We start from the raw sequence: 57,671 nt of genomic DNA on the forward strand, positions 1-57,671 counted from the left end.
CGAAGACAACAAAATCTTCAGGCTAATAGAAATGCAGCTTTCAAGTGCTGCCTAATAGACATGGGAAATGTCAGTTACAGCACTTTATAAGTGAATCCACTTGGGATGCCAGAGCTGTAATTGATCAGGTATCCATGAAAGTTAGTGGCATGATGCCACACGATGCACTTACTGGTTTGTTAATTGATGAAAGTGGTTGGGTGAAAAAAGGGACAAAAAGTGTAGGTGTAGCACACCAATATTGTGGAAATGTGGGTAAAACAGGCAACTCTCAGGTAGCTGTTTTTGGTTGTCTGTGTAATAAGAAGTACGCTGCCTTAGTTGACACCAGGCTTTATCTTCCCAAAGGTTGGATTAGTGATAGAGCCCGCTGCCAGGAAGCGGGGATACCTCATGAAGAACAAGTATTTAAAACTAAACCAGAGCTGGCGTTGGACATCATTAAGCACCAATTGTCAATGGGTGTCAAGTTTGACTATGTCGGAGGAGATGGTTTGTATGGAAACGATATAGCTCTTGCCCGTGGCGTCAATTCGTTAGGTTGCATATACATGTTTGATATCCATTCAACCCAGCAAGTCTACCTTGAGAAACCAGAGTTGTACTTGCCTGAACGAAAAAGCAAGAAAGGACCTGCTCCCAAACGGCTAAAAGCAGCACTGAATCGATTAAGGTTAAAGAGTATCTGAAATCGCTTGCAGCCTCAGATTGGCAGAAGATAAAAATCAGACATTCGGCAAAAGGTATACTAAAGGGACTGTTTCATTATCAAAAGGTTTACATCTGGGATAAAAACATTAACTCCGTAGAGGAGCGCCTTTTGGTCATTTCAAAACGACAAACCAAAGAGGGAGAAGAAATAAAGTACTCATTTACAAATGCCAGTGCTTGCACTGTATACAGAGCAAGCACTGGCCCAGATGCAAGCACAACGCTTTTTTATAGAACACAATTTCAAAGAGCAGAAGCAAATAATTGGCCTTGATCAATTTCAAACCAGAAAGTGGCTGTCATGGCATCACCAGGTCGCACTCAATATGCTAATAGGTAGCTTTATGCTAAAAGAAAAGCTTCAATGGAAAGACGATATCCCTTTATTGTCGGCACGAGACATTATGGACTTTCTGGTATTTAAGTTCTACAAAGAGATGACTGAAGACAGGTTAATTGACCAGATCATGCAACGGCATCGTAAGAGGCAGAAAGATATAAACTACTGTTATTCAAAAGATGAAAAGTGGTAAAGTAGAATTATATTCCAGTTAAATAATTGAGACATTAAAAAACCGGCCTTGGCCGGTTTTTTAATGTCTCAATTATTTGAGCATACCTTTATTTTTCAATGTTTTTTCAACATCCTCCATTTCATTGTAAAAGGCTTCTCCATATTTTCGGATGATTGGTTCCTTCAGGAATTTGTATACAGGTACGCCCAAATGGCTGCCAAGCTCACGTGCCGGATGGCATATTGGCCAGGTATGATAGTTTAGTCCTTCAAAATCGGGATACTTCGTGACGCGAATAGGATAAAGGTGGCACGAAACAGGTTTTTTAAAATCGATTAAACCCTCTTGATAAGCTTTGTCAATGGCACATTTACATATGCCTTCTTCATCAAAATAGGTATAAACACACTCACGACCATTAATAATTGGCGTTACTTTGTCGCCATCTGAGTCAATGATCCATTTGCCTTGCTTTTCAATTTCTTCAATGGCTTTAGGTGTGAGATAAGGCTTTACTATCGGATAGATTTCCTCAATTTTTGCTGTTTCATCATCTTCTAAAGGGGCGCCCGATTCTCCTTCAACACAACATTCGCCCTTACATTTATCCAAATTACAAACAAACCTTTTTTCAAAAATATCGGTGCTTATAATTTTATCATCAATCTGAATCATCTATCCTAATTTTTTATTGAGTGCTGCAAAGATAGAAAAATCAAATAAGTCACTTTTATGCGTTTTCACCGAAGTTTTTAACTCCTTTAATTGAGTCCTACAAACGAAAGTGTTGCAATAATGATTAGGCCAAGCAGCCAAACAAATCCATACATCATCCAGATGAGAGTCATTTTAACAAAGCTGTTAAACCATTTGCGTTTGTAAATGCGTTTGGCACCAACAACTTGGTAAAGAGGCACTAAAAAATACAGATAGCCAATCCGAGCTACTGATTGGTTTTTGAATATAATGTTAACTGCCAGGACAATGGCACTAATGGTAAAAATAAACGAATGGATATTTAGCGAAAATATTAGGTGGCCAATAAATAGTTTTTTGCTTCGATAAAAAGAAATCCATAATAGAAACGCAAAAATTGGCATAAACAGGAATAAAGACCAGGAAGTGAATTGATACAGTTTGTTAATGTACAATTCAGGATAATCTTGTATCATTTTAATGGTTTTACCATACTTCGAATCATCGTTCTCTATTTTTTCTACTGCGTTTTCGAAGTTTGATATAATTTCATCAACACTAACAATGTCACTGGAATCTATCTCTGCACTATCTAGTTCGGCCTTAATGACCTTGCGGGTGGCTACGTAAATTGAATCGTTGCTGTTTTGGACAGAGTCAACTGTAGCGCTCACCACATTTTTTATATTTTTTGCTTCTTCTTTTGTTGGCTCATAGTTATCATGAATTGATTTATTGGTAACAATAGACATGAGCAGAAACATTACAAAACTTATAAATAAATAAAACCTAAAAGGTGGCATGTATCGTGCTCGTCGGCCAGCCAGAAAGTCTATAGTAAGATAGCCGGGCTTGAATAGTATGGTTACTAAGGTTTTAGCCAATCGCGTGTCAAAGGTAATTATGGTACCCATAAAATCGGCAATCATAAAACGAATGGGGCGTTCTAGTTCTTTGACCGATTGGCCGCAATTGGAGCAATATTTACCGCTAAATCGATGATCGCAATTTTTGCAATTGATTAGTTGTGGTTCGGTAGAAAGATCTGGGGTGTTCATTTTTTTCAATAAGTGGGTTTGGAATTGGCATTAAAGATAAATTTATTTGTTTAATCCTCGATTTAATGCGATAAAATTCCAACGATAATATATCGGTATGTGAGCGCTGAATCAATTATGATATGTCATTTGTGAGCGTATTTATGAGAACAAGTAATCGCAGTAATCAAACCATTATTATTCTTATATTTGCGCAAATTTCAGCCCCTGACTTATGCAAGAATCAAAGCCTATAATGTTTGTTGGCACTTGTTCTGATGCTGGTAAAAGTGTGATTAACACTGGTGTTTGTCGAATATTAAAACAAGATGGATATACCCCGGCGCCGTTCAAAGCTCAAAATATGTCCTTAAATAGCTATGCAACTCCCGAAGGCTATGAAATAGGAAGAGCTCAGGCTACCCAGGCCGAGGCATGTGGTATCGCATGTCATACAGATATGAACCCTGTATTACTTAAACCAAGTGGTGAAATGATGTCGCAGGTAATCCTTAATGGAAAGCCAATTGGGAATCGTTCGGCCTATGAATACTTTCGGAAGGATGATAATGCCAAACTATTCGATGAAGCTACTCTTGCTTTTGAGCGATTAAGTAACCGTTATTCACCCATTGTTATGGAGGGAGCAGGCTCTATCTCGGAGCTTAACCTTAAAAAAAGAGACATTGTTAACATGCGCATGGCCAAAAGAGTTGGTGCTGATGTGTATTTAGTGGCTGACATTGACAAAGGTGGTGTTTTTGGTAGTGTTTATGGTTCTATAATGTTGCTCGATGAGGATGAGCGACAATTAATCAAAGGAATTATCATTAATAAGTTCAGGGGCGATGTTCGTTTGTTTGATGAAGGACGAAAGATTATTGAAGACTTAACTGGTATTCCTGTTATTGGCGTGGTTCCTTATTTTAAAGATATCTACATTGAAGATGAAGATTCCGTAGTGCTTGATAGTCGAAATGGCGAGGCTAAAGAGGGTAAGGTAAATGTGGCCATTATTAAGCTACCTCAGATGTCTAACTTTACTGATTTTAATGCTCTACAATTCGATAACCGTGTAAACGTGTATTATACAACTGTTTTATCGCAGATTGAAAAGGCTGATATTGTTATCCTACCTGGATCCAAAAGTACTATCAATGATTTAGAATTTATTCAATCGAAAGGCATCCCATCGCTATTGAAAGAAATGTACCAACAAGGCAAAACGGTTATTGGTATTTGCGGTGGATATCAAATGATGGGGGAGAAGATTACCGATCCGAAACAAATTGAAGGAACAACTGAGGTTATTGATGGCATTGGTTTGTTACCAATGGAAACAATTATCACAGAAGAGAAAAAAACAGTTCAGCAGCAATTTAAATTTCGTGATGGAGATGAGGTTTGCGAGGGGTATGAAATACACATGGGGAAAAGCGAGTCATTGACCGATGTTACTCCTTTGGTGAAAACACTTGATGGACACGATGATGGTATTTACCGTGATGAACGCTGCTGGGGCTCGTATATGCATGGGATTCTTGATAACGTATCAGTTATCAATCATTTACTATCTCCTTATGTCGATGAGGAATCGAGCGAGTTTAGCTATAGTTCATTTAAAAATACTGAGTACGACAAACTGGCTCAGCATCTTCGTCAGCATATTAATATAAAAGCAATCTATGAAAGTGCCAGTTGCTCAAAGAAGTAAAGTCAGTCAGTTTCATCATGGAAATGATGCTTATCGTTTTAATAGTGAGATAAAGGCCGATTTTAGTACCAACACCTGGTATTTGGGTCCGCATCCGCAATTGATTGAATACCTTAAAGATGAATTGGGTTGTGTTGCTAATTATCCCGAATTGCAAGGTGAGACGCTAACGGCTCAATTGGCAGATTGTCATCATGTAGCCGAGGACCAGATATTGGTGTGTAATGGAACCGCCGAAGCCATTTTCTTTATCGCGCAGAGCTTCCAAAATGGTGCTAGTCGTATAATTACTCCAACCTTTTCTGAATATGAACATGCATGTCAAATATACAACCATCAGATAAGCTATTGTGGAGCTAATTTTATGGCTGAAGGTATGAATACGCGTGAGGGTTTGTTTTGGTTATGTAATCCAAACAATCCTACAGGGCAAATTTTTTCGCGCGAATTGTTACTCGATTTACTTAAAAACAATCCACAAACAATATTTATCATCGATGAGGCTTATGCCGAGTTTTGTATCGATGATATTTCGATGGTGCCATTTGTTGGCAAGTATAAAAACTTATTGATTCTGAAGTCAATGACAAAGAATCATTGTTTGCCAGGTTTGCGTTTGGGATATTTATTAGGACATCAGGCGCTTGTTAAAAAAATAGCCATGCACCGTCCTCCATGGGCGGTTAACAGTTTGGCTCTTAAGGCTGGTTCATTCTGTTTGAAAAATCCAGTGATTAATACAGATGAACGCATACAATATTTAGCTCTGTCGCGCGAGCTAATGATGCAGTTGAGTGAACTTAATGGCTTAGAAGTTTTCCCTTCATCTACAGGCTATTTTTTGATAAAAACGCCAATGTTAGCGGCCGATTTAAAGTATTTGCTTATTGAGGAGTTTGGTTTGCTGGTGCGTGATGCTTCTAATTTCAGAAGTTTAAGTGATTACCATATTCGAATAGCTTCATTAACGCGTGATAAAAATAGGAGTATTGTCAATGCCTTTAAAGCAATATTTGAGTGATGGATGGATTGTTTATCTATACGAGTTCTGCTATTGTAATCGCGTATATATTTGATTTATTGTTGGGTGATCCTCTCTGGCTTCCTCATCCCATTGTATGCTTTGGTCGTGTTATTAGTTTTATCGAAAAGCACCTGAATAAAGGTCGATATAGATTACTAAAAGGGGCGCTGTCCAGCCTCTTTTTGGTAGGCTTAACTTTTTTGGCTTTCTATTATATGTTAAAGTGGGCGGGTTCATTCGGTTTAATGTTTGGTACTATTGTTACTGGCTTGTTTTTCTTTTTTGGTTTGGCAAATAAAACGCTGATAAAAGAAGGGTTTGCTGTTTTTAAAGTGCTAAACGAGGAAGGGGTAGAAGCAGGCAGAAAGCAGGTTAGTCGAATTGTTGGTCGTGATACCTCACAGCTAAATGAACAGCAAATTAGAAAAGCGGTTCTCGAAACAATGGCAGAGAATTTAAGTGACGGAGTTGTAGCGCCGATTTTTTGGTATGTATTGTTGGGAGTTCCGGGAATGATGGCTTACAAAATGATTAATACTTTAGATTCGATGATAGCTTATAAAAATGAGCGTTATATTTATTACGGAAGAGTGGCTGCTTATATCGACGATGTAGCCAATTATATACCAGCTCGTTTAACGGCCTTGTTCATAGTTATTGTAAGCATGTCCTTTCGTGCTATGAGTTTTGTATTTCTATATGGACGCAAGCATAGTAGTCCTAATGCAGGATATCCCGAGGCTGCATTGGCTGGTGTATTGAATGTGCAATTTGGTGGCCCCAATGTGTATCATGGTGAACTCATCCAAAAGCCTTTTATTGGTAAAAACGAACGACTAATTACACACGCAGATATTTATAAAGCAAAATACCTTAACCATGCAGTATGTTTACTAAGTATAATACTTTGTGTCGCACTGCAGCTAATAATACATTAATGACAAAACTTGATAACATACATATCGATGCGCTTCGTGTTGATATGGAGGAGCAATTACAATATAAAATTGATCAAAAGGCCAAGCCGATTGGTTCCTTAGGTCAGATGGAAGATATTGCGAAGAAAATAGGGTTGATACAAGGTACCTTATCACCAGTTTTAAACAAGCCCGTGATGTTAACCGTTGCAGCTGATCATTGCATTTGCGAAGAAGGCGTGAGTCCTTGCCCTGTTGAGATAACCTGGCAACAATGTTTGAATTTTCTAAATGGCGGCGGCGGAATTGGTCTGTTTTCTAAGGTTTATGGCTTTGATTTACGTGTTGTTGACGCCGGCGTTGATTATGATTTTCCTGACCACCCAAAGTTAATCGATGCCAAGGTTAGGAAAGGCACTCGTAACTTTTATAAAGAACCGGCTATGACGACGGATGAATGCTTACAGGCATTGAATAACGGTCGGAAAATTGTAGCTCAAATAGCTGAAGAAGGTTCTAATGTTGTAGGTTTTGGTGAAATGGGAATTGGAAATACATCACCGGCATCGGCTTTATTATCTGTATTTGCTGGAGTTGATATTGAATCGGCCGTAGGTCCGGGTTCAGGTTTGGATGCTGAAGGAGTAAGAAATAAAGCGCGTATTATAAAAGCAGCCATTGAAAAGCATGGTATTTCAGATAATGCCATTGAAAATCTGGCGCGTTTTGGAGGTTTGGAAATTGCAACTATTGCAGGTGGAATGCTCGAGGCAGCTAGTCGTAGGATGGTGATTATTACTGATGGATTTATAACTACTTCAGCTCTGTTGGCAGCACATGCCATCCATTCAGGAGTAGTTGATTATGCGTTCTTTTCTCATCAATCTAAGGAGCAGGGACATAAAAAGATGGTGGATTTTCTGAATGGAGAACCAATTCTTAATTTAGGTTTTCGGCTCGGAGAAGGAACGGGTTCTGCAGTTGCTTATTCGGTAATTAAAGGAGCTGTGGCCATGTTAAACGAGATGACATCTTTTGATGAAGCTGCTATATATAATACGGCCAATGATGGAATTCGAATTGAATAGGTTTGATTTTAGGATATGAAAAAAGGGAAAGATTTTCATCTTTCCCTTTTTTTGTGGTGCCACCTGGAATCGAACCAGGGACACACGGATTTTCAGTCCGTTGCTCTACCAACTGAGCTATGGCACCGAGTTACTTTTACCTAAGTAAAAATAACATAAACAATAACCCTTTACCCTTGAATTAATAACCTGTCCCCACAGGCTATTAATTTAACCCTAAAATCAGCCTTACGACTGGTGGTGCCACCTGGAATCGAACCAGGGACACACGGATTTTCAGTCCGTTGCTCTACCAACTGAGCTATGGCACCAATCTTCGCCAAACCCCGCGTATCGGGACTTTTAGCAACATCTCTTCCGAAATGCGAGTGCAAATATAGGCAAAGATTTTATTCCACAAAAACATTTTTTCATTTTTAGTGTTCCTTTTGTTTGTCAATTGTGTGAATTTGCCTGATGTTTAGTATTTTTGCACCTTCAAAAAAAATTAATGGATTATCAGATACACACCTTGCGAAATGGAATTCGCATAATACACAAGCAAGATAAGTCGCCTGTTGCTTATTGTGGCTTGATTATTAACACTGGTTCGCGCGATGAAAAAGAGGAAGAGCATGGAATGGCTCATTTTATTGAACATGTCATTTTTAAGGGAACCAAAAAACGAAAAGCTTATCACGTCCTAAGTCGGCTTGATGATGTGGGAGGTGAACTAAATGCCTACACAACCAAGGAGGAGACTTGTATCTATGCTTCCTTTCTTAAGCAGGATTTCGAACGTGCAATTGAATTGATTCATGATATTACTTTTAATTCAACGTTCCCAGAAAAGGAATTGGCCAAAGAAAAGGAAGTCATTGTTGATGAAATAAACTCGTATAAAGATAGCCCGGCAGAATTAATTTTTGATGAGTTCGAAGAAATGTTGTTCAAGAATGATCCAATGGGGCGAAACATATTGGGTACTGAAAAAAAGCTCAAGGCATTCGATGAAGATATGATTCGGACTTTTATGCGTTCAAACTACAGTACCGATCAAATGGTGTTTTGTTCAGTTGGCAATGTGTCCTTCAAAAAGGTGGTTAAATGGGCTGAAAAATATTTTGGACAGCAAGAAGAAAACCTTCGTGACTATGACCGTCCAGCTGTTAATTTGTATGTGCCCGAATCTCAAACAATTGAAAAAGACACGCATCAATGTCATGTTATTATTGGTAATGTGGCATATGATTATAAGCACGATAAGCGCTTGCATTTGCATCTGCTAAATAATTTGCTTGGTGGTCCGGGTATGAACTCACGTCTTAATATGGCGTTAAGAGAAAAAAATGGTATTGCATATAATGTAGACTCCAGTTATGCACCTTATTTTGGCACAGGAGTATTTAGTATCTACTTTGGTACCGATGAAGAAAACCTGATTCGCTCATTTAATATTATCGATAAAGAATTGAAACTTTTGCGTGAAAAACCATTAGGTTCTTTACAACTATATAAGGCAATCAGGCAATTAAAGGGGCAAATGACGATTTCGAATGATAATCGTGAAAACTTGATGTTGTCAATGGGTAAAAGCTTTTTGTTATACGATCAGGTTGATTCTCTGGAGAAGATTTATAAAAAAATAGATGGGATAAAGTCGGCTGATTTACAGGGTGTTGCCAATGAAATTTTAAGTCCCGATAAGTTGTCATATTTAATTTATCAATAATGACTAATTATTCGATTGATTTAGAGCAATATATACTTAATCATATTGAGGAGGAGGATGGTGTTCTAAAGGAGCTAAATCGTCAAACGCATATACAGATGTTGCAGCCACGGATGTTGAGCGGTCATTTGCAGGGGCAAATTTTAAAGATGCTGTGCCAAATGATGAATCCGTCAAATGTGCTTGAAATAGGTACTTTTACCGGATATTCAGCTATTAGTATGGCAAAAGGTTTATCTGAAGGTGCTCATATTGATACGATTGAGGTAAATGATGAAAATGAGGCGTTTATTCAATCTTTTATTGATAAGGCCCATTTAAGCGATGTTATAAGTTTGTACATAGGTAGTGCTATTGATGTTATTCCTAATCTGGATAAGAAATACGATCTTGTATTTATGGATGGCGACAAAAGGCAATACAGTAATTACTATGATTTGGTGTTCGATAAACTCAATAAAGGTGGATATATATTAGCTGATAATGTGCTTTGGGATGGTAAAGTTGTAGATGAATTACAACCTAATGATTCGTATACCAGAGAAATATTGGCATTTAATAAAAAAGTTAAAGATGATACGCGAGTTGAAAAGGTTATCTTGCCTTTCAGAGATGGTATTACACTTATTCGTAAAAAGTAAACTTTTTATTGGAATTAGTGTTATTTGAACTGAACTTCATTTTTACGATATGCAAACTGCAATACTTTTTGGCTCATCTTTAGGTAACACACAATTTGTTGCCGAAAAAATACACAAACATATTCCAAATGCAACATGCTTGCCGGTTAATGATTTATCGGTAGCCCAAATTACATCGTTTGATAATTTGGTTTTAGGAACCTCAACTTGGGGAGTGGGGAATTTACAGGATGATTTTGAGCTGTTTGTAGACTTGCTGTTGACACTCGATATGTCAAAAACAACATTTGCTTTGTTTGGTCTTGGAGATCAGTATACATACCCTGATACGTTCTGTAATGGTATGGGAAAATTATACCACCTGTTGAATGATAAGGGATGGAGAATTGTTGGTTCAACATCAGTTGATGGATATGATTTTTCAGAATCAGAAGCACAAATTGATGAGCAATTTGTTGGCTTAGCTTTAGACGAAGATAATGAACCCGACTTAAGTGATATTCGTATTGAAAAGTGGGTAAAAAACCTTCCTTTTTAAATGTCGATTTGGATGTTAATCTAAAAAAAAGCGACGATAGTCTTACTAAAATGGTCATAAATCAATTTTCGCTGCATATTTAATTTATTCACCCTACTTTTATTTGTTCAAAGAACAGAAGAGAGGGACTTTATGTATCTTAATAAGCAGATGATTTATCGAGGTATCACCAATCGGGAAGCCTTTTATTTTTTGATGGATAAGAAAGGGGAGATCAATAAATCACATGGTGATTTGTTTGATAAGGGTATTCTGGTGCATGAAAATTCCATTCTAAAAGTAATGCCTTTGAATGTTCTTGTAATTTTTAATGAATTTATCAACTCAACAAATAAGGAAGCCCATATTGAAATGGTTTCATGTAGCGATGATGATGCCAGTACTATTGATTGTAAAATAGTAAGAAAGGAGACTGATGAATTCGAAATGGTGGGCTATTATAAGCATGTTGATGTGCCTGGCCAAATTTCGATAGACAAACTGCCTTATCCTATTGCAATTGTTAAAAAGGATGGTGAAATCATCAATCTCAATCGTTCATTTATTGATTATTTTCTTGAAAGTCGCATCGTCGTAAAGCCCATCTTTATTCAGGATATAATTAAAACCAATGTTTATTCTCCTGAAAAGTTTGATTACCTAAAAATGATCGAATCTGATGCTAATTCGCGTGCTGTGTTATGTCATTTTAAAGGGAGTGAGAATAATCAGACATTCTTACTTAATTTAATCCCAATAGTTTCAGGGCGGAAAGAATGTTATTTAGCAGCTGTTAAGGATTTAACGCAATTTATTGATGTTCAGCAGAACTTAGAAAATCAAAACGAAGAGCTGAGAAAACAAGTACAGGAGGAGTTTGAAATCAATAAGGCATATGAGTTAAAGTTGTTGAAGAAGAATCGGTTGGAGTCATTGGGTGAAATAGCATCAGGTATCTTTCATGAACTCAATCAACCTTTAACTCACCTAAGTCTGAAAATTGATAATATGCTAGATAAGTGGCATGCGGGGACAGTGACGGAGCTGTATCTATTAGAAAAAACTGAACAAATTCAAAGGCAGATTCTCAGAATGCGTGGCATTATCGATGAGATGAAGCAATTTTCCTCTGTGCCTGATAGTAAAGATGAACTGGTTAATGTTCAATCAGTTTTGAATTGTGCGTTGGATGATATTAGTTACATACAGGTGAAGGGCTTGATATTAGTCGTTAAGCACGTCGAGGAAATATGTATCAAGGGTTCTTCTAATGAATTGGAGCAGGTGTTTGTAAATATATTAACTAATAGTCTGGAGTCATTGCAATTGAAGCTTAGTGCTAATGAAAATCTAAAGCCTAAGTTGAAAATAGCAATAGAACAAAGTGATGAACTTGTAACAATTACTTTTGTAGATAATGGTTTAGGTGCAAGCGAAGGTGATTTGGGTAATATATTTAAGCCCTTCTTTACCACTAAAAAAAGCATTGGAGGAACCGGCTTAGGTTTATTTATTATAAACAATCTCATGCGAAAGATGAATGGAACCATTGACGTAACATCAAAGAGTGGTAATTTTTTTAAGACCGTATTGACATTTCCTGTCTTAAAAAATATTGAAAACTAAGATTAAGCCAATAATAACCTAAGAATGAAGTATACAATATTACTTTTTGAAGATGAACCTGAATTAAGGCAGGAAATTAAAGATTGTATTGCCTTTGATAGTGTTGAAGTGTATGCTTTTGAGTCATGGGCACAATACAAAGAAGCAAAAATAGATTATGTGCCACGTTTGGCAGTTTTAGATATTAACCTGTTAGATATGGATGGCTTAACCGTATTTCAAGGGTTGAAAGAACGTTATCCTGATATTGAAGGGATTGTAATAACAGGGCAGGCGAGTCTTAAAAATGCAATCGAATCCTTAAAACTAGGCGTCATGGATTATATTGAAAAGCCATTTCGTTCAAAAGATATAAGAAGTGCAATTGAAAAGTGTGAGAGTTATAAGCAGTTTAGGGTTAAGAATTATGTAGTCGATCGGCAATTTGAAGAATCTCGTAAAAAATTTGAGGCGCACTGGGGAATTGAGTTTATTGGTATCAGTCAGCCTATTAAGGAAATTAATACGCTAATGAAACGTGTGGCTCAGGCAGATATGACTTCAGTGATGGTCACTGGCGAAAGCGGAAGTGGGAAGGAGTTAATAGCGAGAGGGATTCATAGTATGAGCGATCGAAGTGGAGCGCCATTCTACCCAGTTAATTGTACCGCAATTCCCGATACTTTGTTTGAAAGTGAATTTTTTGGTTACCAAAAAGGAGCCTTTACTGGTGCTCTGTCAAATCATGAAGGTTGGTTTGAACATGCCAACGGTGGTACATTGTTTTTGGATGAGATAGGTGATATGAACCTGGCTTTGCAATCTAAACTATTACGAGTTTTAGATGAAAGGAAAGTGACGCGCATAGGTTCACACGATATTATACCTGTAAATACACGAATTGTTTGCGCGACTAATAAAGACTTAAAACAGATGATTGAAGATGGTCAGTTTCGCCTAGATTTATACCATCGCTTAAATTCATTTCATATTCATATACCGCCTCTTCGCGAAAGAAATGAGGATATACCGGTCTTGGTGAATCATTTTGTGCGACATTTTGCCGAAATGCATAATAAAGGAATTGTAAGTATGCATTCAAAAGCCATGAATTTATTGGTGAATCATCATTATCCAGGCAATATACGAGAGCTAAAGAATGTTATTGAGCGTGCCATTCTGATGTGTGATACGAATGTTATTAAAGCTCACCACCTGAACTTTACCGAGCAAAGTGAAAATGGGAAAGTTCAGGTTGATTATAGTCTTGAATCTATTGAAAGAGAAACTATTATAAAGGCGATGAAAGCCTGTAGTCACAATAAGACACATACGGCTGAAAAGCTTAATATAACACGGCAGGCTTTGAATAGAAAACTTAAAAAACACGGTATAGAATAAGAGGCGACCATAAGGTTGCCTTTTTTTATTTTCTCTTTTCTGTAATTAGTCAAACAGTATCTTAAAATTCAATTGTAGAGGTGAGTCTGTGTGCCAGCCTTGTGTTTTGCTCGTATCATGCAAGGCGTATTTTTTCAATACTCCTTCGATGTTTGCTCAATGTTTTTTCTGTTAATATAGATAAAGTTATGTGTTAATTATGAGTTATTTAGAAGAATGCCTGAATGTGACTCGAGAATACACCGAAGCAGATATTTGCAGGGTTGATTAATAGATGTTAAGGCACAATAAATTAATTTTAACTTTCGTGACATCTATAATTGTTGTGTTATGGATGGTTATGAGGTTCCTGGGAAATATTGTAGATTAATATCTATTTTAATGGGGGGTGAATCAAGAAAGTAATCGCTTAATGTGTTGGAAGCAAGTGCTTAGGGATTTAAAATCTTAGAATGGGCTAGGGGATTGTAATTAATAACTAAACGATTATAGAATCAATATAGGAGCTTGATTGAGAGTATAAGGAAAACCATATAATATATGAGGCGACCATTTTCGGTCGCTTTTTTTTATCTCATTTTTATTTCCTTTTTTTCTATTATTTTTTCACTCAATTTAGGCTTTGAGTTATGCAAGTTTATTCGTCAACAAAATTTCCATTTTAGTCTTTAAATTAAGCTCTTCTATCCATGTTGTGAATTTTGACGATTGTCCGTTTTTAATACGATTTCCAATAGAAAATGGAATAAAATCTACAGCCGACCATTTTAGGACATTTGCTAATAATTGCTTGTTGTCTTCTGTAATACTCAGTTATTCAGTGTCATACGTATTTTTGCTAGAGAGTGGTTTTTCTCTTGACGACCGAAAGTGGTCGCTTACGGCATGGATATTTTGCTGTTCATTTTATTAACGGTCAGTAAATCAGACGAATGTAATTAATGGCATTCAAGTTGTAACATTCGTAATCGACCTAAAACACATAAAAATGAAACAGCACACATTTGTATTAGTTTTATTACTTCTTATTATGGTATTATTTCCAGAAAATATATTGTCTCAAGTCGGAAATAGTGCATTGTCATCTCAAGTCGGAAATGGTAATAGGGTATTGGTTGGTCAGGTTGGTACCATGAATATGAATGATGTTTTACAACTAGGTGACGATAATAAACTGGTCACTTTGCAAGTAGGAAGTTCTAATAACATAAATACACAAGCAACAGGTTCAAATAATAGCGGAATTCATATGCAGGTTGGTGAATTGAATATGCTTGATGTAAGTCAGACTAACGATGGGCATTCGGCGATCACTCTTCAATTGGGAACTGAAAATGAAATAGAGCTGAAGCAAAGTGATCGATGGAATAGAGGAGGAAATGAAGCTGTGATTCTTCAGGGAGGAATAGAGAATAAAACAAAAGTTAACCAGCGATTAAGAAATAGTCGGGTTTTTATAACTCAGGTAGGTGAAAAGAATGAAATTGACGTCTATCAATATGGTAGTGGAAAATATGTGAACAATGAAGCTTATATGCTACAGATGGGAAAAGGAAATATAGCTGAAGTAGATCAGTTTCGGAGTGATCAGACTGTAGTAATTGGACAATTCGGAGATTCCAATGAAGTTGAAACCATGCAGAAAAATGGAAGTGGCAATGTTGCCAATGTACTACAATTAGGGACATCTAATAATGCAAGTGTCGATCAGTTGGGAAATAGAAATAGAACAAATACTATTCAAATAGGAAATAATAATAATGCTTTGGTCGAGCAAATAAATAATTAATTATAAAAATTTTAATGTTTTACCTAAAACAAACAATCATGAAAAAGTTACTCTTTAGTGTAGCGCTAAGCGCTTTTACAGTAGTTGCATTTGCACAAACTAACACTTCAACAATCAAACAAAATTCTTCAGGAGTTGGTCATGTAGCAGTTGTTACTCAAAGTGGTGCTACTGTTAATGGAAATACTTCACTTATTAGACAAAAAGGTGAAGAACAAACTGCTTTTGTAGATCAGGTAGGAAATGGAAACGAATCAGTGGTTAAGCAAAATCAGGATATCGTTGGTGAGAAGAATACAGCTATGGTTACACAGGTTGGTGATGATAACTCATCTAAGATTCTTCAAACAGAGGAAAGTAATTATGCCTCAGTAACTCAAATGGGTAATGATAATAAAGCAGTTGTTGACCAAAAAACTTCAGGTGGCTGGGTCGATGAAAATAATGAAGCTATCATCTATCAAGATGGAGATGATAACACTGCGAGAATTGCTCAGGATGGTACCTATCTTGGTGCATGGGTGAATCAGACCGGAAATGACAATAAAGCTACAGTTGATCAGACAACAAGGCCTGGTGCTACATCTCCATACAGACATGAGGCAACTGTTAATCAATATGGTAATGAAGGCCGTGTTGGAGTTACTCAAACTGGTCGTTTTAATGTTGCTACTGTTGATCAGGGTGGATTGAAAAATAAGGCATTTGTAGATCAGAGTGGTAGACGTCATACTGCTTATGTAATGCAGGACGGTGAAAGAAATAAGACCTTCGTAGATCAATCAGGAAGATGGAATGATGCTACTGTATATCAGACTGGTGATAGAGGTTATGTTGAGGTAGATCAGTCGGGAAGACGTAATACTGCAATGGTTGCTCAAACAGGTCTTAAAAATGAGGCAATGGTAGATCAGAGTGGTAATGGTAGTTTAGCATTAGTAACTCAAAGCGGTGGTAAGAAAAATGTTGCAGATGTTGACCAGAGTGGTTTTGGAGGTATCGCTGCTGTAGCTCAGCTTGATGGTAAGCGAAATACTACTGAAGTAACTCAGGAAGGTGCGTTCCAGATTGCAGCTGTTGCTCAGGATGGTGGACGTGATAACTTAGTTGCTGTTGAACAGGCTGGTATGTTTGAAGCTGCTATAGTTGGGCAAAGAGATAATAAAGAAACACAAGCATTGGTTTTCCAATATGATGGTATGTTAAATCTTGCTCTAGTTGGACAGGAAGGTAATAAGAATTCAATGGCTTATGTACGTCAATTTAATGGTATCGGTAACTTTGCTGGTATTGGTCAGACTAATTCAGAAATGTCGTTGGCTGCTGTTGTTCAGGAAGGTAGTTTAGGTGCACAGTCTGGTATTTACCAAAATAACCAGTATGGTAGTACAGCAATAAGTTATCAGACTGGAACAGGTGGACATATGAGTCAGATTAATCAGTATGGTGGAGTTAATAATCATGCATGGACATTCCAAATTGGAGGTGCAACACAGAATTCATTAGTTGATCAGGTTGGTGATAATAATGTTGCTTTAACTATTCAATACTAATTTTATAATACATCAAGGGGGTGCATTGCGCTCCCTTGTTTTATTTAGTTGTTAATTAGCAACTGTTAATCTATAAATATCTGACAGTAGTCAAGTATATTTATAGATACCTTTTTTTTTATGTACATTAGTACATGCGCTTTTTTAACGAAAAGCAATGAATTTAAAACCAATACCTATGAAGTCGTTACTAATTGTTTCAGCATTGTTTTTTGCCTTAGCGCTGTGCAATGCTCAAGATAGCGAGAATCTGGCAAGGGTTCGGCAGGTAAACTTCGATCAGGGAGGTAAAGGAAATATTGTTTTTATGACCCAGATTGGTCAGGGTAACCAGATTGAGATTTCTCAAAAAGGAGAAGGTAATGTAGTTGTTGCATCTCAGATTGGTGATAATAATACTTTCAAATCTGAGCAGATTGGGAATAGGAATCGTATTCGACATAACTCATACTACAATGATAATGTTGTAAATATTCTTCAGGCAGGAGATCTAAACCTGGTTGAGAATGAAGATCTTTATGGAAGTGGTAAATTAACTGTGACCCAGAATGGAAATAAAAATGGTGTAATGAACAAGAGCTTTGGAAACAATGTTAATGTAAATGTTATGCAATTGGGCTCTGGTAATGAGGTTACAGGTTCATTTTACGGAACTGACAGAAGTGGAGGAACTGCTTCAGTAGTGCAGAATTCAAATAATAATAAATTAGATTTTAAAAAGTATAATAACAAAGATATTCAAATAAGCCAAAGGAATGGAGCAAGTGCTGCTGTGATTCAATATTAATAATTAAATGATAAAAGGTTTAGTATTTATTATTGTTGCAGCTTGTTCATTGTGCGGGCTTCTGGCTCAGCAAGTTTCAACAGATACTGTTGGAGCTAAAAGAGACAGTTTAAAAAAAGAGGTTCCGCAGGCTATATTGGATTTGGTTAAAGAATATGACCGACAAATTAAAGAACAAAAGCAGAAACAACAGAAACAGCTCATAGAGCCTCCAACACTTGAGATTGATGGAATTGTAATGGATGAAACAATGTCAAAATCTGGTCGGGAGTTTTATGAACTGTTTTTTTCATATTGGAGAAAACCTGTTGGATATAAAAATTACTTTATAAAGATTAAAGAACGGCCCTTTAGGATGAATAATACGGTTATTGAAGTTTATTTGAAAGAACAATTACTGTATCAACAGATGATGAGGCGTCGTTATGATGAGGTTGAAATGATGGCCAAACAGGCTGTTGGTGTCGTCGAGCAGCAAATAATCCGTGAGATTATTGCGCAGCAAGCATTGATTCGTCAGCAGCAACAATTAAAGCAAAATAAATAAGCCTAACACTTTATATTATGAAAACAGTACTCTTTTTATTCGTCGGAATGTTGTATACTACAATGTGTAGTGCACAAGATTTTGTTTATAAACCAGTAAATCCTGCTTTTGGTGGAGATTCGTATAATTATTCATGGCTTCTGAGTCAGGCCGAATCTCAAAATAAATTCAAAGATCCAGATGCTCTTGATAATTCTGATCCATTAGCCTCTTTTCAGGAGGATTTAAATCGTCAGATTTTATATCAGTTAAGTCGCAAGTTGGTCGATAATCAATTTGGTGAAGGTGATTTGCAACCTGGTGTTTATGATGTGGGAGATTATCATATTCAGGTTAATGAAGGTGCTGATGGTGTAAATGTCTCCATCTTAGATATAGTAAATGGGGGGCAGACCAGTGTAACTGTTCCAAATCAATAGAAATCAGAATTCAGGAGGCATGAGATTTAATCTTTTTTATTTTGTGTTGATAATTGTTTGTCTTGGGGGATGCAGTCCAACAATTCATCAAACACATAAAACCGAACCCGCTCGATTGGGGGCAGAAACGCCATTCCATTCTGAGTTAATGAATTTACCGCCGCCGCGAGATAAGTTGGTTGCAGCTGTATATAAGTTTAGAGATCAAACGGGACAATATAAGCCATCGGATTATGGTTCAAGTTGGTCGACAGCAGTAACGCAAGGGGCAACAACTATCTTAATCAGAGCCCTGGAAGAATCAGGCTGGTTTACTCCGTTAGAGCGAGAGAATCTTGGGAATCTTAGTGCAGAACGTCAGATTATTACAAATACCTTGGCAGCCTATGAAGGCAAGGGGCAAACGGCATTAAGTCCATTGTTATTTGCTGGTATAATCCTTGAGGGTGGGATAATCTCATATGAAACAAATGTAAGAACTGGAGGAGCAGGGCTTAGGTATTTTGGGACAGGTGCTTCAGGACAGTATCGCGAAGATAGAGTTAGTATTTACCTGCGTGCTGTATCAACCAAAAATGGTGAAATACTTAAAACAGTTTATAGCACCAAATCTATTTTATCGCAAAAAATTGACTTCTCTGTATTTAGATATGTGAAGTTTAAACGTCTGCTAGAGGCGGAAACAGGTGTTACCTATAATGAACCATCAGAGATGGCAGTTACAGAGGCTATCGAGAAAGCTGTGTATAGCTTGGTTGTAGAGGGGATAAAAGAAGGACTTTGGATGTCAAATGGTAATGTGGCACATATAGAAAGTGTTGTTAATGATTATATTAATGAGAAAAATGAAAACCTTAGCATCGATCATTTAGGGCGACAACTAAACGATTCAAGAAGTATGGTAAGTGCTGGTATTATCAGTGGTGTTACATATCCGGATTTAGATACGGAAGATGCCGGTGTAGGATTTAGTACTGGTGTCAATTTAAATATCAGGCTTTCACCAACAATATCATTCGATAATGAATTTGTATATGGGCAAATGGATTCAAAGGTGATTGGTGATAATCAATATATTTCATATACACCATCGCTACGTTTTGATTTATTACCTAAGGAAAATATGTCTCCTTATATAAAGGTTGGCTATGGTATGCTGTCCAATGAATTAATGGCAGATGATTTAACTGTGAAAAATCGATTTACATACGTAGGTAGTGCAGTGGGGTTAGATTTTGTGTTGTCTAAGAGAGTAAAAATAGATATGTCAATTGCAAATAAGTTTTTTACATCTGATGATATAGACGGACAAAAACATGGTTCTTATAATGATATGTCATGGGAAGGTAGAATTGGACTGAGCTACCAGTTTGGAAGTGGTTGGTTTAATAAAACACTGATAAAAAGAAAATAACAGATGGCTAAGTATTCTATATTATTAAGCGTAATTATTTTAACATTAGTTTATTCTTGCGAGGATACAATTGATGAAAAACATAATGGTACAATAACCGGGATAGTTGAGAGTAAAGTTACCGGTATGCCATTGGAAGGAGCTGTGATTAGTACTAATCCACCAAGTTTATCTGTCAAGACGAATGTAGAAGGTAAGTTTACTATTGGTGAACTGGAAGAGGGCGATTATGTTGTGAGTGCTTCGAAACACGAATATGCCAATGGCTCCACAACGGTGAAGGTTATTGAGGATAAAGTAACTACTATCGTGATACAGTTAGAAGACGGAGATTTGGCTGCTAATACGGTTAAGTTTGCCGACCCATCACCTGTTCAAAGTCAGGAAGATGTTGGTGTTCCTGTAACATTCTCATGGAATTATACTGGAGTGAGTGATTCAAGCGATATTGCATTTGAATTGAATGTGTATACAAACGAATCAGAAGGTCCGATAATTACAGAAACGGAGTTGACTGATACTTTTTATGTTGCAGAAAATCTAAGTTATTCAAAAAAACACTTTTGGACACTTACAGCAAAAAAAAACGACGAGAAGGTTGGGCAGAGCGAACTATGGAACTTTAATACTATAAGTAGTTCAAGCTTGCCCTATTTGTTTAGCAGTGTTAGCGATGCCAATATATATTTATCAGGTGAAAAAGAAGGTTCCAGGCATCGTTTGACGCAAGAAACTATATCAAATAATTTTCCTCGAGCTAATCCGGTGACTGACGAGGTTATTTATTCAGCCACCTATAATTCACAGAATTACATTTATTTGGTTTATGGCGAAGAGCAAATTACAAAACGCGTTTCTCCTCTTCCTGTGGATGGTAACCACAATTCAGGGGCCGGTTTTTGTTGGTCTCCTACTGGCGATCAGATTCTTTTCTGTCATTATGACAAATTGTACCGTATCAATAAAGACGGTAGCGGATTGTTTACTGTTTCGACTGCACCGGCAGGACGAAACTACGTTTTTGTTGATTGGTCGGGGCAGTCCGGAAAATTAGTCGTACAATCAAGAGGTGTGAATATTTATGATAGTGAGATATACCTGATGAATCCAGATGGAAGTGATTTAACGATGATTGTTGATAATACTGATGGTAGAACTGAGAATCCTAACTTTAGCATCGATGGCAAATTGGTAGTTTATACACATGATAATGCCAATGTTAATGATCCTTATGGACGAATGTTTGATTCACGTATCTATACGTACGACATTGCATCAGCTACTATAACGGATATTTCAGGCACAAATAAGACAAATGGAACTAATGATTTACAACCTCGTTATTCTCCAGATGGTTCTAAAATTATTTTTGTAAATACATCTAACACAGGTACTGGTCAGAAAAATATATATGTAATGGATGCTGGTGGAGGAAGTCGTGAGTTGTATTTCGAAAATGCTGAAATGCCAGAATGGCGATAACAGAGTTAATCAGAAATTAATCGATCCAGATCTTGTTTCTCAAATAGAGTGGGGTAATCATCCAGAAATTGCTCCATAACCACGCGCATAACAGCTTCTCGCATGAACTTAGATTTATTGCCAATTTTATACCTTTTGCAATAGATACTCACCGCATCTTTCTCTTTGTCATTAAGTAAAAATGTAGCTCTATGCTTGCGTCGAAGTGCTTGTTCGCGAGAGATTACTTTTTGGTGGTCCTTTTTTGCTTTTTTTGCCATTAAGAATTTGTGATTACAGTTGCAAAAATAATAAAATTAGTCAATTGTACTCTGACAATAACTCGGTTAAAGAAGACAAAAGAGGATTATTTTCAATTAAGGAGTCAGATAAAATTGAAAGGATTACTAGATATATTAAAAATCCCTTATAAATTTGCCAAATATTAAAATGAAGAATTTATTAAGAAATGGGACGCGCATTTGAATACAGAAAAGCCTCTAAGCTTAAGCGCTGGGGTACGATGGCAAAAACTTTTACGAAAATTGGCAAACAGATAACCATGTGTGTGAAAGAAAGCGGACCAGATCCGTCGAGTAATTCACGATTGCGTGTGTTAATTCAAAATGCTAAAGCAGCCAACATGCCTAAGGACAACGTTGAGCGTGCTATTAAAAAAGCATCAAGTAAAGATACAGCAGATTATAAGGAGGTAGTATACGAAGGATACGGGCCATTTGGTACAGCTTTTATGGTTGAGACGGCAACAGATAATACAACTCGAACTGTGGCTAATGTTCGCTCATACTTTAATAAGTATGGTGGCTCTTTAGGAACGAGTGGTTGTGTTGATTATATGTTTGAGCATAAATGCAACTTTAAAGTCGAATTGAAGGAAGGTCTTGACCTGGAAGAGTTGGAGCTTGAGTTGATCGACTTTGGTGTTCAGGAGATCTTCGAGGATGATGGATTCATTATGATCTATGGTGATTTTGAAGGATTTGGTCCAATTCAAAAATATCTTGAAGATAATGATTTCAAAATTGAAAATGCAGAATTTGAGCGTATACCACAAGACTCTAAAGAGTTGAATGATGAGCAAATGGCTGAGATTGATAAGCTATTGGCTAAGTTTGAAGAAGACGATGATGTAACGAATGTTTTTAATAATATTAAGTAGTTACATTTTATATAAAAAATTGAGGCGGTAACCTGAACAATTCGGGTTACCGCTTTTTATTTTAATGAGTTTTGTCAATTAATGCCTATATGGGATGAAAGCATGAGTTTTATTCTTGCTTATTGATGATTAGATATGTACTTTTCAAACAGAATTTTAAATAATAACTATAATATCATGCAAGATTTAAAACAATACATTGAGGATAACAAGCAACGCTTCTTAGACGAGCTGTTTGGGTTAATTCGTATTCCATCAATTAGCTCGAAGCCTGAGCATAAAGATGATATGTACAAATGTGCTGAGCACTGGAAGCAACTATTACTTGATGGTGGCGCCGACAAGGCTGTTATAATGGAAACAGAAGGTAATCCTGTTGTTTACGGAGAGAAAATTCTGGATCCATCATACAAGACTGTTTTGGTATATGCTCACTATGATGTTCAGCCAGCTGAGCCATTGGAATTGTGGAAGTCACCTCCTTTTGAGCCTGAAGTACGCGATGGTAAAATCTATGCTCGAGGTGCTGACGATGATAAAGGGCAAGGGTTTATGCATACAAAAGCATTTGAATACCTTGTCAAAACTAACCAGCTTAAATGTAACGTTAAATTTTTAATCGAAGGAGAAGAAGAAGTTGGCTCGCCTAGTTTACCTAAGTTCTGTGAAGACAATAAGGAGTTATTAAAGTCTGATGTGATTGTAGTATCAGATACGGGTATGATTGCTCCTGATGTTCCTACTATAACAACCGGGTTACGAGGTTTGTGTTATTGGGAAGTGGAAGTAACAGGACCTAACCGTGATCTTCACTCGGGATTATTTGGCGGTGCGGTTGCCAATCCAATTAATGTACTGGCTAAGATGATTACGCAAATGGTGGATAAAGATGGGCATATTACTGTTCCAGGATTCTACAACGATGTGGTTGAAGTGTCGGACGATGAGCGTGCAATGATGGCAAAGGCTCCATTTAGCGAAGATGAATATAAAAAGGCTCTTGATGTTGAAGAGTTAGCCGGAGAGAAAGGGTTTAGCACCAATGAGCGTACAGGTATTCGCCCATCGTTTGATGTATGTGGAATTTGGGGTGGATATACTGGCGAAGGTGCAAAGACAGTATTGCCATCAAAGGCATATGCTAAGATTTCATCTCGTTTAGTGCCCGATCAGGATCATACCAAAATTGCTGAGTTATTCTGCAAGCATTTTGAATCTATTGCACCAAAGAGTGTTAATGTGAAAGTGAAACACTTACATGGTGGTCAGGCATATGGTTGTCCAATTGATTTGCCAGCGTACCAGGCTGCCGAAAAAGCATGTGAAACAGTATATGGCCAGCGTCCGGTGCCTGTACGCAGTGGTGGTTCTATTCCTATTATATCTGATTTTGAAAGAATCTTAGGTGTTAAGTCTGTCCTAATGGGCTTTGGATTGGAAGCAGATGCGATTCATTCACCAAATGAAAATTATCCATTAGAGCAGTTCTACAATGGTATTAACACGATACCTTATTTCTTCAAATATTATTCAGAAATGAAATAGTGAAGGTTGAGTTTATGGGGGTATTTATTAATGACCCTTTGTAAATATCATATAATTATTCTTAAAAGCTACCCTGGTGAAATTGGGGTAGCTTTTTTTATGGCCTGTTTTAATGTTTTATTTGTGGGGTTGAATAAAATGGGGTGAATGTTCGATAAAAAATATAAAATATCACTAAAAGCCATCAAAAAACGACTGTTTGTCAATAAAAAGTGAAATAATATTCATTTTTAGTACTAAAAGTGATGGTGGATGTTTAAAAAAGTATATTTTTGCTCCTGCTAACTCGATAAAAAATTAAACACTATGGCACAATTAAGATTTCAGGCTCTATCAGAACTAATGAACAGAGAGCCAAAAGAAGTGGTTTTTCCTTCAACAAAAGCAACTGATTATTATGGCGAATTAGTCTTTAATAAAGACTCAATGGCCAAATACTTATCAGGTGATGCCTATAAGGCTGTTAAGGTTGCTATGGAAAAAGGAGAATCGATTGACCGTAAAATTGCCGATACTGTAGCTTCGGGGATGAAAGCTTGGGCGATGGAACATGGCGCAACGCATTACACTCACTGGTTTCAGCCACTAACAGATGGAACTGCTGAAAAGCACGATGGCTTTATTGATTATGGTGACAATGACACAATGATCGAGGCATTCTCAGGTAAACTGTTAGCTCAACAGGAGCCAGATGCTTCATCATTCCCTAACGGCGGAATCAGACAAACATTCGAAGCACGTGGTTACACAGCTTGGGATGTATCCTCACCAGCTTTTATTATGGGAACAACATTATGTATTCCTACGGTATTTATTTCATATACAGGTGAAGCTTTAGATTATAAAACACCATTCTTGAAGGCATTGTCAGCTGTTGATAAGGCGGCCGTTGGTGTTGCACAATATTTCGATAAAGATGTACGTAAAGTACATACTAACTTAGGTTGGGAGCAAGAGTATTTCTTAATTGATCAGGCTTTATACCAGGCTCGTCCTGACTTAATGATTACTGGTCGTACTTTGATGGGACATTCTTCATCAAAAGATCAGCAATTAGATGACCACTATTTTGGTTCTATTCCTGAGCGTGTATCTAAATTCATGATTGAATTAGAGATAGAATCGCATAAGCACGGTGTGCCTGTTAAAACGCGTCACAATGAGGTAGCGCCAAACCAGTTTGAGTTAGCGCCAATTTATTCTGAGGCTAACTTAGCGAATGACCATAACCAGTTGGTAATGGATTTAATGAAACGTATTGCACGTCGTCATAAATTCGAAGTGTTGCTTCACGAAAAACCATTTGCCGGTATCAACGGTTCGGGTAAGCACAATAACTGGTCATTACAAACAGATAAAGGAGTTGTATTATTAGCTCCGGGTAAAAATCCTAAAGGTAACCTTCAGTTCTTAACATTCGTTGTGAATGCAATTGCAGCTGTATATAAGAGTCAGGATTTATTACGTGCAACTATATTAACAGCATCTAACAGTCACCGTTTAGGAGCTAACGAAGCACCTCCTGCTATTATTTCGGTATTTACAGGGTCGCAGATTGCTGATATGCTTGATAATTTAGCTGAGCGTATTACCGACCAGAAGATGACGCCGGATGAGAAGACAGCGCTTAAATTAGGTATCGGTCGTATTCCTGAAATTCTTCTTGACAATACCGATCGTAACCGTACATCGCCATTCGCCTTTACCGGAAACCGTTTTGAGTTCCGTGCTGTTGGTTCGATGACGAACTGTGCCGCTCCATTAACAGCTTTAAGTGCTGCTATGGCTGTTCAGTTAACTGAATTTAAGAAAGACGTTGATGCCTTAATCGAAAAAGGAGTTAAGAAAGACGAAGCTATCTTCCAGACAATTAAGAAATTAATTCTTGAGTCGGATCCTATTCGATTTAATGGCGATGGTTACTCTGATGAGTGGAAAGATGAAGCTGCTAAGCGTGGCTTAACAAATATTACATCGGTACCTGAGTCACTAACCAAATACCTTGATAAGGCAAGTAAAGATACCCTTGTTGGTACTGGTGTGATGTCGGAGCGTGAGCTTGAAGCCCGTGTTGAGGTTGAAATGGAGAAATTCACTATGAAGATACAGATTGAGGCACGTGTTCTTGGTGATTTAGCTATCAACCACATTGTGCCTACAGCCATTCAGTATCAAACAGAATTGATACACAATGTACAGGGGATGCGTGATATCTTCGATGAAAAAGAATTTAATGAATTAGCAGGTGCTCGTAAAGAATTGATTAAAACCATTTCAGGTCATATCACATCTATCAAAGCTAAAGTGGCTGATATGATTGAGGAACGTAAGAAATGCAATGTAATCGAGTCGGAAACTGAGAAAGCATTTGCTTACGATAAGCAGGTACGTCCTTACCTGGATGATATTCGTTACCACATTGATAAATTGGAGCTAATTGTTGACAATGAAATGTGGCCATTACCAAAATATCGCGAATTACTATTCAACAGATAGTAAGAGTAGAATGCTAGACTATTAGAAACTAGACAATAGATGATTTACATTGTATAGAGAATGATAGTTTAGTAAGCTATACAAAAAAAGGAAAAAAATCTACACACAAAAAAGGTTGCAGCGTAAGTTGCAACCTTTTTTTTATGTTGTTGGCTATAAGCCAGAAGTATTCAAATAATGTTTGATTACACCAACTTTAAACCCGCAATATGCATTAGAAAATCTATTACACATTGAAATTGCTTCAAAACAAGTCACTTCGTTGTTTTATTGCACTTTCAATGTTCATGACGACATTCTAATACATAATCCGGGCAATGTCGTTTAGTTAAGGAATTATATACTCTTGAGTGAACATTACACAGTCTAGATTTTTTTCCCCATCGCCTGCGGCACTTCCCCATGGGGAAGATTTGATTGGCAGTTGGGCATATATTCCAAAAATGCAAGCTGTACATAAATGCTCCCCTTGGGGAGCTACCCAAAGGGAGAGGGGGAAGAACTTATAATTACACCATATCCAACACTGCCTTCACCACATTGTCGGCACCTTCTGCAATCTGAAGAATGTTAGCATCCAACATATAACATGGCGTAGTGGCAATTTTGTTGGCCTCATCTATAATAACTTCGCCATGATTCGTCGTCATGTGGTTAGCGCCCATGGCTTCAATGGCCTGAGCAGTGCCTTCGTCCTGGCCAATAGTAACCGTTACCTCTCCTAATATTTTGGCGATAACAGCTGGCGCAATGCACAATGCTCCAATGGGTTTATTGGCTGCATGTGTTTCTTTAACGGCGCGTTCGGTTTCAGTGTCAACCATGCACTTAGGGCCATCAAAAGCAACTGTACTCAAATTCTTGGCTGCACCAAAACCACCCGGGAGGATTAAAGCATCAAAATCAGCAGCATTATATTCCGATAGTGGCTTTATGTCACCACGAGCGATACGAGCCGCCTCTACCAACACATTACGTTTCTCTTCTGTAGGCTCACCTTTGATGTGATTAATGACGTGGTATTGCTCCACATCGGGTGCAAATAGGCTGTATTCAGCACCTTGTTTTGCGATGGCCAGCAATGTTAGTACTGATTCGTGAATCTCTGCTCCATCGTATACGCCGCATCCTGATAGGATAACAGCTGTTTGTTTTTTATTTGTCATGGTAATTGAATTAAAATGAAGATTAAAAATAAGATATTTTGTGGAGTCTTGCTTTAATAAAATCTGAGTTGTGTAAATTTAATCAAACTCAGGGCTATCCCTTTTTAAATTTTATTGTTCTAAGCTTATTTCCTCAAGCCGGAATGGCTTCTACTTTTTGCCTCCAGCCCAAAAAGTAGACAAAAATGCCGTCGACTAAAGCATTCGCTTACCCATTACGTCATTGTTACGGGAAAAATTTAAAGATTCACAAATCATGCATCAAATTTTTCTTCCCTCCACATATGACGATGGGTCCCAAGCTACATTGCTTAGGTCGATATTTCTTAAAAGCAATTTTCCTGAAATCAAACTCGCGTTAATAAAAAAAAAGCCTGTCTAATTGTTTAGGCAGGCTCATATGAGTAATGTGTCACGAAGTAATCAAGCAGCTTCTGCATGTGCTTCTTTAACAAATGCGCACATCTTTGTAATTTCATCTTTAAATTGTTCAAAGTCGAGCTGCAATCCGTTAACATAGGCACTCCATCCTGCAGTGTGTTTCGCATAATGTATGGCTTCTTCAATTTCTTCAGCAGTTGCACCAAAGAGAATGGCTAACTGTGTATGGAAGAAAATACAATATTGACATTTTGTGGTTGCTGAAATTCCGATACCGATTAATTCTTTATACTTGTTTGGAATGGCATGCTCCTCAACGCCTATCTTTTTCATTAAATTCCATTCCAGCTCCAGTGTATCATCCGGCACCATTTTTAAGAATGTTGGTACTATACCAAACATTGACTTAATTTCTTGGTAAACTTCTTCTTTGTTCATACGCCTTTGTTTATTGATGTATAAGTAATATACGACCACTAGCATGATAAGGGAATAGCATTTGCGTTAAAAAAAGATAAATAGGTCTTTAATTAATAGTAATGAGCACTTCAAGCTATTGCTCAAATCTTAATATGTGATGGAATGCACGTAGCTGTTTTTATGATTGAGATTATTGTTAACTAAGGGCCGTTTATTCGTCTCGAAAAACCGGTCATTCATCCTTTAATTCGGTTGTTTCGTCAAGGAAATGGAAAATAGTGTTATAAAAAGGTGTTACGTTTTCGCCTTTCTGCAATTAACTGATATAACCTAATTGTTTTCGAATAATGACCAAACTTAAAATCTACACAGCTCTTCTGCATGTATTTGCAAACGACACTTCATGTATATCATCGATTTTTTACTTAGTGGAGCCGATACAACTTGTATTTGCTTGTTTAAGCAGTAAAAAGTGTCGATACCCTTTGGTATTGGCCCCACCCAGTATTAAAAAGTGTCGATACCAAAAGGTATTTGAAAGAATAAGCACTAAAACACCACAATACCATTTGGTATTCACTCCGCTAAGTAGTTAAACTCACCGATACCATTTGGTATTGAGAAAAAAATAGAAAAGCATCGATACCAAATGGTATCGGGATAAAGCAACTAATCCCCAATTATCAAGTAGAAATTTAAATTTTTATGAAAATGAAAAAAATACCAAGAATCCTAACCAACACCCGTGTTAGTGAAGTCAATGGTTTGTTTCGGCAAATGATTGATGAATTTACAAAGGGTGATTACAGCGGTGATGCTTATTTGAGCCATACATTTGGGCAAGTCACCGATATGAACGAACAATTAGGCATTGCCATTATGCGCGATGCGGTAGAGTCGGATTTAGCCGATTTAGATGATGTGACTGATCAAATATTTACTTTGTTGCATGGCCTTGTTAAAGGTTATACCTGCCATCCGGATGAGGCCATTGCCAATGCGGCTATTTGGCTTTTTAAGATGATTGAAAAGTATGGTCTTGAAGTAAAGAATAAGAGTTACCGTGAGGAGTATCCTTTGTTGGCCTCTATGATAGCTGAGCGTAAAACGGAAGACTATCAGACCTGTGTAGCTCAGCTATCGGGTTGCGATATCCGTTTTAACCAGCTCGAAACAGCTGTGGACAACTTTAATGCCAAGCAAAACGATTATTACTCGGTGAAAGATGACCGTAAGGAGTTGGAAACAGCTTCGGTAATTAAAAAACGATTGATTGATTTGCTCAACGACGATGTAGCACCTTACATGGTGGTGATGAGCAAAGTGAATGCGGAAACATATGCTGAATTAGCACAGTTTATAGTGAACCGTATTGACGAAAGCAATGCGCTGGTGCGTCAGCGTAAATCAAAAGTTGAAACAATAGATTAAATAAAAATGGGAGATTAGTTGTAGCCCCGCAGAAATGCGGGGCTTTTTAGTAAGTGTTTTAATAAGAATGCATAAGCAGAGGAGATGCTTGTATGAATAGCTGTTTTTACTAATTTAGAAGAGTATTAACATATAATAGCCACTTAATAGAGCAAAAAAGCTTGTTATGTGGTAAAACGAACGATGCACAAAGCAGATATATCGGCAATATGCTCGTGGATATAGGAGAGTTGTGTGGCATAAAACAAACCATATAATCATTGAATAAACTGTTTAAACATATTAAGAATCGCAAGTTGATATTGATACTAATTATTATATCGTTTGTGGCGACTGTGATTTCGTTATCATTTAAATTCTTCTTGAAAGCATATTTGCCATGGAATTTGGGAGACTATAATACCACTTTGTATTCACTTCTTCTTGTCTTTCTGACCAGTGTTTTAATTAGTTGGTTTATAATCTTATCAAAAATTCGATTCACATTAAAGGGATTTATAATTCCTGCTATTCTAATTTTAAACTTTTATGTTTCAGCCAAAGTTGGACATGTTTTAACTAATCAAGCAGTTAAGGCATTTTGCCATTTGAACGAAGATAAGTTTATTGAACTAAAGCAAATTTTAGAGGAAGGAAATATAAAAACAATCTCTAGAATTCCATTAAATAGTCATTTCACAATAAGGACTAATGAAGGAGAATATATTACACATAAAAGATTGGTTGACCTTGCAAAACAACTAGGTTTTCTAAGTGCAAACCGACAAAAAACATTAAGATTATATATCAATTCTCAATGTGGGGAGGCTATGGCTTAATATTAGCAGACGAAGAACAAAATAATACTGTCCAAGTGGAATTCGGTGGAGAGATTACAAAGTGGCAAGAAATCAATACTAATATTTACTATTATGAATTTGAATAAATTACGACACACAACACGCTAGTATAAAGCAATTGTCGTTCGTGAGCAATTAAAAGTTCAGTTGGTTAATTGACCACCGCCAAATATTTGATTTATGATCAAAGTGTTTGTCTTTTTAAGGCGTTCATGATTTTACAATTGACTTTTGAAAAGTTACAACCAAATACAGCGCTTTGGCTTTGGCCATTTTAGGAAATGAAACCAGTTGAATATATACTAATGCTTCCTACCGGCGTAGCTAAGCAATAATATTCTTAAATGAATTGTATCAGCCATTGTTAAAGGTGTGGTTATTTCGGATATTGTATGATTATGATACCACTAGGTTATTTAACCGCCAAATTTACCTTTAATATGAAAAAGATTCTGCTGATTGTTATGTGCTCTATTATCAGTATATTAACGCACTCCCAAAAGAAAACCTCCACCTTTAGAGATACAATTGATAATGCCATTGATTTAAGTAAGTTCTTAACTGAGAAGAAGGGTGTACTTCCCATTCCTACCATTATAACAGAGCCTGCTGTTGGCTTGGGTGCTGGTTTAGCCATAGGTTACTTTCATGGTTCAATATTGGAAACAGGTAATATACCGGATATAACAGTGGCTTTTGGTGGGTTTACAGATAATGGAACCTGGTTTGGCGGGATGGCTCACAAGGGCTATTGGAAACAGGATAGAATCAGGTATACTGGCTTACTGGCTAAATCCTATATTAACATTGATTACTATGGCCCCAATAATGTATTGGATGACCCAATCGAAATGAACCTTGATACCTGGATTTTTTTGCAGCAGATTAAATTCCGCTTTAAGCAATCAGATTTTTTTGTAGGAGCACGCTATTTCTTATATGATGGTATCAATACCCTTGAATTACCCATTGACTTACCAGAATATACAGGTAGTGAATTTAGCTCAACACTAAGTGAAGTATCTTTAATGGTTGATTATGATACGCGCGACAATGTTTTTTCTCCATCCAAAGGTTTTTATGCTCATGTTGCCGGTACTTATAGCGATGAGTGGTTGGGAGGTCCTGATTTGTATGGACGATTAAAAGGCGTGTTGCTAGGCTTTGGTGAGCTTAGTGAGAAAGCAACTGTTGGTGTGCGTATTGAAACACTTTATGCTAGTGAGAATACACCGTTTTGGGCCATCCCGAGTATAACCATGCGAGGCGTTCCGGCTGCTAAGTTTCAGGGTAATAATGTGAATGTGTTGGAGGCACAGCTCAACTATAAACTTAATTATCGGTGGGAGATGGTGGGATTTACCGGCATTGGTACAACAGCTCCGGTGGGAGATGGCTGGTTAGAAACTTCTCAATCGGTTCGCACGGTGGGGGCAGGTGTTCGCTACATGATGGCGCGTGTTTTTGGTTTAAATGCAGGAATGGATTTGGCCTGGAGTGCTGATGATTTTGGTTTTTATTTTGTGGTAGGTCATGCCTGGGCACGTTAAATATTTAAATTTACTGAGGTCAGTAGTTAATTACTTATAATAAGAATTGACTGATGCACTGTTTTTAGTGCGTTGGCCAGTCAAAAAGGCGGGCCGGCGATGGCTGGCGGGAAGAAGCATCTTTTTGACTAGACCTTTTTGTTTACTTTTTGCGGCAATGGCAATTATTGCGAATAGTGAAAACAGAGCCAAGTGTGCTTGAGCTATGTTGAGCTGAGCAATAATGCGATAGAAAAAGTAAAAGCCCATCCGGCTAGAGGATTAGCAAATCACGTGAATTTTCAATTGGGTCAGTAGGTATCTGCCGACCACTATAAATTTAAATGAATGGAAAAGCGAAACAAAGTATTTATTGCGACGAGCCTTGATGGTTATATAGCCGATAAAAATGGTGGCTTAGATTGGTTACACAGTATTCCTAACCCTGAACAGGTTGATATGGGGTATGGGCCTTTTATGGATGAGGTAGATGCTATTGTAATGGGACGTAGGACTTTTGAAACAGTATGTGGTTTTGATTGTCCGTGGCCGTATGCCAAGCCGGTATTTGTGTTGAGTCGAACAATAAAAAGCATTCCTGAAGAATATGCTGATAAAGCTGAGTTAGTAAAAGGTAGCCTTATAGAAGTAGTGGAGCAAATCAATGGTAGGGGATTTAATCAATTATACATCGATGGCGGTACAACCATTCAAAGCTTTTTAAAAGAAGATCTGATTGATGACTTAATTATGACCACTATTCCGGTGCTCTTAGGGGGCGGTTCGTCATTGTTTGGTGATTTAGATAAGCCACTTGATTTTGAGTTTGTTTCATCACAAGTATACCTCGATAAAGTTCCTCAGGTACGATACAAGCGCATAACAACCTAGCTTATTAATATTGATGAGTTGTTGGTTGAAACACTAGAAAATGTACCCGTATCACAACAAAATAAAGCAGCGCATTAGGAATGACGAATTGATTGCTTATCAATTCGTCGAGGTATATAATTCAATTAGTCCTTGTTTGCTTCTGTTTTTTTCAACTGAGCCTGTTATTCGGCCTATTCGTCAGCATCGTTTCGATGAGTATTTATTGATTTTACCAAAGGAACTCCAAAAGGGTAAAGACTTATAAGGACACATTATTTTGAATTAATAATGCAGTTGTTGCAAGTTGATGAAAAAAAAAGGCAACCAAAATGGCTGCCTTTCTTAGTATACTGTTTTTTAAGGATTAGTCCTCTTGCGGAACGAATACCACTTCTATTTTATCGGCTTTCTTAAAGAATTTCTTCGCTAATTTTTTAATGTCCTTAGCGCTCATGTTTTCTACAATTTCTTCGTAGTTTTCTGCCAGGGTCATGTTAATGCCATTTACATAGTAGCTGCGAATGTTACCCATCCAGTAGCCGTTCTGTTCTTTTCCTTCGGCGCGACTCTTTAAGATGTTCAAACGTGTTTTATCCAAATCTTCAGTGGATGCCCCTGTTTTTATCATCTTGTCAATTTCGGCATATACCAATGGAATTAAGTCGTTAGCGCGCTCAGGGTCGCAATCAAACTGAATCATTACAGAACCTTCTGCTTCTGGATAATGAGTCGTTGAAGCACTAACACCTACGCCATAAGTTCCACCTTCTTTTTCGCGAATGCTTTCAGTGTAACGTAAACGTAATACCGCACTGATGAATGACATCGCAATTCTGTTCTCTGGAGTGTAATCCAATTCACTATTGTAGATGATCTGAACGGTAGCTTTAGGTTCTGCTAGTTTTACCGGAATGGTTTTCTTCGTCAATCCTTCAGGACCATTAACGTTGTTATCTCTCCAGTTTTCTTTTGTGTCGTTCGATGAGATGGCGCCAAGGTATTTAGCTGCCATGGCTTTGGCTGTTTCCTCTTCGATATCACCTACAATAAAGAATGTAAAGTCAGCAGCATTGTTAAAGCGCTCTTTGTAAATCTCTTCCATGCGGTTAAATGATACCTTTTCAAGGTATTCAGGGCCAAATATTAAATTACGTTCATGGTAGTTTGAACGAATTTGGCTAATGCTGTCACGCATAATCTTCTTAGGGTCGTCACCCATATTGGCTACATAAGCTTTGTAACGAGCCATTAAAGCATTAAAGGCTTCTTCATCAAAACGTGGCTGCTCAAAATGAAGGTAAGCCAACTGCATCATGATTTCAAAGTCTTCAGTACGACTGCTTCCTGAAATGTATTCGGATAAACCACTGATGTTGAACTCAACATTTGCTTTTTTGCCTGTTAAAGCTTTTTGAAGAGAAATGGCATCGTAATCACCTATTCCAAAGGCAGGCACAAAGTCTGAAGCCATGCTTGCTGAAGGTAAATCAGCCACCTCATATAACGATGAACCACCTTTACTGTAACTGCTTAATGCTACCTGGTTTTTGTTGTAGTTAGCATAGCGGTATACCACTTTTGTATTATTGTTTAAAGTCCACTCTACAGCATCAAACTCAGGTAAAGCTCGCTCCGAAACAACTTTACCTTCAACTGGTAATTCTTCAACCAACGATGAGCTTACTACTTCATCAACATAAGCGGTAATGCTTGCATTGTTTTCAACTTTTTCAATAATCGCGAAAGCTTCGTCTTGGTTTAAGTGCGAAATACCTTCTTTTTCCGGACCAGTAACGATGACTACACGGTTTTCTTTCGTGTACATGCTGTTAAAGTAGGCTTTTAATTCTTCAGTTGTGATTGAAGGAATGATGGCCTGAGCAAATTTGAATTCGTACTCGATGCCTGGCATGGGCTCATTTTCTAAGTACAAATTCGCAAGTTCTTTACAATAACTATCGTGATTTATTTTATCGCGTTGCTTGTAATAGTTCTCGTAGCCCATTAACATTTGTGCCTTAGCACGCTCCAATTCTCCTTCTGCAAAACCAAAACGCTTAACACGCTCTACTTCTGTTAATATCGCTTCAAAAGCTAAGGCCTCCTCATTTTCTTTGGCAGTTGAAGCTATGCTCATCAATGATACAGTTCGTGGGTAGTCTGAGAAACTAATATAGCCATTAATAAAAGGAGGATTTCCTTTTTGTAATAACTCGTTAATACGTGTACCTATCATCATTCGGATAAGGTTACGCTTATAGTTAGTTTTTAATGTATTGTGATTTTTGTCACCTGCATCTTCCGCTTGGTGACGTACATACATTGATACGCTTGATTGTGTGTTCTCTTTGTCTGTAGCAAGCTTGAAGGTTGTTTCTGCTCTTGGTTCCACCTTAACTTCATAGCGCTCTTTCGGGTTGTCTACAGCCGGTATTTTTGAAAATAACTCAATCACCTTTTGTTCCATTTCAGCTGCGTCAAAGTCTCCAACTACAGCAATTGCCTGTAAATCGGTACGATACCAGTCATGATAAAAACGACGTAGTTCGTCGTATTCAAAGCCTTTGATAACATCTAATTCACCAATCACATCGCGTTCGCCGTACTTTGAGTTATTTAATAATGCCGGCATCGTTTGGTTGCGTGTTCTAAAACCAGCATCACGACGTGTACGCCATTCTTCAGAAATAACACCACGCTCAGCATCAATTTCTTCTTCTTCCAATGCCAGGTAGTTTGACCAATCGTGTAAAACTAGTAAACAAGTATCCATTAATCCGTTTGGAGCAACAGGAACGTTTGAAATGTTATATACCGTTTCATCCTGAGCCGTGTAGGCGTTAATGTTACGGCCAAAGGCAATACCATGCTTTTCAAGTGATGAAATAACACCTTTACCAGGGAAATGCTTTGTTCCGTTAAAAGCCATGTGCTCTAAAAAGTGAGCTAATCCATCTTGTGAATCATCCTCAAGGATACCACCTACATTTTGTATAATGTAGAAGCTGGCACGTTCTTTTGGTTCTTGATTATGACGGATGTAATATGTTAATCCATTATCCAAAACGCCAGTACGTATCTCCGGATCGATTGGCACAGGTGAATTTAAATCAATCTGTGCTGTTGCTGAACTTCCCAATAAAAAGAAAGCTAAGGCAAAAAATAAAAATTGCTTCATTTGGTTAGTTTTAAAGCATAGGCTTTCGGTAGACAGCCAATGCATATCATTAATTTTAACTGTTTTGCAAGTTAAAGGTCAACAAAATGGGACAAGTATAAGTAGGTACTTATTGTTGAGCACAAATATATCTTTTTTAGTTTTATCCTAAACATGATAATTTGCACTTAAGCGCCCTGTATGCCAATTTTTGGGTTAAATAAGGTTAATGGTATATACATAAAGCAGAGGGCGACTATATGCATTGTGATATAGTCGCCCTCTGTGTAAGGATAATGTTTTTATTGTAACTGCTCAATCACCTGATTTAACTCTTCTGCTTCCGGATAATCCTTCTTCATTTGAGTGGCCAATTGCAAGGCTTGTTGTTTCATCTGGTTGTTAAGATAAAAACGTAACAATTCTCCATTACTGTTATAATTGTCAATCAGCTCAACTTCCTTTTTAAGATAGGCTTCAGCTTTGGCTTTATTTCCTCTGAAATCAAACATCATGGCAATATTATGCGCCACTCTTGGGCGTTCTGGTTGTAAATTGTATGATTTAACCATGTAGGTTAATGATTCATCATATTTTTGCAATTCAGATAATAGCAAGCCAAAAGAATACATAGCTACCGCATCTTCCGGTTCATGCTTGAGGTAATCGCGGAACAGTAGTTCGGCCTTATCGTTCTTTTTGATTTTGTTATAAAGGTAAGCCAGGTTAAGTTTTATAAAATGCAATTCTTCATCTTGCTTTAAGGCCCGCAGATAGAAAGTTTCGGCATCGGTATAATTATCCTGATTATAATAGTAGTTTGCCAGATTGAATTTGCCAATTGGGAAATCAGCATTGTAAATCAATATCTCTTCATATTCTTTAATGGCTTTATCGTATAGCTTTCTGTGTTTTTCAGGTATCTGTTCTAACCCGGCTGTAGACAGTATTCGAGCAGCCTCAGTTCGTATTGCTTTAGTATCATCTCTCAGCATCGGGTAAAGCAAGTTCAGATCCTCTTCACCTGTTAATTGAATCGCACGTACGGCTGCCAGTCTCATGTCAGGATATAGATTACCCAAATAATTCTCTACTTCTTGTTTTAACGAATCCTGAAAGTAATTACCCATGTACTGGATCGATAAACCACGAATGTTATGTGGGTAAAGCTCATCGTTGGCAATGGTTTTTAAGCGTTGCAGAGCTTCTTCATTGCCATTACGTGCATCGTCAAATGCTTGTGCAAAATGGTAGGTTCTGCTTTTACCGTACCATTTAGTAATGTAGTTTTCAGACCACTGGTTGCTTTTGTCAGCATGGCATTGGTTACATGCATTTGGTACATCATACTTGATGGATAAGTCGGGGCGTGGTACTCTAAAGCTATGATCGCGACGATAATCAACACCCATATAATAACCCCCATGCATATGGCAATTGATACATAGTGTGCCTGAACCTACTTCGTAAGTTATTCCATCGTACGATGTAACAGCCTCACCAGGCATGCCTTCTGCCTTATGGAAATGGTGGTCTGGCGTATCGTATACATCGCCTGTATGGCACTGTAGGCAAAGGGCATTATAATCATCGCCAAACAGCAATTTACCGCTGTGTACATTGTGGCAATCGTTACATTGCACTTCACGTTCCTTGGTATACATTTTACTTTGAGTAAACGAGGCATAAACGTAGTCTTCATCCAGAATTTGCCCGTCGAGGTGCCAGGTTGGAACATCGGGTAAATTAGGTATGATGTGATTATGAATATTGTGGGTGGTATAATCAAAATCACCTAATGAGCTTCGTCGCGAATGACAACGTGCGCAATTATCGACATATTGCTCATTATTGATGCCACTTGTTTTAATTGGCAGGCCATAGTTTTCAAAATCGTCGCGAGCATATTCAGGTAATTCGGCCCACTTCAGGTGATTCGATGATGGTCCATGGCACGCTTCGCAACTCACATCAATTTCTGACCAGGTAGTATTGTAAGTGTCGTTAATGTGGTCGTAATTTTTCTGAAGGTTAGTTGAATGGCAATCAGCACACATACTATTCCAGTTTTGTGCCTGATTCGTCCAGTGTAACCAATTGTTATGGTGTATGTCCTGATTGCTATACACAGAATCAACCATGTGATACCAGGTGCTGTCAAGTGTATTCCAGGTAAGAGGCAGAGTTTGCAATCGTCCACCATCAAACTCAACGAGGAATTGTTGAAGAGGAGTAAAGCCGAATACGTACTTTACTTCAAAGTCTTGCATCGTACCATCTTCACCATCAGTATTCACCATGAACTTACCATCCTTCATAAAAGCACGATGAGTCATGCCGTTTCCTTCGATGCTAACATTATTAAAGTTAGCCAATACAGTTGTGTCATTGGCTATATCCATGGCACGATCGTGGTGCGAACCAACCCAGTCATTGTATTCAGGCAAGTGGCATTCAATACATGTTTCGCGACCAACAAAATGAGGTGTATCATCTAATTTATCCGACGATGCTGAACTGTAAGTTTTAACCAGTAAATAAGTTGGGAAAAGCACAATCAATGCTCCTATCAGAGCCAACATCATATTATTATATAGTCGCGTATTAATCATCTATGCGTATGTTATTTGTGAGCGATTATGCTTGTTTCGTTTAACTGGATTTGCCGTATCAACCATTACCTTATCGTTGCTGATAGTAATAGGGAATAAGTCAAGGGCTCTGGTAGCTGGGGGAGCTAATACTTCTCCATGTTTGTTAAACGCTGAGGCATGACAAGGGCATAAAAATTTGTTGTCGCTATTTTTAAATTGTACAGTGCAACCCAGGTGTGTGCATTTTGTCGAAATAGCCAGGAATCCACCATCTTTCAATCGAGATAGGTAAAAACGTTCGGTATTAAATGGATACACTTTACCATTTTCAAAAGTGTCGATCTCACCAGCGTCAAACAGCTTTGACGTTTCTTGTGAATCATTACCCTTCTTTAATAGATTAACAAAAACGTAAATCAATTCTAAAGACACGATGGTAATAATAGCCCTTTTAATGAAACTACGTCTGGTTATTTTTTTAATAAAACTCATAATCTAAATATTTATGCAAACAAGTGCATGCCTTCGCCTCTTAGTAAACTTCCAACAAATGTCATTACCAGATAAGCGCATAGTAATATTGTAACCAGGCTTACTATTAATTCTATCTTGCCCGCTTTTAGTTTATTTTGTAAGAAATAAATAAAACCATAGGTTGGTAATATATATATCAATAAAGGAAATAAGCCAGTGGTGATAAGAACCGGTACATCTGGCATCCAGTTTTGAAATTTAAGAAGATATTCAGTGCCAACGATAATAAGCATTGTAAAAACAATGGCATAAACTGCCGACCAAATAGTAATTGTTTTGCCTGTTTGAGAATTAAACCAGACACCTACATTAACTTCTGTTCCTTTTGTATAAGGTATATAAATCAGAAATGCAGTAACTAAAACAGGTACAATGAATATGCCAAAGCCTGGATGCATATGTAACAAGAGCTCCTGAAATCCCATGAAGTACCAAGGTGCCTTACTTGGGTTTGGACTTTCCAATGGGTTCGCTTTATCCAGTAATGGCGCATCAATTATCATCGAGAACAGAATCAGTAAAAGAATAAGTGATAGTGCCACTACTATTTCTTTAAATACTAACTCAGGATTGGTTTTCACCATTTCTTTATTAGATGAATCGGCTACAGATACACCCTTTGCTTTTCGTACCAGCCAAAAGTGAATGCTCATGACAAAAACCATTAAAAGAGGTAATAAGCCGGTGTGAAAGTGATAAAAACGCAGTAATGTACCTTCATTTACTTCAGACCCTCCTCGCACTAATGAGGCCAAACTATCGCCAATTACCGGAATGTAGCTAAGCATATTGGTCATGATGGTTACTGCCCAATAAGCCAATTGATCCCATGGTAATAAATAGCCAGTAAAGTTAGACATGATAACCAGAAACATCAGCAACAAGCCATATAGCCAGTTTTTTCTTCGTTCATTATATATTGATTGGCTGTAGAAAACCCTAATCACATGTAAAAAAGAAACGATAACCAACAGCATGCCGCACCAGTAATGCATATTTCTCAAAAGCTGCCCGAATAATACTTCCTGTTGTAAGTATACAATTGAATCATAAGCACCTTTCTCTGATGGTACATATACAAAGCGTAACAACATGCCGGTAATAAACAGTAACACAAATAGGAGTGCTGCAATACCACCTAATCCAAATGTACGTGTATACTTAATTGCCTGAGCATTAACTCTGGGAGGATGGAGGTGTAAAAGAAACCTTGAGATTGCTTTATTGGTATTTTCGTCACTCATATTATTTGATTTATGCAATATTTTCTACTTATCAACTATTGATTAACCTTTGTTTTGCCAATGTATTGTGTGTCGTAAGGTCAACTGAAAAATATGTTTGACAAGCGGATCTATATCTTTAGATACTTTTGAATGTTCATAGCAATAATTAAAGTCGCCTTTCAGCTTTGAATTAAATTGGTAACCCAGGCCGGCCCAATACCTGCCTCGTATCCAAAACAGATCATCGGCTTCTTCGTATATGTTAAAATTAAATTCAGCAAAAGCTCTGTAATAGAGCGATTTTGGAGCTATTGGTTTGCCGTCGAATCGCCCCTGATGTTGTACAAGATAACGCAATCGGATCGAAAAATCTCGTATATTCTCATGGATGTGATCAAATATCCTCTCTTCTAATTGTAAGCGATGGCGTAAAGCCGAAGACTTGAATCGCGGATAATTGACTATTAATGATTGCTGCGGTCGATATTCATGGCGGGTTAGTTGAGCCCTATCATCTGGGTCTTCCCACTCTTCTATCTCTTCATAAACAGTTGTTTTATTATACATAAAACCAACAGCAACTGTGTAAAAATCTGAGACTTTCCGTTGAAGGTTGCCTCTGAACCCCCACCTTACCCACTCATTAGTGCCAACACCTAAGTATGAACCTGCATCAAAGTTGAAAGTATACTTATCATTAATGCGGTGTCGTTGAAGATATATAGTACGCAATTCACCTCCTATGTCAAAAAGGGTGTAATCGGTTTGCTGCGACCAGCTTTGAAATGAAATAAATAATAAAAGCGAGAGTAGTACGTTTCTTTTCATTTTGTAAAAAATCTTCAACCCAAATGGACGTCGATTGTTATAAATTATAAAGAACACAAATATATTAATTATCATTTTTAATTAATGTACAAATACTAAGATATGAATTCGATTGAATACCAAATAATAGCTATAGGTGCCAGTATAGCATCAATTAGTTTTATCCGTACGCTTCGTGAGAATAATAATGTTGAGAAAGTCCTGTTGGTTCATGGGGAAGACCGCCTCCCATACAAACGGACAAAAATTAATAAACACATGGTTAGAGGCTTCGACAAAGAGGAGTTTAGGATAGCCGATGAGCTATGGTATGCTGATAATAATGTTGATCTTATTTATGATAGAGTTATCAATGTTGATGCCGAAGAGAAGGTGGTCAGTACAAAGAGTGGGAAAGTGTATAGCTATAATAAGTTATTGCTAGCTACCGGAGCAGCATCAGTTATTCCTAAAGTGTTAGGCCTTGATAATGACGAAATTCATGGTGTGCAAAATGCTCACGATGTTGATAGAGTGTTGGATACCTGTTCAGAAAAGCAAAGATTCTTAATTGTTGGAGGAGGAGTGGAGAGTGTTGAAACGGCAGACCAGTTAATTCGAAAGGGTAAACAAGTAATATTAGCAGGAAGAACGAAATTTCCTCTTCAGAAACTTTTTCCTGAAAACTTGCTGACTGTACTAGTGAATAAAATGCATCAAAAAGGCGTTAAGCTGTTTTCTGGCGTTTCGGTCAATCATATTAAAAAGCAAGGTGATAGTTACATGACAAGCCTTCAGGGAGAAACAATTGAATTTGATGTTGTTATTGCATGTGCTGGAGCTGTCCCTAATACAGAACTGGCCATTAAAGCAGGCTTGAAAGTAGAACGAGGTATTGTGGTTAATGAATATTTACAAACGTCAGATAAAGATATTTTGGCTGCTGGTGATGTAGCTCAGCATGCACGTGGTATTGTAACAGGTCTATGGCATTCAGCAGAGCATCAGGGCAAGCTAGCTGCGCTCAATGTTCTTGGAAAGCCTCAAAAACATACGCTTCCTCCCTATCGATTAAAAACCGAGGTGTTTGATTTGTTTATGTTTTCAGGAGCTTATGAAAATGTGATGCCTGGTGTTGATGAGGCAGTTGAAGAGACCTATGGAGATATTTGTCGTACCATGTACTATGTCGAAGACAGATTAAATGCTGCTGTGTTTATCAACGATAAGGATAGAGCAAAGGTTTATCAGCAGGCTTTATTTGAAAGGTGGAATAAAGATATGGTTAACGAACAATTGCCATTGCCACCAAAGATGAGTTTTGCCTTTGGAGCCAGTTTGGCTTAGTGAATGAGTATTTATTCAGGTAACTGTATTTTTATGCATTACTGACTAATGCTGAATTATTTAAAGAAGTGCATTCAATCATTTTTTTAATTGAAGATGGTTTTTAAATTTGCGACGAAGAAGAAACCAAATAAATTAAACCATTTTGTCCATGATTAAGACCATTGATACTGGTGTGTTCTCCGAAATAGGAGAGTTGGAAGGTGTAATATTGCACACGCCGGGCAAAGAAGTGGAGAACATGACGCCCTCTAATGCAGAGCGTGCCTTGTACAGCGATATATTAAACCTGTCAGTTGCTGTCGACGAATATAAACAGTTTTCTGGGGTGCTTGAAAAAGTGACTCAAACCTTTCAGGTAAAAGACTTGTTGGCCGAGATTCTTGAGCAGCCAAAGATCAAACTGAGTCTGATTGAAAAAATCTGTACCTACGAACAGGTTCTAAATATCAAAGAGGATTTGCTTGAGCTACCTACTCATGAATTAGCCCGTCAGCTTATAGAGGGTGTAAATCTGAAGAAAGACTCATTAACGACCTTTTTGACAGATGACAGGTATTCGTTACGTCCCTTGCATAACTTCTTTTTTACACGTGATGCCAGTGTGACGATGTACGACCAGGTATTAATTTCCAAAATGGCCAATAAAGTGCGTGAGCGAGAAGCCATTGTGATGGAAGCGATCTTTAATCATTCTGCTCGTTTTAAAACACAAACGGTAAATCCGCTTAACTTCTATAATGTTGGGGCCGAAACGATGATAGAAGGTGGAGATGTACAGATTGCGAGAGAAGATATTTTGGTAATTGGTAGTAGTGCACGTACCTCATCTCAAGGTATTGATTTTATCATTAACCAGTTAAAGCAGAAGAATAAACGCCATCATGTAGTTGTACAACAACTGCCTGATACGCCTGAGTCATTTATTCATCTTGATATGGTATTTACCTTCTTGGATAAAGATGCGTGTATGGTGTATGAGCCTTTAATTATGAAGGACAGTCGATACAGTACCATTCTGATTGCCGTAGATAACGGTGAGGTGGAGTCGATTACAAAAAAGGAGAATCTTGTGACATGCTTAAAAGATTTAGGCATGGATATGAAACCAATATGTTGTGGTGGTTCAAGTGATATTTGGACACAAGAGCGTGAGCAGTGGCACAGTGGGGCTAACTTTTTTGCCATGGGGCCTGGCAAGGTGCTAGGATATGCTCGCAATGTTTATACCATGGAAGAGATGAATAAAAATGGTTTTGAGATAATCAAAGCGAATGATGTAATCAGTGGTCAGATTGATTTATCGGACTATGAAAAATATGTTGTTACAATTGGTGGGTCAGAGCTTTCTCGTGGAGGAGGAGGAGCGCGTTGTATGAGTATGCCTGTGCGACGTAAGCCTGTAAAATGGTAGTAACAAAATTAGCATAATACAAAAAGAGGGATTGTTCATCATGAGCAATCCCTCTTTTTAATATTTGCTATTCTGTTAGTTTACAATTTGCTGAACAAGGTCAGATGCTTCTTTCAATGTGATGGCTGAAAATACCTTTAAGCCAGATTCATCAATAATTTTCTTTCCACCTTCAGCGTTAGTCCCTTGTAATCGAACGATGATTGGAATTTTAATTTCTCCAATGTTCTTATAGGCTTCGACAACACCATTTGCCACACGATCACAACGAACAATACCTCCAAAGATATTAATCAAAATTGCTTTCACATTCTGGTCGTTGAGTATGATTTTAAGACCGGCTTCAACAGTAGCTGCATTGGCACCTCCACCAACATCAAGGAAGTTTGCTGGTTCGCCACCAGATAGTTTAATAATATCCATAGTTGCCATTGCAAGTCCGGCACCGTTTACCATACATCCAACATTACCGTCTAGCTTTACAAAGTTAAGGTTGCTCTTGGCAGCTTCGGTTTCAGCCGGATCTTCTTCGCTTAAATCTCTCATAGCCGCATAGTTTGAATGGCGGAACAAGGCATTGTCATCCAAATTAACTTTGGCATCAACAGCTAATATCTTGTTATCCGACGTCTTCAATACCGGATTAATCTCAAACATGGATGAATCCGTTGAGACGTATGCTTTGTACAATGCAGAAACGAACTTCGTCATCTCTTTAAAAGCCTTACCGGATAAACCTAAATTAAAAGCTATTTTGCGAGCTTGAAATCCCTGAAGTCCAACACCAGGATCTACTTCTTCTTTATGAATCAAATGAGGTGTTTTTTCGGCCACATCTTCTATGTCCATGCCACCTTCAGTTGAGTACATAATAATGTTTTTGCCAGTCTCACGATTAAGCAATACACTCATGTAATATTCGCTGGTTTCACTTTCGCCAGGGTAATAGACGTCTTGTGCAATTAAAACTTTGCTAACTAATTTACCTTCAGGACCTGTTTGGTGTGTAATCAGGTTCATGCCAATTATATCGGAGGCACGTTCTTTTACTTCAGTCAATGTTTTAGCTAACTTAACACCGCCACCTTTACCTCGACCACCTGCATGAATCTGTGCCTTTACAACCCACCAGCCAGTGCCGGTTTCGTCCTTAAGCTTTTGAGCAGCATCAATAGCCTTTTCAGGAGTTTCGGCAACAATGCCTTCTTGTATAGCAACGCCAAATGATTTGAGTATTTCTTTGCCTTGATATTCGTGTATATTCATATTCAATAGGGATTTAGTATTCCAATAAAGGGTACGATTATTAATTAATTATCTATAAAAACAGGAATAGTGCTATTTTTGTTGTCAAAATTATCGTGAATGAGAAAATTAAGAACGAGCGAGCTTAATCGTTTAACAGTAGAAGAGTTTAAGAATAGTGCTAAAGTGCCCATCACTGTTGTGATGGATAATATTCGAAGTCTAAATAACGTTGGCTCAGTTTTTAGAACATCTGACGCTTTAAAAGTGGAGAAGATTGTATTGTGTGGTATAACAGCATGTCCTCCTAATAAAGAAATTCATAAAACGGCTTTGGGAGCAGAAGATGCTGTCGATTGGTCGTATGTTGCAAAAACGGAGGATGCCATTGCTCATTTAAAAGATGAAGGATGGCTGATTTGTAGTTTAGAGCAGGTTGAAAATAGTACTTCACTACTTGATTTTAGTCCTGGTGAAGGACAGAAGATTGCGTTAGTGCTGGGAAATGAAGTAAAGGGAGTTCAACAGAAAGTGATTGATGTGAGTGATGTTTGCCTTGAGATTCCACAGTATGGCACTAAGCACTCTTTTAATGTCTCGGTAAGTGCCGGTATCGCTTTATGGGAAATATTCAGGAAAATAAACCATTAATATTAATTGATATTACAATATATAAAAAGGGTGAATCTGACGATTCACCCTTTTTATATATTGTAATATCAATTACTGAACGATAGACTTGAAAGTTGCATCTTCGAAGAATTTAGCAAATTCCATATCTGAAGTAGCAGCAGCTTTGAATTTAGCATCAAGCTCACAAGCTTTACGTAAACTGTCAAACATCATGTCATTCTCAGCAGTTCTTGCTCCAACAATCGCTTTTAAGTAGTATTTGAATCCTACTTCCATTGTGTTAGCGTTAATTGTTGATAATGCAGCATCATATTTAGTAGCTAAGATTTTAGCTAGAGCAGCATTACAGTTAGTGCTGTTTCCGAAGTAACGGATAGCAGCATCGTAATCACCTTTGTGGATAGAAACAATACCTAAGTTATTGTCCAACTCAGCACCAGCACCAGCAGCAGCACCAAAGAATTCTTCAGCTTTAGCTACATCACCTTCGCGAAGGGCGATAACACCTAAGTTGTTGTTTACCTCAGCTACACCATCTTTAAGACCATTAGCTTTTTCAAATGCAGCTTTAGCACCAGCTATATCACCTTTTGCATATAATACACAACCGATGTTGTTTTGTGCTCTCCAGCACTGAGTGTGGTTAGAAGAAGCAGCTTTGTAAATTGTTAACTGCTCATCTAAATCTTCAGTTAAAGTAGCGGCATAAAGAATTTCTTCTAGGTTCAACTCACTTGGGTTGTTAGCAGCTAATTCTTTAATTTCCTCGTCTGTTTTACCAATTACCTCAGCATTGATAGCCATTTGTGAACGACGTAGTTTAGGTAGAATCTCATCAGCAATTACACTGAAAGTTTCAGACATATTTCTGATTTCACGCTCACGTACTTCAGGATCGCTATACATAGAAAGTACACGTAAGATAAGCTCTTTGTCCTGTACGTCAGAGTTAGCCATCAATTCCTGGAAACCTTCCCAGTCTTCAGGAGTATTTTTTAAAGTGTACATGGCATCATCAGTACCACCTTCAACTTTAGCTTTTTTCATTTCGCGAGATAGGTAGTCTTTTGCTACTTTTTCACGACGAGTTGCTAATTTGCTGTTTAAGTCAGCTGGTCCGTCAGGAGAAGCATAAGCAGTAATGTCAACACCTTTGAAGTTTACATTTTCAGTAGCTTCAATTTCTTTCATCCACTCTTTTAAAGCAGCAACATCTTCTTTTCTTAGTTCAGAACCACGAATGTTAGTCTGCTGAATTAAGAAGAAAAGGTCAGCTGTTTTAGCTTGAGCAATGATGCGTTGGAAAGCATCTTCACCTATAGCAGACTGAGCACCTTGGTCAGCCACTAATTCAGATGTAGAAATTACACCATCAGCAATTTTGTAATCGTCGAATTCTTTCGTTGTACCTTTTTTAGTTGCTTTAATACGAACAACTAAATCAGAAACACGCATGTTTTCGTTGTAAGGTACTGAGTTGCTATAAGTGAATGTACCACCTGTAGCGTTTGAAATTACTTTATCATTACCATCAACATTTTCACCTTGCACGCGATAAGAAGGGAAAGCAGTTTCGCCTCCTTCGTATACCAATACAGGAGTCGCTTCAATGCTTACATTTTTATCGAAGTATTTTTCAGGGAACTGAACAGTCACATCAAGATCTACTTGTCCAGCGTGTGCTTCTAATACTGGAGGATTGACTGAATAACTAACGTCCTTAGCACCTTTGTTCATTTTGTCTAAACCTGAACAGCTAGCTAACAAAGCTGCTACGGCTAGAGATGCAATTAGAGAAATTCTAATTCTTTTCATAATGTTTACCCAATTATTTGTTTTTGACTTTAATCTACAGTGTTTCCTGCAAAATTAAAAATGTTTTTAAAAATTTGAATACAGAATAACAATAAATGATGTATTATTCGACTAAAGATAATTAAATAACACAATATTTGACCTTTAATCATGAAAAACATGTCGTTAATATTGTTTAATTACCAATTTTGTCAAATTGTGTTGGCTATACTTTAGTCATAATTCCATGGAAGTAATGACTATTCATGTTTTCACACAGTTATCATTATAGGAATTGATTTAATAGAGCTTATTTAATTGTCCAAGCTTTTTTTCTTTTAGTTTACCTATCGAGTACCCGAACAACATGCCAATGGCCCATCCAATACTTAAGCCACCCAGAATATTGTTATTGTTAATGAAGTAACTTATTAAAAAAGCAATGAATGTTCCAATAGCCATACCAATGGTAGTATAGGTTGAAGATATTTGACCTCGGGGATGTTGCTTGTGAGTGGCTTTTAAGTGCTTTTTGGACGAGTCGACCCATCGTTCAAACTCCTTGATGAATCTAATATCTTGCTCAAAGAGTGGCCTGATGTCATTTACATAGTTATCGCCTTGTTGCTCGTGTTTTTTACATGATGGGCAGTTGTTGCTGTTCTCATGTAAGGTGTTGATTAACCTTGGGAGAACCTCAAGGCTCATTGAGCGAATTTGAGATTTTGATACGTCACTGAGCTGACTGTTAAGGATATCAAATGCTTCTTGCTGCTTCATTGCTGATGTTTTATGCTTCAAAAGATAGAAAGAATAATAAGATCAAAAAAGGTCGACTCAATGAGTCGACCTCTTATTATTGAACGTTAATTGTTAGTCTTTCTTTGGTCTTTCCTTACGTTCAGGCTTAGGTAATAATACTTTACGAGAAAGTTTTAGTTTGCCAGAACGCTGGTCTACCTCAATAAGTTTTACTTCAACTTCTTCACCTTCTTTAAGAGCATCTTCTACTTTTTCAAGGCGTCTCCATTCAATTTCAGAGATATGAAGTAATCCATCTTTACCTGGTAAAATTTCTACAAATGCTCCAAAAGGAACAATTGATTTTACTTTACCGCGATAAACTTCTCCTACTTCTGGTACGGCAACAATTGCTTTAACCTTTGCAACAGCTGCATCAATTGATTCTTTATTAGAAGCTGAAATAGCAACGTGCCCAACATCTCCATCTTCTTCAATGGTAATAACAGTTTCGGTTGTTGCCTGAATTTCCTGAATGATTTTACCACCAGGGCCGATTACTGAACCAATCATGTCCTTAGGAATGTCCATGCTGACAATACGTGGTGCATGTGGTTTGTAATCTTCGCGTGGTTCGGTAATTGTTTCCTCAAGTTTGTCAAGGATATGCATTCTACCTGCTTTCGCCTGGTTTAATGCTTGCTCTAAAACTTCGTATGATAAACCATCTACCTTAATGTCCATTTGAGTAGCGGTAATACCTTCGCGAGTACCAGTTACTTTAAAATCCATATCACCTAAGTGATCTTCATCACCAAGGATATCTGAAAGTACAGCAAATTTACCTGATTCAGTATCAGTGATTAATCCCATTGCAATACCAGAAACAGGCTTTTTCACAGGAACACCAGCGTCCATTAGAGCTAATGTACCGGCACAAACTGTAGCCATTGATGAAGAACCATTTGATTCAAGTATATCCGATACAATACGAACGGTATAAGGATATTCTTCTGGCATCATGCGCTTAAGTGCACGGTAAGCCAAGTTACCATGGCCAATTTCACGTCGGCTGATACCACGAGCAGGTCGTGCGTCGCCAGTTGAAAATGGAGGGAAGTTGTAATGTAACAAGAAGCGGTCGTAGCTTTTGTTCATAACATCATCAACTAATTTCTCATCCATTTTAGTACCTAAAGTCACCGTTGTTAATGACTGAGTTTCACCACGTGTAAATACCGCTGAACCGTGAGGTCCTGGTAAATAGTCAATTTCACTCCAGATAGGTCTGATTTCGTCAGTCTTACGACCATCTAAACGAACCTTCTCTTCTAAAACAACTTTACGTACGGCTTCTTTTTCAACGTCGTGGTAATATTTTTTGATTAATCCTGTTGGGATCTCATCTTCCTCAGCGTTATAGTTATCTGCAATAAATTCTTCACAGATAGCACCGAATCCATCAATGCGCTCGTGCTTGTTTGGGTTAGCTGACTTGGCTACTTCGTAGGCTTTGTCATAAGTTGCTTTCCAAACTTTCTCACGTAACTCTTCATCGTTTTCTTCATGACAGTATTCGCGCTTCTCAGTTTTACCAAGAGCTTCCATCATTTCGATTTGTGCCTGACACTGAACTTTAATAGCCTCGTGCGCCACTTTCATACCTTCCAATAGGTCAGCTTCTGATACTTCAGACATTTCACCTTCTACCATCATGATGTTATCAAGTGTAGCGGCAACAATAATATCCATGTCTGCGTCAGCCATTTCACTAATGGTTGGGTTGACTTTCATCTCTCCGTTAATACGAGCAACGCGACACTCAGAGATAGGACCGTTAAACGGAATGTCTGAAACAGCCAATGCAGCTGAAGCAGCTAATCCTGCCAATGCATCTGGTGCAATTTCGCTGTCAGCTGAAATTAAGTTAACAGTAACAAATGTGTCAGCATGATAATCCTCTGGGAAAAGAGGTCGTAATGCGCGATCAATTAAACGCGATACTAATATTTCATAATCTGATGGACGAGCCTCTCTTTTCTGGAAACCTCCAGGGAAACGCCCTACAGCAGCATATTTTTCCTTGTATTCAACAGTTAGCGGCATAAAATCTACATCAGGCTTTGCATCCTTTGCAGAAGTAACTGCTGCTAATAAATAGGTATCACCCATTTTAACGACTACCGAGCCGTCAGCTTGTTTAGCTAATTTACCAGTTTCAATGGTAATTGTTCTGCCATCACCTAGTTCAATAACTTTTTCTAATGGTTTAATCATGACAATTTTCTTATCTTTTTTTATCCTTCTATTATCACAGCCAAAGATATGTATTAAACTTTGATTACGATAAAAAAGAGGGGGAATGTTTTAGTTTACACTCAATAATTTAAGCAAAATGAGTGCTTTAAAGGGGAGTGTTTAATAGGTGTAAAAAAAAGAAGGCAACTACCATATGATAGTTGCCTTCTAAATTTTTTCGCAGTTGCTTACTTACGGATTCCAAGTTCAGCAATTAATGAACGATATCTTACGATATCTTTTTTCTTTAAGTAGTCAAGTAAGCTACGACGCTTACCTACTAACTTAATTAATGCGTGCTGCGTGCTATAATCTTTACGATTTGACTTTAAGTGTTCAGTCAAATGAGCAATACGGTATGAAAATAATGCAATCTGGCCCTCAGTTGAACCAGTATCAGTATTCGACTTTCCGTACTTCTCGAAGATCTCTTGCTTTTTTTCTGCTGTTAAGTACATAATACTCTATTTAAATATATTTTAGCGAGCGCAAAGATAGGTAATAATTTGTTTGTAGCAAATAGATGAATATTAGTTTTTTACAAAAAAGACAGGCTAGCTATCGTTAACCTGTCAAATTTCTTTGTCAAAACTAAGTATCAGAGTGCACTCTGTTTTGATTTTGCTTATTGTATTATGGTTTTAGAACCCACGTTCTTCAGCCATTTTTTGCATTTCCTGATTGAAGATTTCTTCAAATTTAGCTTTGTCGTAATCAACCTGAAGCTTTTGGTTGTTTGTAAGTTTATTGTTAATGCCATTTAAGATGTCATCTTTACTGACTTCAACAGCTACAAAACCTCTGTACTTACCATTAGGAAGCACACTTTTCTTTTGACACGCTACCACTACATTAGAGATTGTTTCGTCAGCCACTTCTCTGGTTAAGTTTTCAAATTTAGCTTCAAACTCAGAACCTTCGCCAAATTCTCTTTCATTTACATAGCGATCAGTTACTGATTTGGTATTGGAGCTAATTAAAGTCACCAATCGTTGTTTGGCATTTAATAAGGCTTTCTCCTCGGCTAAACTAAGGTCTGAGCTGGTCGCCATTGCGCTGGCACGAAAATAGTTTTTATCTGAACGCCCTTTGTCTTCACATGGCATGTCTTCTAAAATCTGACCTACTTCGCTGTTAGTGGCTACTTTTTCTTTCGACTTACAGCTGTTAAAACCAACTAGAACTGTAAGTGTTAAAACTACTGCTCCTAAAATTCTTCTAGTATTCATAATTTATAAGTATTTGGGTTTCCAAAATTATATTACGACGAAACTTATATCAAAAAGCGAACCAAAAATTAACAGTGATTAACAAATATTTAAAGTTAACGCCATTTTTTATATACTCTTTTTGCTTGAAAAGGTTATTGTTTATAGAGTGTGATGTCTGTTAAAGATACTCTGTTCAGGTATCTAACCTATACTAGATGTGCTATTTACTGAATGTTCAGATCCACTTAATATTTGTTCGAACTGCTCAATTTGATTCGGAGAGCCAAGGACAAATAATTTATCGGCTGGTGTAATTTCAATGTCAGGCGAAGGATTAAATAAATATGCACCTTCGCCGGTTTTAATTCCCACCAGATTGGCACCTGACTTTTCGCGTAACCTCAATTCACGTATGGTTTTCTTATTGTTTTCAACAGCTAATTTGTTACAGTCGATTTCCATAAGTTGCACATCTTTTGAGCGTTGTAATAAGATGTATTCAATGAACTCAACAACATCGGGTTGTGTAACCAGCTTGGCCATTCTCTGGCCTCCAATTCTATCGGGCATTATTACATTGGTGGCACCTGCACGACGTAATTTAGTGTCTGACCTAAAGTCACTGGCACGACTAATGATTTTAAGTGCCGGATTCATTTCGGCAGCTGTTAATACAACAAACATATTATCAGCGTCATTGGGAAGTGCTGTAATAAGGGCTCTGGCTTTACGTATCTGAGCAGCATCCAGTACTTCTTCAGAACTGGCATCACCCTGGACATATAATAGCTCTGGATTTTCAACAATTCGTGTTACAACATGATCTCGTTTTTCCACGATTACAAATTGTTCGCCATGTTCGGCTAATTCAACACATGCCTGATAGCCATTACGACCAAATCCGCAAACGATTACATGATCTTCTAATTTGACAATCTTCTTTCTCAATTGATAAGCTTTATATGATTGATGTAATACGCCTTCGAAAATTATTCGCGTTACCTGTGTTATCACGTAACCGAAAATTCCTAAGCTAAAAATAATAAGAAAAACGGTAAAAATCTTACCTGGATCGGTTAAAGGCACAACTTCACGAAATCCCACAGTTGCCATGGTGATGACAGTCATATAAACAGCGTCGACAAACCGGTAGCCCTCAATAAGCATAAAGCCGCCTGAGCCTATGGCTATTGTCAACACCAGTAGGCCTCCCGCTGTTAAAAGGGCTTTAATAGTGTCGTGATATACTGTGTTTTCTACGTTTTGCATAATACTTCATGGCCAATATGGCAGCTTAAACACTTTTTTTGTTTGCAATATTTACTCTTTAAATGGATAAGCGATTGTGCAGTCGCTTCACTTTCTGGAGTGATGCCAACTGCCTTCCATTTGTCTATAATAGCATTCTTCTCTGGTGGCTGCTGATAAAGATAATCAATGATTTTTTCTTTTTGTTCTTCGTTGTTGTGTTTTACTGCATATATAAACAGGTAGGGTATAATTGTGTTGTAAATTATACGTAATTGAGATGATTTTCCTAAACTTTTTGTTTTTGACGATGAGGCCTCTATGTCCAGCCGATAATGTGTCTTCCAATATTTTGAAGGCTCAACATTTAAAAGCTCTAATAATGTTTTTTTATCGTGGATGCATAATAATTTATCAAATTGACCTTTACTTTTGGAGATTACGCTTGTTAATTGTGCAATACGAATGGTAGGGAAGTTATTTGGTCGTAATCTTAAGAATTTCCAAAGGTGGTTATTGATTGGTGTTAAATCGTATTTTGTTTTTAAGAAATCGTATTCTTTCTTTAATGAGATTGAATATGTGACTTTTAGTTCATTTTTCAGAAAACCCGCTTGCCCAAATAAAATGGCTTCCAGCTGAAATGGATTGTCTGCATGCTTTAGTAATATTGTAAAGGGCGTTTGGCGAGCCATGAGCTCAAAGGGCAAACCATTGATACCGAAACCGAAGCTACGGCATAATAAAACGAAAAATACTTGATCCCAATTATTATTTGATTCTATTAGTAGCTGCTCAATCCATTCATTTTTTTCTTCCAAGCGTTCAATTAATAAGCGCTCAATCCATTGCTTAAGTGTAAATGTATCGACATTTGCAATGTCATGTTCACAAGGAATCCATAGCTCGTTAAATTGAAGTTGCTGGTATTTGAGCCTTAATTCTTCATTTATCTGTATTTGACAAACTGGTATTTCTCTCTTTTTTGAGTTGATGGTATTTGAACCATTTTGCTGAACAACGTGTAAAATGACATTGTCGTAGGCTGAATCGAGATGGTGCTGATGCATATACCATTCTTTTTCATCGTAATGGATTTCGACATTGCCAGCCCAAAGAGTATTGCCAATTTTTATTTTAGCATTAAAAAAATCAGGACCGCCATCTGTATTTTTTGTGCCAGGATGAATCACCTCGATGCGTTGTTCATCTGTGGTTATAAGTTCTGGCTTATAGAGTTTGTGTTGCCAAATGTAATGTAGAAATTCTTCGTTCATAGAGGTCTGGTTTGCACTATGAAATTAATTTCTTTTGTTATGAACTGCAAGTTGAATTAACAACTGAATAGAAAAGCCCGAAACTATTCAGCTTCGGGCTTTCAATTATTTTTTGAGATAGGGTTTAAATTAAACCATGTTCTTTTAATAGTTTCGCCATGTCTTGCTGAACAACAATGGCATTCTCGCGAGCTTTATCAGCGAAATCTTCAGCATCGCTGGCGTAAATAATGCCGCGGCTCGAGTTGACTAATAATCCGCATTTGCTGTTCATTCCGTTTTTTGCCACTTCTTCCAGACTTCCGCCCTGCGCACCCACACCAGGTACCAATAAGAAATGATTTGGTATGATTTGACGAATATCGGCTAACATTTCAGCTTTGGTAGCACCAACCACATACATGAGGTTTTCTTCTGTTCCCCACGTAGCACTTGTTTTTATCACCTTTTCATATAGCTTCTCGTTATTTTCCTCCATAAATTGGAAGTCGAAAGCACCTTTGTTAGAGGTTAAGGCTAAAAGAATCACCCATTTGTCAACGTGTGTTAGAAATGGTTTTACTGAATCTTCGCCCATATATGGCGCCACTGTTACCGAGTCAAATTCCATGTGGTCGAAAAATGCTTTGGCATACATGGCTGAGGTATTACCAATATCACCACGTTTAGCATCGGCGATAATGAAAATATCCGGGTGATTGTATTTGATGTAGTTAACGGTTTTTTCTAATGAGTTCCAACCATTCACACCCAGGCTTTCGTAAAAAGCAAGGTTAGGCTTATAAGCCACAGTTACATCATGAGTCGCATCAATAATCTGCTTGTTGAAAGCAAAGATTGGGTCAGTTGTGTCTAATAAATGACGTGGAATTTTGTTGATGTCGGTATCAAGTCCAACACATAAAAAACTCTTTTTCTTTTTAATGTTTTCAAAAAGCTCTTGTGATGTCATGTTTTCTAAGTATCAAGTATTAAGTATCAAGATTTAAGATTTATCGCCGTCTCCGGTCTTTTGTCTTGCGTCTTATATCTTATTTCTATTTTTTACATTTCGCTGGCCTTCATGCGTTCAGCGTTCTCTTCAACGATTAGTTTGTCGATAATTTGCTGAATATCACCATCCATTATTGCAGGCAAGTTATAAAGTGTCAGGTTAATACGATGATCGGTTACACGTCCTTGCGGGTAGTTGTAAGTACGTATTTTAGCTGAACGGTCGCCTGATGATACCAATGTTTTACGCTGAGAAGAAATTTCATCCAAATGCTTTTGGTATTCCAGGTTGTAAAGGCGGGTTCGTAATTCAGTCATCGCTTTATCTAAGTTCTTTAGCTGCGATTTTTGATCCTGACAAGTTACTACAATGCCTGATGGAATGTGCGTAAGTCGAATAGCCGAGTAAGTTGTGTTTACCGACTGGCCACCAGGTCCTGATGCACAGTATGTATCTTTTCGAATGTCTTCGGTACGAAGCTCGATGTCAAACTCTTCCGCTTCGGGCAGTGCAGCCACGGTAGCAGCAGATGTATGTACACGTCCTTGCGTTTCTGTTTGTGGAACACGTTGCACACGATGAACACCCGATTCATACTTCAAAATGCCATAAACGCCGTTACCTGTCACATTCATTACAATTTCCTTGAATCCGCCAGATGTACCTTCGTTACTATTAGTGACTTCCACGCGCCACCCTTTATCCTGACAGAATTTGGTGTATAAACGAGCTAATTCGCCCGCAAAAATACTGGCTTCGTCACCACCTGTACCTGCTCTAATTTCAAGTACTGCATTTTTAGCATCCTGAGGATCGGCCGGAATCAAGAGTACTTTGATCTCTTCTTCCATTACCGGAAGTTTGGCTTCTAATTCGTCCAACTCCATCTTGGCCATCTCCTTCATCTCAGGGTCGGTCTCTTCCTTAAGCATCTCCTTGGTCGATTCGATGTTCTTAAGGGTATTTTCGAATTCATTACGAACTTCTACGACTTTTTCAAGTTCGGCGTACTCTTTGTTGAGCTTTACATATCTTTTGGTATCTGCAATTACTTCCGGATTGGTAATCTGTTCAGATACCTCCAGAAAGCGTAATCGTAGACCTTCGAGTTTATCCAGTAAATCGTGTTGTGCCATATCTAAATTGTTGACAATCGTTAAACAATCGATAGATGTGTCTTAATCTATCATTCACAAAAGCATCAACGATGCCTAGTATTCGAATGTGCCAAATTCACTTTCGATGGTCAATTTCTTACCTTCATGTGCTTCAACTCTTCCAACGATTTGAGCATCGATATTAAATGACTTGGCAATTTCGATTATGCTATCTGCCTTTTCAGGCGAAAGGTATATTTCGTAGCGATGTCCCATGTTAAATACTTTGTACATCTCTTTCCAATCCGTCCCTGATTCTTCGTGGATGGTTTTGAAAAGAGGTGGAACATCAAACATATTGTCTTTGATGATGTGAACCTTATCGACAAAATGCAATACTTTGGTTTGTGCACCGCCTGAGCAGTGAACCATACCGTGGATATCGCTTCTCATCTCGTCCAATACTTTCTTAATAACCGGCGCATAAGTTCTGGTTGGAGATAATACCAATTTACCAGCATCAAGCGGTGAATCTTTAACGCTATCGGTTAGTTTATAGTTACCTGAGTAAACCAGGTCAGAAGGTACTGAGCCATCAAAGCTTTCAGGATACTTTTCTGCTAAATATTTTGCAAATACATCATGGC

General features: G+C 37.7%; 49 protein-coding genes and 2 tRNA genes (1 of these 51 running past the window's edge). 28 read left to right on the top strand and 23 right to left on the bottom strand.

Features of this window, described 5'->3' with window-relative positions; genetic code table 11:
• Nucleotides 1–44 precede the first annotated feature (44 nt).
• Together JIV24_RS13410 and JIV24_RS13415 are read left to right on the top strand one after the other, a co-directional pair.
• Nucleotides 45–689: an IS701 family transposase gene (locus JIV24_RS13410; RefSeq protein ID WP_200465565.1), complete on the top strand. Its 645-nt coding sequence runs from the start codon at nucleotides 45–47 to the stop codon at nucleotides 687–689.
• A gap of 189 nt (nucleotides 690–878) precedes the next feature.
• Nucleotides 879–1,244, top strand: a complete 366-nt coding sequence (locus tag JIV24_RS13415) for a hypothetical protein (protein ID WP_200465566.1) — start codon at nucleotides 879–881, stop codon at nucleotides 1,242–1,244.
• Nucleotides 1,245–1,316: 72 nt separating this feature from the next.
• Here JIV24_RS13415 and JIV24_RS13420 read toward each other — a convergent pair whose 3' ends face one another.
• Together JIV24_RS13420 and JIV24_RS13425 are read right to left on the bottom strand one after the other, a co-directional pair.
• Nucleotides 1,317–1,901, bottom strand: a complete 585-nt coding sequence (locus JIV24_RS13420) for a DUF3109 family protein (RefSeq protein ID WP_200465567.1) — start codon at nucleotides 1,899–1,901, stop codon at nucleotides 1,317–1,319.
• Between the two features lie 86 nt (nucleotides 1,902–1,987).
• Nucleotides 1,988–2,980, bottom strand: coding sequence for a DUF3667 domain-containing protein (locus JIV24_RS13425; RefSeq protein ID WP_200465568.1), 993 nt, complete (start codon nucleotides 2,978–2,980; stop codon nucleotides 1,988–1,990).
• A 214-nt stretch (nucleotides 2,981–3,194) separates the two neighbouring features.
• Between JIV24_RS13425 and JIV24_RS13430 the strand changes: the two genes are divergently transcribed.
• Genes JIV24_RS13430 through cobT form a run of 4 tightly spaced genes read left to right on the top strand, consistent with a single transcriptional unit; the run spans nucleotide 3,195 to nucleotide 7,702 of the window.
• Entirely contained in the window at nucleotides 3,195–4,673 is a 1,479-nt protein-coding gene (locus tag JIV24_RS13430) for a cobyric acid synthase (RefSeq protein ID WP_200465569.1), read from the top strand.
• Complete coding sequence (locus JIV24_RS13435; protein WP_200465570.1) at nucleotides 4,645–5,694, top strand: pyridoxal phosphate-dependent aminotransferase; 1,050 nt, start codon at nucleotides 4,645–4,647, stop codon at nucleotides 5,692–5,694. The genes JIV24_RS13430 and JIV24_RS13435 overlap by 29 nt, the downstream gene beginning before the upstream one ends.
• Nucleotides 5,694–6,635 carry an adenosylcobinamide-phosphate synthase CbiB gene (gene cbiB / locus JIV24_RS13440; RefSeq protein WP_200465571.1) on the top strand — a complete coding sequence of 314 codons (942 nt, stop codon included), beginning with the start codon at nucleotides 5,694–5,696 and terminating at the stop codon, nucleotides 6,633–6,635. Before JIV24_RS13435 ends, cbiB begins: the two co-directional genes overlap by 1 nt.
• The gene (gene cobT, locus JIV24_RS13445; RefSeq protein ID WP_200465572.1) at nucleotides 6,635–7,702 is read left to right on the top strand and encodes a nicotinate-nucleotide--dimethylbenzimidazole phosphoribosyltransferase; all 1,068 of its coding nucleotides are present in this window, start codon (nucleotides 6,635–6,637) and stop codon (nucleotides 7,700–7,702) included. The genes cbiB and cobT overlap by 1 nt, the downstream gene beginning before the upstream one ends.
• A gap of 54 nt (nucleotides 7,703–7,756) precedes the next feature.
• Here the strand turns inward: cobT and JIV24_RS13450 are convergent.
• Together JIV24_RS13450 and JIV24_RS13455 are read right to left on the bottom strand one after the other, a co-directional pair.
• Nucleotides 7,757–7,829, bottom strand: a tRNA-Phe gene (locus JIV24_RS13450).
• A 108-nt stretch (nucleotides 7,830–7,937) separates the two neighbouring features.
• Nucleotides 7,938–8,013: transfer RNA gene (locus JIV24_RS13455), tRNA-Phe, on the bottom strand.
• 179 nt (nucleotides 8,014–8,192) lie between these two features.
• On the opposite strand from JIV24_RS13455, the gene JIV24_RS13460 reads away from it, so the two are divergent.
• From JIV24_RS13460 to JIV24_RS13515, 12 genes are all read left to right on the top strand, one after another.
• Nucleotides 8,193–9,413 (top strand): M16 family metallopeptidase, encoded by a 1,221-nt coding sequence (locus JIV24_RS13460; protein WP_200465573.1) that lies wholly within the window; start codon nucleotides 8,193–8,195, stop codon nucleotides 9,411–9,413.
• Nucleotides 9,413–10,054, top strand: coding sequence for an O-methyltransferase (locus tag JIV24_RS13465; protein WP_200465574.1), 642 nt, complete (start codon nucleotides 9,413–9,415; stop codon nucleotides 10,052–10,054). Before JIV24_RS13460 ends, JIV24_RS13465 begins: the two co-directional genes overlap by 1 nt.
• A gap of 49 nt (nucleotides 10,055–10,103) precedes the next feature.
• Nucleotides 10,104–10,592 carry a flavodoxin gene (locus JIV24_RS13470; RefSeq protein ID WP_200465575.1) on the top strand — a complete coding sequence of 163 codons (489 nt, stop codon included), beginning with the start codon at nucleotides 10,104–10,106 and terminating at the stop codon, nucleotides 10,590–10,592.
• 132 nt (nucleotides 10,593–10,724) lie between these two features.
• On the top strand, nucleotides 10,725–12,197 hold the full coding sequence (locus tag JIV24_RS13475) for a sensor histidine kinase (protein WP_200465576.1): 1,473 nt from the start codon (nucleotides 10,725–10,727) through the stop codon (nucleotides 12,195–12,197).
• A gap of 24 nt (nucleotides 12,198–12,221) precedes the next feature.
• Entirely contained in the window at nucleotides 12,222–13,577 is a 1,356-nt protein-coding gene (locus tag JIV24_RS13480; protein ID WP_200465577.1) for a sigma-54-dependent transcriptional regulator, read from the top strand.
• 988 nt (nucleotides 13,578–14,565) lie between these two features.
• A complete protein-coding gene (locus JIV24_RS13485) occupies nucleotides 14,566–15,366 on the top strand; it encodes a hypothetical protein (RefSeq protein ID WP_200465578.1) in 801 nt (266 codons plus the stop codon).
• A 38-nt stretch (nucleotides 15,367–15,404) separates the two neighbouring features.
• Entirely contained in the window at nucleotides 15,405–16,919 is a 1,515-nt protein-coding gene (locus JIV24_RS13490; protein ID WP_200465579.1) for a hypothetical protein, read from the top strand.
• A 178-nt stretch (nucleotides 16,920–17,097) separates the two neighbouring features.
• Nucleotides 17,098–17,706, top strand: a complete 609-nt coding sequence (locus tag JIV24_RS13495; RefSeq protein WP_200465580.1) for a curlin repeat-containing protein — start codon at nucleotides 17,098–17,100, stop codon at nucleotides 17,704–17,706.
• A gap of 7 nt (nucleotides 17,707–17,713) precedes the next feature.
• Nucleotides 17,714–18,253: a CsgE family curli-type amyloid fiber assembly protein gene (locus tag JIV24_RS13500; protein WP_200465581.1), complete on the top strand. Its 540-nt coding sequence runs from the start codon at nucleotides 17,714–17,716 to the stop codon at nucleotides 18,251–18,253.
• A gap of 17 nt (nucleotides 18,254–18,270) precedes the next feature.
• Entirely contained in the window at nucleotides 18,271–18,672 is a 402-nt protein-coding gene (locus JIV24_RS13505) for a curli production assembly/transport component CsgF (protein ID WP_200465582.1), read from the top strand.
• A 19-nt stretch (nucleotides 18,673–18,691) separates the two neighbouring features.
• Nucleotides 18,692–20,086 (top strand): CsgG/HfaB family protein, encoded by a 1,395-nt coding sequence (locus JIV24_RS13510; RefSeq protein ID WP_200465583.1) that lies wholly within the window; start codon nucleotides 18,692–18,694, stop codon nucleotides 20,084–20,086.
• A gap of 3 nt (nucleotides 20,087–20,089) precedes the next feature.
• Complete coding sequence (locus JIV24_RS13515) at nucleotides 20,090–21,568, top strand: carboxypeptidase regulatory-like domain-containing protein (RefSeq protein ID WP_200465584.1); 1,479 nt, start codon at nucleotides 20,090–20,092, stop codon at nucleotides 21,566–21,568.
• 5 nt (nucleotides 21,569–21,573) lie between these two features.
• On the opposite strand, the gene JIV24_RS13520 is transcribed toward JIV24_RS13515, so the two are convergent.
• Nucleotides 21,574–21,828 (bottom strand): hypothetical protein, encoded by a 255-nt coding sequence (locus JIV24_RS13520; protein WP_200465585.1) that lies wholly within the window; start codon nucleotides 21,826–21,828, stop codon nucleotides 21,574–21,576.
• Nucleotides 21,829–22,016: 188 nt separating this feature from the next.
• Here JIV24_RS13520 and JIV24_RS13525 point away from each other — a divergent pair, with 188 nt between their 5' ends.
• The 3 genes from JIV24_RS13525 to JIV24_RS13535 all read left to right on the top strand — a co-directional run bounded on the left by JIV24_RS13525 (nucleotide 22,017) and on the right by JIV24_RS13535 (nucleotide 26,768).
• Nucleotides 22,017–22,727, top strand: coding sequence for a YebC/PmpR family DNA-binding transcriptional regulator (locus tag JIV24_RS13525; RefSeq protein WP_200465586.1), 711 nt, complete (start codon nucleotides 22,017–22,019; stop codon nucleotides 22,725–22,727).
• Nucleotides 22,728–22,904: 177 nt separating this feature from the next.
• Complete coding sequence (locus JIV24_RS13530; protein WP_200465587.1) at nucleotides 22,905–24,272, top strand: dipeptidase; 1,368 nt, start codon at nucleotides 22,905–22,907, stop codon at nucleotides 24,270–24,272.
• Between the two features lie 306 nt (nucleotides 24,273–24,578).
• Nucleotides 24,579–26,768: a glutamine synthetase III family protein gene (locus JIV24_RS13535; protein WP_200465588.1), complete on the top strand. Its 2,190-nt coding sequence runs from the start codon at nucleotides 24,579–24,581 to the stop codon at nucleotides 26,766–26,768.
• A gap of 509 nt (nucleotides 26,769–27,277) precedes the next feature.
• On the opposite strand, the gene elbB is transcribed toward JIV24_RS13535, so the two are convergent.
• Nucleotides 27,278–27,934, bottom strand: coding sequence for an isoprenoid biosynthesis glyoxalase ElbB (elbB, locus tag JIV24_RS13540; protein ID WP_200465589.1), 657 nt, complete (start codon nucleotides 27,932–27,934; stop codon nucleotides 27,278–27,280).
• A 423-nt stretch (nucleotides 27,935–28,357) separates the two neighbouring features.
• Complete coding sequence (locus tag JIV24_RS13545; RefSeq protein WP_200465590.1) at nucleotides 28,358–28,753, bottom strand: carboxymuconolactone decarboxylase family protein; 396 nt, start codon at nucleotides 28,751–28,753, stop codon at nucleotides 28,358–28,360.
• Nucleotides 28,754–29,446: 693 nt separating this feature from the next.
• Here JIV24_RS13545 and JIV24_RS13550 point away from each other — a divergent pair.
• From JIV24_RS13550 to JIV24_RS13565, 4 genes are all read left to right on the top strand, one after another.
• Entirely contained in the window at nucleotides 29,447–30,166 is a 720-nt protein-coding gene (locus tag JIV24_RS13550) for a DUF6261 family protein (protein WP_200465591.1), read from the top strand.
• 326 nt (nucleotides 30,167–30,492) lie between these two features.
• Nucleotides 30,493–30,984 (top strand): hypothetical protein, encoded by a 492-nt coding sequence (locus JIV24_RS13555; RefSeq protein ID WP_200465592.1) that lies wholly within the window; start codon nucleotides 30,493–30,495, stop codon nucleotides 30,982–30,984.
• 461 nt (nucleotides 30,985–31,445) lie between these two features.
• The gene (locus JIV24_RS13560; protein ID WP_200465593.1) at nucleotides 31,446–32,555 is read left to right on the top strand and encodes a BamA/TamA family outer membrane protein; all 1,110 of its coding nucleotides are present in this window, start codon (nucleotides 31,446–31,448) and stop codon (nucleotides 32,553–32,555) included.
• A 327-nt stretch (nucleotides 32,556–32,882) separates the two neighbouring features.
• The gene (locus JIV24_RS13565; RefSeq protein WP_200465594.1) at nucleotides 32,883–33,425 is read left to right on the top strand and encodes a dihydrofolate reductase family protein; all 543 of its coding nucleotides are present in this window, start codon (nucleotides 32,883–32,885) and stop codon (nucleotides 33,423–33,425) included.
• 346 nt (nucleotides 33,426–33,771) lie between these two features.
• Here JIV24_RS13565 and JIV24_RS13570 read toward each other — a convergent pair whose 3' ends face one another.
• The 5 genes from JIV24_RS13570 to JIV24_RS13590 form a co-directional block, all read right to left on the bottom strand.
• Nucleotides 33,772–36,585, bottom strand: coding sequence for a M16 family metallopeptidase (locus JIV24_RS13570; protein WP_200465595.1), 2,814 nt, complete (start codon nucleotides 36,583–36,585; stop codon nucleotides 33,772–33,774).
• Between the two features lie 281 nt (nucleotides 36,586–36,866).
• Complete coding sequence (locus JIV24_RS13575) at nucleotides 36,867–39,176, bottom strand: multiheme c-type cytochrome (RefSeq protein ID WP_200465596.1); 2,310 nt, start codon at nucleotides 39,174–39,176, stop codon at nucleotides 36,867–36,869.
• The gene (locus JIV24_RS13580) at nucleotides 39,177–39,650 is read right to left on the bottom strand and encodes a QcrA and Rieske domain-containing protein (protein ID WP_200465597.1); all 474 of its coding nucleotides are present in this window, start codon (nucleotides 39,648–39,650) and stop codon (nucleotides 39,177–39,179) included.
• 11 nt (nucleotides 39,651–39,661) lie between these two features.
• Nucleotides 39,662–40,936 carry a cytochrome b N-terminal domain-containing protein gene (locus JIV24_RS13585; RefSeq protein WP_200465598.1) on the bottom strand — a complete coding sequence of 425 codons (1,275 nt, stop codon included), beginning with the start codon at nucleotides 40,934–40,936 and terminating at the stop codon, nucleotides 39,662–39,664.
• Nucleotides 40,937–40,978: 42 nt separating this feature from the next.
• A complete protein-coding gene (locus tag JIV24_RS13590; RefSeq protein ID WP_200465599.1) occupies nucleotides 40,979–41,746 on the bottom strand; it encodes a DUF2490 domain-containing protein in 768 nt (255 codons plus the stop codon).
• Between the two features lie 102 nt (nucleotides 41,747–41,848).
• Between JIV24_RS13590 and JIV24_RS13595 the strand changes: the two genes are divergently transcribed.
• Nucleotides 41,849–43,072: an NAD(P)/FAD-dependent oxidoreductase gene (locus JIV24_RS13595; protein WP_200465600.1), complete on the top strand. Its 1,224-nt coding sequence runs from the start codon at nucleotides 41,849–41,851 to the stop codon at nucleotides 43,070–43,072.
• Between the two features lie 151 nt (nucleotides 43,073–43,223).
• Nucleotides 43,224–44,486 (top strand): arginine deiminase, encoded by a 1,263-nt coding sequence (locus tag JIV24_RS13600; RefSeq protein ID WP_200465601.1) that lies wholly within the window; start codon nucleotides 43,224–43,226, stop codon nucleotides 44,484–44,486.
• Nucleotides 44,487–44,561: 75 nt separating this feature from the next.
• On the opposite strand, the gene sucC is transcribed toward JIV24_RS13600, so the two are convergent.
• Nucleotides 44,562–45,752, bottom strand: coding sequence for an ADP-forming succinate--CoA ligase subunit beta (sucC, locus tag JIV24_RS13605; RefSeq protein WP_200465602.1), 1,191 nt, complete (start codon nucleotides 45,750–45,752; stop codon nucleotides 44,562–44,564).
• 99 nt (nucleotides 45,753–45,851) lie between these two features.
• Here sucC and JIV24_RS13610 point away from each other — a divergent pair, with 99 nt between their 5' ends.
• Entirely contained in the window at nucleotides 45,852–46,382 is a 531-nt protein-coding gene (locus tag JIV24_RS13610; protein ID WP_200465603.1) for an RNA methyltransferase, read from the top strand.
• A gap of 72 nt (nucleotides 46,383–46,454) precedes the next feature.
• On the opposite strand, the gene JIV24_RS13615 is transcribed toward JIV24_RS13610, so the two are convergent.
• The 10 genes from JIV24_RS13615 to JIV24_RS13660 form a co-directional block, all read right to left on the bottom strand.
• Nucleotides 46,455–48,179: a tetratricopeptide repeat protein gene (locus tag JIV24_RS13615; protein WP_200465604.1), complete on the bottom strand. Its 1,725-nt coding sequence runs from the start codon at nucleotides 48,177–48,179 to the stop codon at nucleotides 46,455–46,457.
• Between the two features lie 279 nt (nucleotides 48,180–48,458).
• A complete protein-coding gene (locus JIV24_RS13620; RefSeq protein ID WP_200465605.1) occupies nucleotides 48,459–48,938 on the bottom strand; it encodes a hypothetical protein in 480 nt (159 codons plus the stop codon).
• A gap of 93 nt (nucleotides 48,939–49,031) precedes the next feature.
• Nucleotides 49,032–51,176 carry a polyribonucleotide nucleotidyltransferase gene (gene pnp / locus JIV24_RS13625; protein ID WP_200465606.1) on the bottom strand — a complete coding sequence of 715 codons (2,145 nt, stop codon included), beginning with the start codon at nucleotides 51,174–51,176 and terminating at the stop codon, nucleotides 49,032–49,034.
• Between the two features lie 209 nt (nucleotides 51,177–51,385).
• Nucleotides 51,386–51,655, bottom strand: a complete 270-nt coding sequence (gene rpsO, locus JIV24_RS13630) for a 30S ribosomal protein S15 (protein WP_200465607.1) — start codon at nucleotides 51,653–51,655, stop codon at nucleotides 51,386–51,388.
• 183 nt (nucleotides 51,656–51,838) lie between these two features.
• On the bottom strand, nucleotides 51,839–52,426 hold the full coding sequence (locus tag JIV24_RS13635; RefSeq protein ID WP_200465608.1) for a hypothetical protein: 588 nt from the start codon (nucleotides 52,424–52,426) through the stop codon (nucleotides 51,839–51,841).
• A gap of 183 nt (nucleotides 52,427–52,609) precedes the next feature.
• The gene (locus JIV24_RS13640; protein WP_200465609.1) at nucleotides 52,610–53,677 is read right to left on the bottom strand and encodes a potassium channel family protein; all 1,068 of its coding nucleotides are present in this window, start codon (nucleotides 53,675–53,677) and stop codon (nucleotides 52,610–52,612) included.
• A complete protein-coding gene (locus tag JIV24_RS13645) occupies nucleotides 53,665–54,933 on the bottom strand; it encodes a DUF2851 family protein (RefSeq protein WP_200465610.1) in 1,269 nt (422 codons plus the stop codon). Before JIV24_RS13645 ends, JIV24_RS13640 begins: the two co-directional genes overlap by 13 nt.
• A gap of 124 nt (nucleotides 54,934–55,057) precedes the next feature.
• On the bottom strand, nucleotides 55,058–55,885 hold the full coding sequence (gene pyrF / locus JIV24_RS13650) for an orotidine-5'-phosphate decarboxylase (RefSeq protein ID WP_200465611.1): 828 nt from the start codon (nucleotides 55,883–55,885) through the stop codon (nucleotides 55,058–55,060).
• A 92-nt stretch (nucleotides 55,886–55,977) separates the two neighbouring features.
• Nucleotides 55,978–57,063 carry a peptide chain release factor 1 gene (gene prfA / locus JIV24_RS13655; protein WP_200465612.1) on the bottom strand — a complete coding sequence of 362 codons (1,086 nt, stop codon included), beginning with the start codon at nucleotides 57,061–57,063 and terminating at the stop codon, nucleotides 55,978–55,980.
• Between the two features lie 75 nt (nucleotides 57,064–57,138).
• Nucleotides 57,139–57,671, bottom strand: partial view of an AIR synthase related protein gene (locus JIV24_RS13660; RefSeq protein ID WP_200465613.1) — the 3' portion only. 637 nt of this gene lie beyond the right edge of the window; the window shows 533 of its 1,170 coding nt (coding positions 638–1,170); its start codon lies beyond the right edge, outside the window — the gene reads right to left on this strand; the stop codon is at nucleotides 57,139–57,141.

Source organism: Carboxylicivirga marina (assembly GCF_016612505.1).
GTDB classification, from domain to species: Bacteria; Bacteroidota; Bacteroidia; order Bacteroidales; family Marinilabiliaceae; genus Carboxylicivirga; species Carboxylicivirga marina.

Excerpts from the sequence above, each read along its gene's own strand:
- JIV24_RS13475 (WP_200465576.1), top strand. The coding sequence starts at position 10,725 with ATGTATCTTAATAAGCAGATGATTTATCGAGGTATCACCAATCGGGAA.
- JIV24_RS13585 (WP_200465598.1), bottom strand. The coding sequence starts at position 40,936 with ATGAGTGACGAAAATACCAATAAAGCAATCTCAAGGTTTCTTTTACAC.
- JIV24_RS13595 (WP_200465600.1), top strand. The coding sequence starts at position 41,849 with ATGAATTCGATTGAATACCAAATAATAGCTATAGGTGCCAGTATAGCA.
- JIV24_RS13495 (WP_200465580.1), top strand. The coding sequence starts at position 17,098 with ATGAAGTCGTTACTAATTGTTTCAGCATTGTTTTTTGCCTTAGCGCTG.
- JIV24_RS13500 (WP_200465581.1), top strand. The coding sequence starts at position 17,714 with ATGATAAAAGGTTTAGTATTTATTATTGTTGCAGCTTGTTCATTGTGC.
- JIV24_RS13430 (WP_200465569.1), top strand. The coding sequence starts at position 3,195 with ATGCAAGAATCAAAGCCTATAATGTTTGTTGGCACTTGTTCTGATGCT.
- cbiB (WP_200465571.1), top strand. The coding sequence starts at position 5,694 with ATGGATGGATTGTTTATCTATACGAGTTCTGCTATTGTAATCGCGTAT.
- JIV24_RS13470 (WP_200465575.1), top strand. The coding sequence starts at position 10,104 with ATGCAAACTGCAATACTTTTTGGCTCATCTTTAGGTAACACACAATTT.
- sucC (WP_200465602.1), bottom strand. The coding sequence starts at position 45,752 with ATGAATATACACGAATATCAAGGCAAAGAAATACTCAAATCATTTGGC.
- JIV24_RS13505 (WP_200465582.1), top strand. The coding sequence starts at position 18,271 with ATGAAAACAGTACTCTTTTTATTCGTCGGAATGTTGTATACTACAATG.
- cobT (WP_200465572.1), top strand. The coding sequence starts at position 6,635 with ATGACAAAACTTGATAACATACATATCGATGCGCTTCGTGTTGATATG.
- JIV24_RS13510 (WP_200465583.1), top strand. The coding sequence starts at position 18,692 with ATGAGATTTAATCTTTTTTATTTTGTGTTGATAATTGTTTGTCTTGGG.
- JIV24_RS13590 (WP_200465599.1), bottom strand. The coding sequence starts at position 41,746 with ATGAAAAGAAACGTACTACTCTCGCTTTTATTATTTATTTCATTTCAA.
- JIV24_RS13415 (WP_200465566.1), top strand. The coding sequence starts at position 879 with ATGCCAGTGCTTGCACTGTATACAGAGCAAGCACTGGCCCAGATGCAA.
- JIV24_RS13615 (WP_200465604.1), bottom strand. The coding sequence starts at position 48,179 with ATGAAAAGAATTAGAATTTCTCTAATTGCATCTCTAGCCGTAGCAGCT.
- JIV24_RS13565 (WP_200465594.1), top strand. The coding sequence starts at position 32,883 with ATGGAAAAGCGAAACAAAGTATTTATTGCGACGAGCCTTGATGGTTAT.
- JIV24_RS13425 (WP_200465568.1), bottom strand. The coding sequence starts at position 2,980 with ATGAACACCCCAGATCTTTCTACCGAACCACAACTAATCAATTGCAAA.
- JIV24_RS13645 (WP_200465610.1), bottom strand. The coding sequence starts at position 54,933 with ATGAACGAAGAATTTCTACATTACATTTGGCAACACAAACTCTATAAG.
- JIV24_RS13435 (WP_200465570.1), top strand. The coding sequence starts at position 4,645 with ATGAAAGTGCCAGTTGCTCAAAGAAGTAAAGTCAGTCAGTTTCATCAT.
- JIV24_RS13550 (WP_200465591.1), top strand. The coding sequence starts at position 29,447 with ATGAAAAAAATACCAAGAATCCTAACCAACACCCGTGTTAGTGAAGTC.
- JIV24_RS13575 (WP_200465596.1), bottom strand. The coding sequence starts at position 39,176 with ATGATTAATACGCGACTATATAATAATATGATGTTGGCTCTGATAGGA.
- JIV24_RS13620 (WP_200465605.1), bottom strand. The coding sequence starts at position 48,938 with ATGAAGCAGCAAGAAGCATTTGATATCCTTAACAGTCAGCTCAGTGAC.
- JIV24_RS13610 (WP_200465603.1), top strand. The coding sequence starts at position 45,852 with ATGAGAAAATTAAGAACGAGCGAGCTTAATCGTTTAACAGTAGAAGAG.
- JIV24_RS13545 (WP_200465590.1), bottom strand. The coding sequence starts at position 28,753 with ATGAACAAAGAAGAAGTTTACCAAGAAATTAAGTCAATGTTTGGTATA.
- rpsO (WP_200465607.1), bottom strand. The coding sequence starts at position 51,655 with ATGTACTTAACAGCAGAAAAAAAGCAAGAGATCTTCGAGAAGTACGGA.
- JIV24_RS13525 (WP_200465586.1), top strand. The coding sequence starts at position 22,017 with ATGGGACGCGCATTTGAATACAGAAAAGCCTCTAAGCTTAAGCGCTGG.
- JIV24_RS13600 (WP_200465601.1), top strand. The coding sequence starts at position 43,224 with ATGATTAAGACCATTGATACTGGTGTGTTCTCCGAAATAGGAGAGTTG.
- JIV24_RS13520 (WP_200465585.1), bottom strand. The coding sequence starts at position 21,828 with ATGGCAAAAAAAGCAAAAAAGGACCACCAAAAAGTAATCTCTCGCGAA.
- JIV24_RS13560 (WP_200465593.1), top strand. The coding sequence starts at position 31,446 with ATGAAAAAGATTCTGCTGATTGTTATGTGCTCTATTATCAGTATATTA.
- JIV24_RS13460 (WP_200465573.1), top strand. The coding sequence starts at position 8,193 with ATGGATTATCAGATACACACCTTGCGAAATGGAATTCGCATAATACAC.
- JIV24_RS13480 (WP_200465577.1), top strand. The coding sequence starts at position 12,222 with ATGAAGTATACAATATTACTTTTTGAAGATGAACCTGAATTAAGGCAG.
- JIV24_RS13490 (WP_200465579.1), top strand. The coding sequence starts at position 15,405 with ATGAAAAAGTTACTCTTTAGTGTAGCGCTAAGCGCTTTTACAGTAGTT.
- JIV24_RS13640 (WP_200465609.1), bottom strand. The coding sequence starts at position 53,677 with ATGCAAAACGTAGAAAACACAGTATATCACGACACTATTAAAGCCCTT.
- JIV24_RS13535 (WP_200465588.1), top strand. The coding sequence starts at position 24,579 with ATGGCACAATTAAGATTTCAGGCTCTATCAGAACTAATGAACAGAGAG.
- JIV24_RS13420 (WP_200465567.1), bottom strand. The coding sequence starts at position 1,901 with ATGATTCAGATTGATGATAAAATTATAAGCACCGATATTTTTGAAAAA.
- JIV24_RS13515 (WP_200465584.1), top strand. The coding sequence starts at position 20,090 with ATGGCTAAGTATTCTATATTATTAAGCGTAATTATTTTAACATTAGTT.
- JIV24_RS13635 (WP_200465608.1), bottom strand. The coding sequence starts at position 52,426 with ATGAATACTAGAAGAATTTTAGGAGCAGTAGTTTTAACACTTACAGTT.
- JIV24_RS13530 (WP_200465587.1), top strand. The coding sequence starts at position 22,905 with ATGCAAGATTTAAAACAATACATTGAGGATAACAAGCAACGCTTCTTA.
- elbB (WP_200465589.1), bottom strand. The coding sequence starts at position 27,934 with ATGACAAATAAAAAACAAACAGCTGTTATCCTATCAGGATGCGGCGTA.
- pyrF (WP_200465611.1), bottom strand. The coding sequence starts at position 55,885 with ATGACATCACAAGAGCTTTTTGAAAACATTAAAAAGAAAAAGAGTTTT.
- JIV24_RS13465 (WP_200465574.1), top strand. The coding sequence starts at position 9,413 with ATGACTAATTATTCGATTGATTTAGAGCAATATATACTTAATCATATT.
- JIV24_RS13485 (WP_200465578.1), top strand. The coding sequence starts at position 14,566 with ATGAAACAGCACACATTTGTATTAGTTTTATTACTTCTTATTATGGTA.
- prfA (WP_200465612.1), bottom strand. The coding sequence starts at position 57,063 with ATGGCACAACACGATTTACTGGATAAACTCGAAGGTCTACGATTACGC.
- pnp (WP_200465606.1), bottom strand. The coding sequence starts at position 51,176 with ATGATTAAACCATTAGAAAAAGTTATTGAACTAGGTGATGGCAGAACA.
- JIV24_RS13570 (WP_200465595.1), bottom strand. The coding sequence starts at position 36,585 with ATGAAGCAATTTTTATTTTTTGCCTTAGCTTTCTTTTTATTGGGAAGT.
- JIV24_RS13580 (WP_200465597.1), bottom strand. The coding sequence starts at position 39,650 with ATGAGTTTTATTAAAAAAATAACCAGACGTAGTTTCATTAAAAGGGCT.